Raw genomic sequence first — 55873 nt, forward strand, 5'->3', positions numbered from 1 at the left:
GGCCGAAAGGCGGGTGGGTGGGGGTACATCGCCGGCTACGCGGCCAGCGCCGCCCGCAGGATCACCGTCAGCGCCACCGCCGCGTTGAGCGAGGAGAGCGCCGACACCGCCGCGCCGCCCGCCGCGATCCACGCGGCGAGCCCGGCCGGCGTGTACGCCGGTGGCCAGCCGGCCGCCGGCGGCACCGGGCCGAGCAGCGCCGCGACCCGCCGCGGCACGGGACCCGGCGCGGCAAGGGCCGCGAACGTCGGCGTCGGGGTGGCCGCGCCGACCAGCGCCGCACGGCCGACGGCCCGCGCCATCAGACGCCGGTCGCCGACCAGCTGGGCGGCCTCCTCGTCGGCCCACCGCTCCGCGCCGTAGGCGACGGCCGTCCGCAGCGGTCGCAGGAACGGGTGGGCGCGGGCGGCGAGTTGCGCGACGAGCAGGAAGCGGTGGTGGCGGTGCGCGAGGTGGGCGCGCTCGTGCGCGAAGAGCGCCCGCCGCTCCCGGCCGGTCAGGCAGGCGAGCATCGCCGTGGAGACCACGACCCGCCCTCGGCCGCCGGGGAGGGCGTAGGCGTAGGGGGCCTCGTCGGGCAGCACGGCGACCGAGGAGGCCGGCAGGCCGGCCAGCGCGCGCTCCGCCTCGCGGCGGACCCGGCGGTGGCGCCAGAGCGTGAAGACGACGGCGCACGCGACGGCCACCAGGGCGGGGATCGAGGCGCGGCCCATGACGTCGTCGAAGGGGACGGCGGCCCGCACCTCGGGGTCGGACCAGCTGTCGGGGAGCGGGTTGCCCGGCACGGCGGCCGTGCCGACGACCGCGATGAGGGCCACGCAGAGCGTGCTGCACAGCGCGAGCACCGCGCCGACACCGGTCAGCAGCCAGGTCGCCCGGCGCGGGTGGAGGTGCTGCTCGGCGAGCCTGGCGATGGGCCAGGCGGTGACGGGCAGGACGAGCGGCAGCAGGACGAACAGGCCCATGACGTCAGTCTTCCGGCTCCTCGGTGGCCTGGGCGAGCAGCAGCCGCAGCAGCCGCTCGTCGTCCGGGGAGAGGCCGGTGACGAAGCTGGCGAGCACCGCCTCGCGGTCCGACTCGCGGTCGAGGACCCGGCGCATCCGCAGGGCGGCGAGCGCGGCCTCGTCGGCGGCGGCCGACCAGACGAAGGAGCGGCCGGCGCGCTCCCTGGTCACGGCCTGCTTGGCCAGCAGCCGGGAGAGGATGGTCATGACGGTGGTGTAGGCGAGGTCGCCGCCGAGCCGCTCCTGGACCCAGGCGGCGGTGACCGGGCCGGTCGCCTCGTGCAGGGCGGCGAGCACCTGGGCCTCGAGCTCCCCCTGTCCGCGCCGGCGCGCTCGTGCGTCCCCTGCGGTCACGTCAGCCGCCCTTCGACCCTGTGCGCACGCGCACTTCCGCTCGTCCGTCCCGGGGTTCATCGTACTGACCAGGAGGCCGCGTCACAGCCACCTTCTACAGTGCTGTAGATTTCAGCCCCCTGATCCACCACCCAACCTGGGCCGAACACCGAACGGGGGGACCGGCGTGGCCGGCACACACCGAAGCAGGAGCGCGAGGTCGGCGCCACCCAGCCGGGGCAGGCGGATCCTGCTGTGGACCGCCGGCGCTCTCGCCGTGCTGGTCCTGGCGTCCACCGGCGCACTCGGCTGGCTCTACTACCAGCTCAACGGCAACATCCAGGCCGCCGAGATCGAGGACCGGCTCGGCGACGACCGCCCGGAGGACCTGAGCCCCGACGCCATGACCATCCTGGTGGCGGGCTCCGACACCAGGGAGGGCACGGACGGATCGTACGGCCAGGCCGAGGGCATGCGGTCGGACACCATGATGGTGGTGCACGTCGCGGCGAACCGGGAGTGGGCCACCGTGGTCTCCATACCCCGGGACTCCTGGGTCTCCATACCCGCCTGCGACCTGGGCGACGGCACCGAGTCCGAGCCGCACCAGGGCAAGATCAACGAGTCCTTCGCGCTCGGCGGCATGAACGGCGACGTGGGCGGCGCCGCGGCCTGCACCATCAGGACGCTGGAGCAGAACACCGGGCTGCGCATCGACAACTTCGTCTCGCTCGACTTCCTCGGCTTCAAGGACATGGTCGACGCGCTCGGCGGCGTCGACGTCTGCCTCGACGAGCCGATCCAGGACGACAAGGCCCATGTCGACCTGGCGGCCGGCTGCCAGACCCTGGACGGCGAGGAGGCGCTCGGCTTCGTCCGGGTCCGCTACAGCGTCGGCGACGGCAGCGACATCGGCCGCATCGAACGCCAGCAGGACTTCATGCGCTCGCTCGCCGAGAAGGCGCAGTCCAAGCTCACCGACCCGGCCGCGCTCTACGACTTCCTCGACGCGGTCACGAGCTCGCTCACCACCGACCCGGAACTGGCCGGGCTCCGCCCCCTCTACGACCTGGCCGAGGACCTCCAGGGCATCCCGGAGGAGAACCTGACCTTCCTCACCGTCCCCAACTACCCCCGCCAGCTCGACGTCCCCGAGGACACCGCCAACGTGGTCTGGGAGTACCCGTCGGCCGGTCTGCTCTTCGACGCGCTGGCGCGCGACGAGCGGATGACCGAGGACGACCTGGCGGCCGCCGCCGAGGAGTCGCCCGCGCTCCGGCCCTCCGAGGTCCAGGTCCAGGTGCTCAACGGCACCGGGATCGCCGGCCAGGCCGCCGAGGTGGCCGAGCGGCTGGGCGACGCCGGCTTCACGGTGGTGGGCACCGGCAACGCGGCAGGCGAGGCGGCCCGCACGGTCGTCGGCTACCCCGAGGGACTGGCCGAACAGGCCGAGCTGCTGGCCTCCCGACTGCTGCCCGCCGCGACCACCGAGCCCGACGCCACCGGCCCGCCGGGGGTGCTGACCCTCACCGTGGGCGCCGACTTCGCCGGCGTGCGCGGCGGCTAGGTGCCCTGTTCGGGGAGGTCGGTGGCGGTGTCATCACGTGGACCGGAACCAACCAGGCGTACCTCGGCTTCACCCTGGAGGACTATCCGGAGGTGCCGTCCTACTCACAGCTCCACGTCTCCTACGAGGTGTTCGTGGACGGGCAGTGGGAGCAGCGCATCCTCTATCCGGACCCCGTTCTCCTCGCGGCGAACGGCCAGTCCCAGGACCTCGAACGCAACATGACCACCTTCCACCCGCTGCGCGACGTCATGGTGCGGCTGTGCTCCTGGGAGAACGAGAACCTCCACTGCACCGACTGGAGCTGACCGCACACCACACGCGCCGGCCTCGCCGGCTGCCGACTCTCCGCGCGGTGCACGCGGATCGCGAAACCGGACGTGAGCACTAGTCGGCGTTCACCAGGTCGAGGTAGTGGTCCCAGTCCCAGTTGGGGCCCGGGTCCGTGTGGTCGTTGCCCGGCACCTCGACGTGCCCGACGATGTGCTCGCGGTCGCGCGGGATGTCGTAGCTGTCGCAGAGGAAGCGGGTGAGCGCGGCCGACGAGCGGTACATGGTCTCGGTGAACCACGCGGGCTCGTCGATGAAGCCCTCGTGCTCGATGCCGATCGACGAGGCGTTGGCCGACTTGGCGTGCCAGGCGGTGTCGGCGTCCCTGACCATCTGGGTGACCTCGCCGTCGCTCGACCGGACCACGTAGTGCGCGCTCACCCGTGCCGCCGGGTTCTGGAACCAGGAGATGGTGCCGTCGTAGTAGCCCTGGGCGACGTGCACCACGACCGTGGTGATCGGCGAGGTCCTGCCCGGCTCGAAGTTCTCCTCGTGCGCCGGCTCCCAGCGGGCCGACGGGTAGTCGGGGCCCGGGTCGTCCGCGTCGGCCTGCGGGTCGAGGAGGTCCGCGTACCGGCCGCGCTCCGGGATCACCGGCTGGCCGTGGACCAGCACCATCTCGCCGGTCGGGGTGCGCGCCTCGACGCCCTCGGTCAGCAGCGCGTAGACGGCGTCCGCGTAGCCGGCGGCCGTCGCGTCGTCCCCGCCGCCGTAGCGGGCGACGACCTGGTACCAGGCGCCGGGATCGGCCCGCTCGGCCGCGTCGAGGCCGAGTCCGTCCGCGTATGAACGGAGCACGGCGGCGGCGCCCATGATGTTGTCCCCCTGGTCGTGGCGCAGCTCGTCGCGGTCGGTGCCGGTGAGCTCGGCGGCCAGCGCGAGGGTCTGCTGCGCCGGGTTCTCGACCAGGTGCATCACGCCGTAGCCGCCGGCCTGGCTGGGCCGCCCCTGGTGTCCTTCGAGCCGGGTCTGGCCGTATCCGACGGCGACCAGCAGGTCGCGGGGCACCCCGTAGACGTCGGCGGCGCGCGTGAACGCGTCGTTCATCGGTCCGGTGCCGGGGCGGTGCGCGGCGGCGGCGCCCGCGGTCCCGGCGACCAGGGTCAGCAGCGCGGCGCTCAACGCGACGCCCACGGCGAACGGCCGGTGTGTCGTCATGGGCCTGCCCTTTCTCACTGCGGCGCGGTCGGCCGGCGAGAACCGGCCAGGAGAAGTCATGCCACGCCACTTGCGCACCGAAGCGGACCCCACCCGAAAGCGACCGAAACCAATCGCTCGGCCGATGGCCCGTCAGGTCGCCGCGCGGGACCCGACGACGACGGTCGCCTCGTGTTCCGCCGAGTGGTCGAGCCGGGCGACCAGGCCGGCGGCGGTGAAGGCGGCGAGGGCCGCGGGCGCCTGGCGGTCGCTGGTCTCCACCAGCAGGTGACCACCGGGCGCGAGCCAGTCGGGCGCGCCGTCGGCCACCCGGCGCAGCACGTCGAGGCCGTCGGCGCCGCCGTCGAGGGCGAGCCGTGGCTCGTGCTCGCGCGCCTCGGCCGGCAGCAGCGCGACGTCTCCGGTGGGCACGTAGGGCACGTTGGCGACCAGCACGTCCACCCGGCCGCGCAGTGCCGCCGGCAGCGCGTCGTACAGGTCGCCCCGGTGCACCCGGCCACCCGCCCCTTCGAGGTTGCGGCGGGCGCACCGGACGGCGGCCGGGTCGAGGTCGGCGGCGTGCGTCTCGGCCCCGTCGAGCAGCGTGGCCAGCGCGGCGCCCAACGCGCCGGAGCCGCAGCACAGGTCGACCACCACGGCCCTGGGCGGGGCGAGCGCGGCGGCCCGCTCGACCAGGAACTCGGTGCGCCGCCTCGGCACGAAGACCCCGGGCTCGACGGCGATCCGCAGCCCGTGGAACTCGGCCCAGCCCAGCACGAGTTCGAGCGGCTCGCCGCCGGCCCTGCGGTCGGCCAGCGCGTCGAGTTCGGCGGGCGTGCGGGCCGCCTCGGCCAGCAGCCGGGCCTCCTCCTCGGCGAACACACAACCGGCGGCCCTGAGCCGGTCGACGATGGAGGCGGCGAGATCGGACATCATCCGCCGTACGCTACCGGCCTGCCGGCCTGAGCGGTCCGAAGGGCCCGTACCCCCGCGGCGATGGCCGCCGCGGCAGGCCAACTCCGCCACTTCGCGGCGGCTGCCCCACCCACCCCGCCCAAAAGACGGGAAGGGTGGGGCAGAACCGCCGCACCGGGGCCAAGCGCCAGCGGGCGGCCGGGGCTGGCCCCGCGGGGCAGGGACCACCGGGCCCTTGAGCCGGCCGGGCGCGGTTCGGCACGCACTCGCCCGATACCCGTACACATGCGGAACCTTCGGACCGCTCCGGCCGGCAGGCCGTAAAGGGTTGGCGAGAATCTGCCAACGCCCCCTGGACACAGTCCTGTCGATGCGAGATAACAGGCACATACAGTATTCGTCGACTGTATGCAATAAACCATGGCCCCGACCATCGCGTCGAACGAAGGGACGGAACTGGTCATGCCCAAGGACACCCCGGACGCCTCAGAACAGCTCATATCAGGCGGGCACCTGGTCGCCAAGGCCCTCAAGAACGAAGGTGTGGACGTCATCTACACCCTGTGCGGCGGCCACATCATCGACATCTACGACGGCTGCGTCGACGAGGGCATCGACGTCATCGACGTGCGGCACGAGCAGGTGGCCGCGCACGCCGCCGACGGACACGCCAGGATCACCGGCAAGCCGGGCTGCGCGGTGGTCACCGCGGGACCCGGCACCACGGACGCGGTCACGGGAGTGGCCAACGCGTTCCGGGCCGAGAGCCCGATGTTGCTGATCGGTGGTCAGGGCGCCCACAGCCAGCACAAGATGGGCTCGCTCCAGGACCTGCCCCATGTCGACATGATGGCGCCCATCACCAAGTTCGCGGCCACCGTGCCGGTCACCGAGCGGGTGGCCGACCTGGTGTCGATGGCCTTCCGCGAGTGCTACCACGGCGCCCCAGGGCCGTCGTTCCTGGAGATACCGCGCGACGTACTGGACGCCAGGGTGCCGGTGTCCAGGGCGCGGGTCCCCAAGGCCGGCGGCTACCGCGCCTCCACCAGGACCGCCGGCGACCCGGCGGCGATCGAGCGCCTGGCGGACCTGCTGGTGCACGCCGAGAAGCCGGCCGTACTGCTCGGCAGCCAGGTGTGGACGGCCCGGGCCACCGAGCCGGCCATCGACCTGGTCAGGCAGCTCAACCTGCCGGCCTACATGAACGGCGCGGGGCGCGGCACGCTGCCGCCCGGCGACCCCAACCACTTCCAGCTCTCCCGCCGGCACGCGTTCAGCAACGCCGACGTCATCGTGATCGTCGGCACGCCGTTCGACTTCCGGATGGGCTACGGCAAGCGTCTCTCCCCCGACGCCACCGTGGTCCAGATCGACCTGGACTACCGGACCGTCGGCAAGAACCGGGACGTGGACCTGGGCATCGTGGGCGACCCAGGACTGATCCTGGCCGCGGTCGGCGAGGCCGCCACGGGCCGGCTCAACGGCGGTGCCTCGCGGCGCAAGGAGTGGCTGGAGGAGCTGCGGGCCGTGGAGGCGAAGGCCATCGAGAAGCGCCTGCCGCAACTGCGTTCCGACGCCTCGCCGATCCACCCCTACCGGCTGGTCAGCGAGATCAACGACTTCCTCACCGAGGACTCCATCTACATCGGCGACGGCGGCGACATCGTCACCTTCTCGGGGCAGGTGGTGCAGCCCAAGTCGCCGGGGCACTGGATGGACCCCGGGCCGCTCGGCACCCTCGGCGTCGGCATCCCGTTCGTGATGGCCGCCAAGCACGCCAGGCCCGAGGCCGAGGTGGTGGCGCTCTTCGGCGACGGCGCGTTCTCGCTCACCGGCTGGGACTTCGAGACGCTGGTCCGCTTCGACCTGCCGTTCGTCGGCATCGTCGGCAACAACTCCTCGATGAACCAGATCCGTTACGGCCAGAAGGCCAAGTACGGGGACGCCAGGGAGCGGGTCGGCAACACCCTCGGGGACGTGCCGTTCGACCAGTTCGCGCGGATGCTCGGCGGCTACGGCGAGGAGGTCAGGGCCCCGGCGGACATCAGGCCGGCGCTGGAGCGCGCCCGCGAGTCGGGCAAGCCGTCGCTGATCAACGTCTGGGTGGACCCGGACGCCTACGCCCCGGGAACGATGAACCAGACCATGTACAAGTGAGGAGGCCGACGATGGCCAAGGCACTCGAAGGCGTACGGATCCTGGACATGACGCACGTCCAGTCCGGGCCGTCGGCGACGCAGATGCTCGCCTGGCTCGGCGCCGACGTGGTCAAGCTGGAGGCGCCCACGGGCGACATCACCCGGCAGCAGCTGCGCGACCTGCCGGACGTGGACAGCCTCTACTTCACGATGCTCAACTGCAACAAGCGCAGCATCACCCTCAACGCCAAGTCGCCGCGCGGCAAGGAGCTGTTGACCGAGCTCATCGGCCGGTTCGACGTGCTGGTGGAGAACTTCGGGCCCGGCACCCTGGACCGGCTGGGCTTCCCCTGGGAGCGGATCCAGGAGCTCAACCCCCGGATGATCTACGCCAGCATCAAGGGCTTCGGCGACGGCCCGTACACCAAGTTCAAGGCGTACGAGGTGGTGGCACAGGCGATGGGCGGCTCGATGTCGACCACCGGCTTCGAGGACGGGCCGCCGCTGGCCACCGGCGCCCAGATCGGCGACTCCGGCACCGGCATCCACTGCGTGGCCGCCATCCTGGCCGCCCTCTACCAGCGGCACGCCACCGGGCGCGGCCAGCGGGTCAACGTGGCGATGCAGCACGCGGTGCTCAACCTCTGCCGGGTCAAGCTCCGCGACCAGCAGCGTCTCGCGCACGGCCCGCTCGCCGAGTACCCCAACAAGACGTTCGGCACCGAGGTGCCGAGGTCGGGCAACGCCTCGGGCGGCGGCCAGCCCGGCTGGGCGGTGAAGTGCGCGCCCGGCGGCCCCAACGACTACGTCTACGTGATCGTGCAGCCGGTCGGCTGGGCGCCGATCGCCGAGCTGATCGGCCGGCCCGAGCTCAAGGACGACCCGGAGTGGGCCACCCCGGCGGCCCGGCTGCCCAAGCTGGCGAAGATGTTCCAGCTGATCGAGGAGTGGTCGAGCACGCTGCCCAAGTGGGAGGTGCTCGAGCGGCTCAACGCGCACAACATCCCCTGCGGCCCGATCCTCTCCACCGAGGAGATCATCGCCGACCGCAGCCTCGCGGACAACGAGATGATCGTCGAGGTGGAGCACCCCGAGCGCGGCCGGTTCACCACGGTCGGCAGCCCGTTGAAGCTCTCCGACTCCCCCGTGGAGGTCGAGCGTTCCCCGCTGCTCGGCGAGCACAACGAGGACATCTTCCGAGGCGAACTCGGCCTGGACGACGAGGAGTTCCGGCTCCTCGCGGCGAATGGAGTGATCTGAGCGATGACCACGGAGAGCACGGACACCACGGATTCGGAGGATTCGACGGCGCCGGCGCCGCACGAGCGGCAGGCCGTGCGCGACCTGCTCGACACGGTGCGGGCCGAGGGCCGGACCGTCCTCACCGCCCCCGAGGGCAAGGTGGTCGCCGACGCCTACGGGATCGCGACGCCGGCCGAGGGGGTGGCCGAGACCGCCGACGACGCCGTCGCGCTCGCCGACCGCATCGGCTTCCCCGTGGTGCTGAAGATCGTCTCCCCCGACATCTCGCACAAGAGCGACGCGGGCGGGGTGCTGGTCGGCCTGGGCGACGGGGCCGCGGTGCGCGCGGGCTTCGCGACCGTCGTCGCCAACGCCAGGGCCTACGACGCGGAGGCCAGGATCGCCGGCGTCCAGGTGCAGCGGATGCTGCCGCCGGGGCAGGAGGTCATCGTCGGCGCGGTCACCGACCCGACGTTCGGCAAGGTGGTGGCGTTCGGGCTCGGCGGGGTGCTGGTCGAGGTGCTGAAGGACGTCACCTTCCGGCTCGCGCCCGCCTCCCGCGAGGACGCGCTGTCCATGCTCGACGGCATCGGCGCCGCCGAGGTGCTGCGCGGGGTGCGGGGCGCGCCGCCGGTGGACCGGGAGGCGCTGGCCGGGCAGATCGTCCGGGTCTCCAGGCTCGTGGACGACTTCCCCGAGATCGCCGAGGTGGACCTGAACCCGGTGATCGCCACGCCCGAGGGCGCGGTGGTCGCCGACATCAGGATCGTGCTGGCGAGCGAGCCGGCGAAGCAGCGCCGGCGGCACTCGCGCGAGGAGATCCTGCGCACCATGGGTCGGCTGATGAAGCCGCGCGCGGTGGCGGTGATCGGCGCCTCGGCCGAGCGCGGCAAGATCGGCAACTCGGTGATGCGCAACCTCATCGACGGCGGCTTCGCGGGCGACATCTACCCGGTGCACCCGAAGGCCGACGACATCGAGGGCCGCAAGGCGTACCGCAGCGTGCTGGACATCTCGTCCGAGGTGGACGTCGCGGTGTTCGCGATCCCGGCGAAGTTCGTGCCGGCGGCGCTGGAGGAGGTCGGCCGCAAGGGCATCCCCAACGCGGTGCTGATCCCCTCGGGCTTCGCCGAGACCGGCGAACACGAGCTCCAGGAACGGGTGGTGGCCATCGCCGAGGAGCACGGCGTGCGGCTGCTCGGGCCCAACATCTACGGCTACTACTCCACCTGGCAGGACCTCTGCGCCACCTTCTGCACCCCCTACGACGTCAAGGGCGGGGTGGCGCTGACCTCGCAGAGCGGCGGCATCGGGATGGCGATCCTCGGGTTCGCCCGCACCACCAACACCGGCGTCTCCGCGATCGTCGGGCTCGGCAACAAGTCGGACCTGGACGAGGACGACCTGCTCACCTACTTCGGGGAGGACGAGAACACCGACTGCGTCGCCATGCACCTGGAGGACCTGAAGGACGGTCGGGCCTTCGTCGAGGCGGCGCGGCAGACCGTGCGCAAGAAGCCGATCGTGGTCCTCAAGGCCGGTCGCACCGCGCTCGGCGCGCGCGCCGCCGGCTCGCACACGGGCGCGCTGGCGGGCGACGACGCGGTCTACGACGACATCCTGCGGCAGGCGGGCGTGGTCCGCGCGCCGGGCCTGGCGGACATGCTGGAGTACGCCCGGGCGCTGCCGGTGCTGCCGGCGCCGCAGGGCGACAACATCGTGATCATCACCGGCGCCGGCGGCTCGGGCGTGCTGCTGTCGGACGCGGTGGTGGACAACGGACTGAGCCTGATGACGATCCCGCCCGACCTGGACGAGGCGTTCCGCAGGTTCATCCCGCCCTTCGGGGCCGCGGGCAACCCGGTGGACATCACCGGCGGCGAGCCGCCGTCCACCTACGAGGCCACCATCAGGCTCGGCCTCGAGGACCCGCGCATCCACGCCCTGGTCCTGGGCTACTGGCACACCATCGTCACTCCGCCCATGGTCTTCGCGGAGCTGACGGCACGGGTGGTCGGCGAGTTCAGGGACCGGGGGATCCACAAGCCCGTCGTGGCGTCGCTCGCCGGAGACACCGAGGTGGAGGCCGCCTCGGCCTACCTCTTCGAGCGCGGCGTCGTCGCCTATCCGTACACCACGGAGAAGCCCGTGGCCGCGCTGGGTGCCAAGTACCAGTGGGCGCGGGCGGCGGGGCTGCTGCCGCCCAGGGGGGCCACCCCCTCGGGCTGACAACCCGGGGCCTGCCTGACGATTCCCGGCGGGCTCGCGACGACTGGCATCCCGCCTGGCTGCGTTGCCTCACGCCGCGGAGCGGCATATCGATGCTGCGCGCGAGTACGGCCAAGTACGAGCCGCGCTGCTATCGAAATGCGGCTCCGCCGCGTGGGGCGCCTTGCCAGGCGGGCGCCATCCGCCGCTCGCTGATCCACCGCGAATCGTCAGGCAGGCCCCCGCACCACCTCAGCACACCGGTCCCCCGCGCGCCCCACGCGCGGGGGAGCCGGTGGCGAAGAGAACCGGACAGGGGGCGCTGACCAGACTCTTCGGACGCGAGGGAAACGTTATGACCACAGCGAACGCGCCGGCGACGGCGCGATTCCGCGAAGTGACGGACGCCAACGGGCGGGTCTACCGGGTCGGCGAGACCGACCGGGACATCATGGGCCGGCCACGATGGACGATGGTGCTGCTGCCGTGGATCGCGATGATGGGCATCAGCATCTGCGAGTACGCCTTCGGCGCGGCCGAGGAAACGCTGCACGACGCGCACGGTTGGTCCTCGACCAACATCTTCTGGCTGCTGAGCGTCTGGGTGTTCTTCCAGGCGGCGGTGGCCTTCCCGGTGGGGCAGTGGCGCGAGAGCGAGAAGCTGTCGGCCCGCTCCGCCATGCTGCTGGGGGCGCTCGGCGCCTTCCTCGGCTTCCTGGCGCTGAGCCACGCGCCCAACGTGTTCTGGGCCTACCTGGGCTTCGGGTTCTTCGGCGGTACCGGTGCCGGCTTCGTCTACGCGACCAGCGTGAACATGGTGGGCAAGTGGTATCCGGAACGGAAGGGTGGCAAGACCGGCTTCGTCAACGGCGGATTCGCCTACGGCGCGGTGCCCTTCGTGTTCCTCTTCACGTCCTACATGGACACGGACAACTACACCGTGGTGCTCGACTGGGTCGGCGTGTACGCGCTGCTGGTGGTGGGCATCTCCGGGCTGTTCTTCAAGGACCCGCCGAAGAACTGGTGGCCGGCGCACGTCGACCCGCTGCAGAAGCACACCGACGCCAGGACCGCCCGGGCGCTGCAGAAGAACCCGCCGGCGGTGCGGCAGTACACCCCGGCGGAGGCCAGGCGCACTCCGGTGCTGTACCTGATGTGGTTCTGCCTGCTCTGCACGGCGGGCGTGAACATCTTCGGCATCGCCTTCCAGGTGCCGTTCGGCGACGACATGGGCTTCGCGGGCGGGATCGTGGCCACCGCGATGTCGCTGAAGGCCATCGTCAACGGCACCGGACGCGGCGTCATCGGCTGGATATCCGACCTCTACGGCCGGCGCCAGACCCTGACGTTCGTCTGTGTGGTGCTCGGCATGGCGCAGTTCGGCGTGCTGTGGTCGGGATCCATCGGCAACATGCCGCTGTTCCTGTTCTTCTCGATGATCTCCGGATTCGGTGGCGGCGCGATCTTCCCGCTGTTCGCCGCGATGACCGCGGACTTCTTCGGTGAGAACCACAACGCCACCAACTACGGGATGGTGTACAGCTCGAAGCTGGTCAGCGGCCTGCTCGGCTCCGGCATGGGCGCGGTCGTGGTCGCGGCGTGGGACTACGAGGGCGCGTTCGTCCTGGCCGGCGCCATCGGCCTGTTCTCCGCCGGACTCTCCTTCTTCCTCCGACAGCCGGGCCGGGAGGGGCCGCGCAAGGTCGCGCCCAACCCACAGCCCATCAGCCGGGACATGGAGGCGGAGACGCTGACGGAACCGGCTTCGGAACCGGCCGTCGGGCTCGCCAAGCCCGTGCACAGGGAGGTCAGGAGGGCCTGAGCTCATGGTAGGAACGCCGGGTGTGCTCGGTGTGCTGGCGCATGATGCGGGTGGCGCGCTCGCCGTCACCGTCCCTGAGGGCGGCGATGAGCTCGCGGTGCTCGATCCAGGACGCCATGCCGCGCTGCCGCGCGACGGGCGAGTAGTACCAGCGCACCCGGCGGCCCACCTGACCGATCAGCTCGGCCAGCACGGCGTTGGCCGCCATCTCCAACACGGAGGCGTGGAAACGGGTGTTGAGCTCGATGACGCGCTCCACGTCCTCCGCGCGGGCGGCGGCCTCGCCACGGTCGCACAGCTCCTCGAGGCCGGCGATGCCCTCGGCGTCGGCCCGCCCGGCGGCCAGCCGGGCGGCCTCGGCCTCCAGCAGGGTGCGGACGGTGAGCAGCTGGTCTGCCTCCTCGTCTGTGGGCTCGTGCACGAACGCGCCCTGCGCCGGCCGCAGATCGACCCACCCCTCGGTGCTGAGCCGCTGCAGCGCCTCGCGCACGGGCTGCCGGCTCACGCCGAGGTGGGTGGCCAACTCGCTCTCCACCAGGTGCTGTCCGGGGCGGAGGGCGCGGGACGTGATGAGCTCGAGCAGGGTCTCGTACACCCGCTCGCGCAGCGGGCCCGGCCGCTCGAGCCGGGGCACGGTGCCCTGCGTCAGACCCTTGGACAGCATCCCGACGCCCCTCCCGATTGCATTTCGTCTACAGGATCCTGGAGACCCAGAGTACGAGAGTGCCTCACCCAACGGGCGCCCCGGGACGCGTGATCTGTTTCACAACCGCACGCTTTACCTTCCCTTTCCCCATCCCAGAACGTGTACGCGGCCGAGGCGTTCAGGTGTGCCTTCGCCCCGGCCACGCACACCGAAGGGGGCCGGACGGCGGGATGCGCCCCCTGCGCCGTCCGGCCCCCGTCAACTCCCGTGGCGCGCCCGGCAGAATGGAGCCATGGTGGCCGGGGACAGCTGGATCAGGGACGGGGGCAGGGTCTGCCTCGACTTCGTCAACACGCTGCTCGACCGGGGGTGTTCGCCCCGCGAGACCCTGCCGGCCCCGCCGGAGCTGGTCGGCTGGCTGGCGGGCGCCGGGCTGCTCGCCGCCCCGGGCCCGCCCGCCGGGCCCCCGGCGGCCGAGGAGGGGTTGTTGACCACCGCGCACCGGCTGCGGGAGGCGATCGACCGCACGGTGCTGACCGTGCGGGACGGCCGGCTGCCGGCCCCCGTGGACGTCGAGGTGATCAACGAGGCGGGCACGGCCGCGCCCGCCCCCGTGCGTCAACTCGTCGTCGCCGATGGCGAGTTGACGCCGGGCAGTGCCACGCGGGAGGTCGGCGACCCGGCCGCCGCCCTGGGCCTGGTGGCCCAGGACGCGATCGACCTGGTGCTGACACCGGCCGTGCGCCGGGTGCGGGTCTGCGGCGGCGAGCGCTGCGCGCTGCGCTTCCTCGACCGCTCCCCGGCGCACAACCGCCGTTGGTGCTCGATGGCCCGCTGCGGCAACCGGGTCAAGGCCCGCCGTCACCAGGCCAGGCACGGCGCCGCGCGGGCCTGAGCCGCGGGAGTCACAGACCGTAGCGGCTCCGCAGATGGCGCCAGAAGTCCCTGGCCATCCAACGGTCGAACTCGGTGATCTGGCTGGCCGTGCCGGCCTTCATCAGGAAGCCGCCGACGCCCGTGGGCGTCCAGTCGTAGAAGTCGTCGAGCCCCAGGGTGTGCCCCATCTCGTGGAGCAATATATGGATGTTGTCCTGGTTGACGGCGCCCAGGTAGTACTCGCGGCCCATCCGCTGGCCCCAGTCCCCGCCGGCGCCGCCGCCGAAGCCGTCGGTCAGCCACAGCGACTGGTCGAAGTGGCGTGCCGCGCCGCCGGGACAGCGTGAGTAGTTGCCGTCCTGGTGGTGGAAGCGGTCGCACTCGGGGGCACAGCGCGGGGCGCCACCGCTGTCCAGGTTCCCGATGTAGAGGTCGACCGAGTTGTCGTTCCACTGCAGCAGCGAGCGGTCGCGGGCGGCCCAGCCGACGACCTGCACCGGAACCTGGGCGTAGGGGAAGTTGCCCCAGCCGCGCAGGCCGTCGAACCACTTGGTCCACTGCCGCTGGATGGACGCGTTGATCTGGTCGCGCAGCTGCGCGGTCACCGGCGTGTTGGACTCCCAGCGGACGCAGTACTGGAGCCGGCCGCCGTTGGCCATCAGCTGGTCCCAGCCGTAGTTACGGAAGCCGTAGAGGTTGCCGTAGGTGCTCTCCACGTGCCGCCAGACCTCGTCCAGGCCCTGGGCCAGGTTGGCGGGCGGGGTCCAGTCGTCGGCCGCCGCCTGTTCGGCCGCCACCTCGGCGGCCGCCTGCCGGTTCGCGGCGGCCGACGGGCTGGCGTACACCGCGGCGACCACCATGGTCAGCGCCGCGACCAGGCCGGACCGCCATAAGCGGCGGACCAGGGCGCGCGTGCGTCGTGGCATGCGCGTTCCTCTCTGTTGGGGGGTGGGGTGCAATGTCACCCACTAGTGGCCGCCGAGGCGCCGATGGTTGCCGACGCCCGCCGTCCGGCGGCGCTGCGCTGGCGAGCCCCGGCATCCCGTGTAAGCCTGGGCTGAGCCGATGGGCCCCAAGGCCGATCGCGCCGGCAACCGTCGCAGAGGGAACCAGCCATGGGTACACCGAACGACCGAACCAGCATCGTGATCGTCGGCGGCGGCTTCGCCGGGGTGGAGTGCGCCCGCCGCCTCGAACGCCGGCTGCGCCCGGAAGAGGCCCGCATCACCCTGGTCTCCCCCACCGACTACCAGCTCTACCTGCCGCTGCTGCCGCACGTCGCGGCCGGCGTCGTCACCCCCCAGTCGGTGGCGCCCTCGCTGCGCCGGCTGCTGCGCCGCACCGACCTGGTGCCGGGGCGGGCGCTCGGCGTCGACCCGAGGTCCCAGGTCTGCGTGGTCCGCACCATCAACGGCCGCACCCTCGACCTCTCCTACGACCACCTGGTGCTGAGCCCCGGCAGCGTCACCCGCTCCTTCGACATCCCCGGCCTCCGCGAGCAGGCCCGCGGCATGAAGACGCTGGCGCAGGCGGCCTTCCTGCGCGACCACGTGATCGCCCAACTCGACCTGGCGGCCGCCACCCTGGACGAGGCGGAGCGGGCCGCCCGGCTCCAGTTCGTGGTGGTCGGCGGCGGCTACGCCGGCACCGAGACGCTGGCCGGGCTCCAGCGCCTCACCGCGGCCGCCGCCCGCCGCTACTACCCGCGGCTCAACGCGGACCTGATCCGCTGGCACCTGCTCGACGTCGCCCCCACGCTGCTGCCCGAGCTGGGCGAGCGGCTCGGCGCCGAGGCGCTGCGGCTGCTGCGCGAACGCGGGGTGCACATCTCGCTCGGCACCACGGTGCAGTCCGTCAGCCCCGACTCGGTCACCCTCACCGACGGCCGCACGCTGGCCTCGCACACCCTGATCTGGACGGCCGGCGTGGCCGCCAGCCCCCTGGTCGACTCGCTCGGCTGCGAGACCGTGCGCGGCCGGATCGCCGCCAACCCCGACTTCACGGTGCCCGGCCTCGACCGGGTGCTGGCCCTCGGCGACGCCGCCGCGGTGCCCGACCTGGCCAGGGGCGACGGCGCGGTCTGCGCGCCCACCGCGCAGCACGCCACCCGGCAGGGCCGGCACGCGGCCGAGAACCTGGTGGCGCGGCTGCGCGGCCGCCCGATGACGCCCTACCGCCACCGCGACCTCGGCCTGGTCGTCGACCTCGGCGGGCGGGAGGCGGTCTCCAAGCCTTTCGGCATCCAACTCACAGGATTCCCCGCCCAGTTGGTGGCCCGCGGCTACCACCTCGCGACGCTGCCGACCAGCGCCGCCCGCTTCCGCACCGGCGCCAACTGGCTGCTCAACGCGGCGGTCGGCGACGACTTCGTGCGGATCGGCTTCCTCGGCGAACACTCGGGCACCGTGCGCGAGTTCGAGCAGACCGAGGCGTACCTGAGCCCGGAGGAGGTGCGGGCGCGCAGCCGGCGGTGAGGGGCCCTCGCAAACCGGCCCCCCATAATGCACGGGTGATCGAACGCGAGATCGTTCCGCTGCCGCCCGACCGGATACCGGGCGGCACCCGTGACTGGCGCTCCGCCGACGCGCACCGCTGGCTCGCGGCGGGGCCCGCCCGCTGGTCCCGGCCCTGGTGGGCCGTGGGCGCGCTGCTGGTCGCCGGCGTCCTCGCGCTCGCCGTCTCGCCGGCCCCGGTCTGCTCGGAGGCGGCACCCTGCGGCCCCGAGTGGTCGGGGGCGCTGCTCGCGGGCCTCGCGCTGCTCCAGCTCTACTGGGTCTGGCGGCTGCCGGGCCTCGCCCTGCTGACCCTGGGCCCGACCACCGCCCTCTGCCTGCTGGCCGACTCGGCGCTCGGCGCGGCCGAGGACGTCGGCCGGCTCGCGGTGCTGCTGGCCGCCGGCTTCGCGCTGGCGAGCGCGGGCCACCGGCGGGCCGCGCACCACGCGCAGCGCCGGCTCGCCCTGGACGCGGCGGGACCCGCGCGACACCCGCTGCCGCCGGCCGCCGCCGCGTTCAACCGCGGCACCTTCTCGCTCGCCGTCGGCTCGCTGCTGCTCGCCGGCGCGACCCTCGCGGCCTGGCAGGGCGCGCGCGGCGTCTCCGACTTCGAGGCGCGCGCCGCCCGGGCCACCGTGGTCAGCGCCGAGGTCACCCGGCGGGGCGAGGACGAGATCTCCCTCGCGCTGCCCGGCGAGGAGGAGCCGAGGACCGTCGGCGCCTACGCGGAGGACTACCCGGTGGGCGGCGAGATCGCGGTGCTGGTCGACGGCGACTGGCTGCGTCTGGTCGCCGAGCCCTACGACGCGGCCGGCTGGCAGTTCCTGATGCTGCTGCTCGGCGTGCCGGGCGTCGGCTTCCTCGCCAACGGCCTGGACGGCCGGCGCCGCGCCCAGTCGCTGCGCTCGGCGCCGCTGCCGACCCTGCGGGTGCTGGTGGCCGAGGACCACCGGGGCCGCACGGTGGTGCACCCGGTCGACGACCCGGCCGGCGACCGGCCGGTCCTCTCCTTCGACTCGTTGGCCGCACTCGACGACGCGGACGAGGAAGCGGACGGGGGCGCGGAGCCGGCCGAGGACGAGAGGTCGGCCGCCAGGGCCGCGCTCGACGCGGCCCTCGGCGCGCTGCGCGACGCCGACGAGCCGTCGCCGCTGCGCGAGGCAGTGCTCTACGGCGCGCCCCGGCCGGGCGGCGAACTCGCCCTGCTCGCCGTCGTCTTCGGCGAGCCGGTGCTTGAGTGCTCCACCTCGCCGGTCAGGGCGGCGCGGCCTCCGGCGCCGCGGCCCGCGCCCGAGCCGCGCCCCCGCCGCTCCCGACGCCGGGCCGTGGCGGCCGACCCCACCGCCGGCGCGGCCGTGGAGGCCGCCGCGGCCAGGCTCGGGCCGAACACCGAGCCGCTGAGCTGGTCGGCCGGCGCCGTCTCGCGGTTCGTCGGCCTCGGTCTGCTCCTCGCCCAGCTCGGCCTGGTGAGCACCCTCGGCTCCGGCGATCCGGCCCCGCACTGGCTGCTGCTGCTCGGCCTGCCGGCCGCCCTCGGCACCAGCGCCACCGCCCTCAACTGGCGGATCACCGCGGACCGTCGGGGCCTGTGGCTGGCCGGCGGCTGGCGGGTGCGGCACATCCCGTGGGAGCGGCTGACCACCGTGCGGCACGAGGGCGACGACATCCGCTTCGGCGTCGGCGGCGCCGAGCCGGTGTCGCTCGCCTTCACCGGATTCGCCTGGCTGGAGCGCCGTCTCGGCCACCAGCCACGCGCCGCCCGGGCGGTCGAGGAGATCCGCGCGCTGCTGCGCCACCCGGAGCTGCGGCCCGAGCACGACGCACGGGCCGCCGACCACGGCGCCCCGCTCGGCCCCGTGCTCGTCGCGGTGCTCGCGCTGACCGCGATCACCGTGCTGCTCCTGTGGTGAGGGGCGCCGACCCGGCGCCGCGTCAGCGGCCGGCGGTGGCGCCCTCGTAGGCCTGCCGGAGCGCGGCGGCGAAGGTCTCGGTGGGCTGGGCGCCCGACACCCCGTACCTGCCGTCCAGCACGAAGAACGGCACGCCGCTGATGCCGAGCCGCCTGGCCTCGGCGAAGTCGGCCCGCACCTCGGCCGCGTAGGCGTCGCCGGCCAGGGTCTGGCGGATCTCGTCCTCCGGCAGGCCGACCTCGACGCCGAGCCGCACCAGCGTCTCGTGGTCGTCGACGACCTCGCCCTCGCCGAGGTGCGCGGCGAGCAGCCGCTCGTGGGTCCGGTCGCCGAGGCCGTGGGCGGCGCCGAGGTGGGCGAGCCGGTGCGCGTCGAGAGTGTTGACCGACACGGCGCGGTCCAGCCGGTACGTCAGTCCCTCGGCGGTGGCCAGGTCGGTGACCCGCTGGGTCATCTCGCGCACCTGCGCCGGCGAGCCGCCGGTCTTCCTGGCCAGCACGTCGAAGGTGGGCTCGCGGACGCCCACGGGGTGGGAGGGGTCGAGCTGGAAGCTGTGCCAGCGCACCTCGACGTCGTCGGCGTGCTCGAAGGAGGCGAGGGCGGTCTCCAGGCGGCGCTTGCCTATGAAGCACCAGGGGCAGACGACGTCCGACCACACGTCCACGCGGAGGGTGCTCACAGCTGGCACACCCCGTCCACGCAGACCGGGCCGGCGTCGGAGCCGAGGACGATGAGCCCGGGCGCCTCCGCCGGCGCCTCCGCCATGGTTTCCACCTCTTCCACGTGCTCCGGGGTCTCGGTGGGCTGAGAGGTCGGCATGGTGGCTCCCACGGGTCGGGGTCGGTTACTTCTTGTGCCTGACCCCACTGTACGCAACCGCCGGGGCGTTCCGGCGGGCCGGGCGCCGCGCTCAGGAGTCGCTCAGGAGTAGGGGTCGAACGGCACCCCGGCGGGCAGGGCGCGGTCCAGGTGGGAGGCGAAGCTCGCGTCCCTCAGCCCGAAGGTGGCGGAGCCGAAGTCCGCCTGGCTCAGCCGGTCGCGCAGCCCGGCCGGGTAGCCGTTCCAGCCGACCAGCGGCGGGTACTGCCAGGTCCCCTCGTGGTTCTCCGGCGGCTCATCGTTGGCGTTCGCGGGGCGGAAGCAGTGGGTGCTGACGCCGTCCTTGTGGTAGACGATCTTGGGGTGGGTGCCGTCCCAGCGGATCTGGTCGGCGCGGTATATGTCGAAGTCGCCGTGGGCCGAGGTGGCGACGTACTGCGCCTGGTCGTTCCGCACCCAGACGACGACGTGCTCCCAGTCGTGCCGGTGGCCGCCGAGGCCACTGCCCGCCACCGCCTGGTCCTTCTCGAAGTAGAGCGCGTACATCACGGCGCACCACTCCCCGTCGCACCTGGTGCGGGCGTAGCCGTTGGTGTTGTCCAGGTCCCAGGCGTCGCGGCACTGGCCGTTGAGGGCGCCGCTGGGGTTGAGGCCGCCGTTCAGGGCGCCGTCCGGGCCGATGGCGGGGGTGGGGTAGCAGCCGTCGGTGTCGTAGTCGTAGGCCGGCTGGAAGGTGCGCTCCAGCGCGTCGGCGTTGGCCGGCAGCGCCCGCGGCGGGTCGGCGAGCGCGATGCCGGGCAGGCCGACGACCAGCGCCAGCGCGCCGCCGATGACGAGGGCGGCCCTGCGGATGTGCGCTCTCTTCCTCATGCGTCCTCCCGGTCTGCGCCCAGCGGATCCCGTCGACATTGTCATGCCCAGACCATGATTGGGGAACCCCGGTGACGCGGGCCGGCGCGACGCGTGTCCGCCGGTTGAAGCCTCGGCCAACAACGCACGCCCGCCCGGGAGTTCACCCCCGGGCCCGGACAGCGCCGCGCCCCGTGCGGAGCGCCCGGGGGCGCCGCTCCGCACGGGGCGGGAGGTGGCGGTTCAGTTCAGCGTCGAGACGTCGATCACGAACCGGTACCGCACGTCGGAGGCGAGGACCCGCTCGTAGGCCTCGTTGATCTTCTCGGCCGGTATGACCTCCACCTCGGCGCCGATGCCGTGCTCGGCGCAGAAGTCCAGCATCTCCTGGGTCTCCCGGATGCCGCCGATGGCCGAGCCGGCGAACGACTTGCGCGCCATCAGCAGCGAGAACACGTTGAGCGACAGCGGCTCGGCCGGAGCGCCGACGTTGACGAGGGTGCCGTCGACGGCGAGCAGCGAGAGGTAGGCGTCGAGGTCGATGCCGGCGCTGACCGTGTTGACGATGAGGTCGAAGGAGCCGGCGAGCCGCTCGAAGGTGCCGGGGTCGCCGGTGGCGTGGTAGTGGTCGGCACCGAGCCGCAGCCCGTCGTCGCGCTTCTTCAGCGACTGCGAGAGCACGGTGACCTCGGCGCCCATCGCGCGCGCGAGCTTGACGGCCATGTGCCCGAGCCCGCCGAGGCCGACGACGGCCACCCGGCGGCCGGGTCCGGCCTTCCAGTGCCGCAGCGGCGAGTAGGTGGTGATGCCGGCGCACAGCAGCGGCGCGGCGGCGTCGAGCGGCAGCGCCTCGGGGACGCGGACGACGAAGTCCTCGGTGACGACGACGTGGGTGGAGTAGCCGCCCTGGGTGAGGGTGCCGTCGACGTCCACGGCGCCGTAGGTGCCGATCATGCCGTTGGCGCAGTACTGCTCCTCGCCGCGGCGGCAGGCGTCGCACTCGCGGCAGGAGTTGACCATGCAGCCGACGCCGACCCGGTCGCCGACGGCGTGCCGGGTGACCTCGGGGCCGACCTCGGCGACGATCCCGACGATCTCGTGGCCGGGCGCCAGCGGGTAGCTCACGGGACCCCACTCGCCGCGGACGGTGTGGATGTCGGAGTGGCAGATGCCGGCGTACCTGATCTCGATCAGCACGTCGCGCGGGCCGACGTCCCGGCGCTCGATGGTGGTCGGGGCCAGGGGCCCGGTGGGGGATGTCGCGGCGTAGGCCTTGACGTTCAGCACGTTTCTCCAGCGTGGCAGGTGGGTGGGTCTGGTGGTACGTGCTCCACCCTGCTCCCCCGGCACGCCACTAGGAAGACCGTGGCGTGCCGGGGAGCCGTGTTCGGGGTTGTGCCAGGGCCCCCCACGGGCCCCGGCGCGTCGGCGCCCGCGGTCAGCGGGTCGGCACCCGCAGGAAGGTGACGGAGTGGGGCGGGAAGGTGTAGGTGAACCGGTGGTCGACGCCGCGGAAGGTGGACTCCCGGGGCGCGATGGGGCGTTCGGTCTCGCCGTTGACCGCCTCCGGGTCGCCGGTGAGCGTGGTGACGTGGGCGGTGCGGCCGACGTTGGCGCGGCGGCCGAGGTCGATGGCGGTGACGGCCTCCTCGGCCTGGGCGTTGACGACCTTGATGATCAGCTCGCCGGTCTCGGCGTCCCGGGTGACGACCTGGCGGAAGGGCTCGGGGGTCGGCTCGGTGAAGCTGCCCCACTCCTCGCCGTCCAGGAAGAGGGTGACCTCGCGGCCCCGCACCTGGACGCGGATGTCGTAGGCGCGGCCGGTCTCGATGGTGGTGCCGTCGGAGACGAGCTCCGACTTGGCGCCGCCGACGGCCTGTTCGACGGCGGAGCGGGTGTTGCCCCAGCCGCCGAGGTTCCACCAGTAGTAGTCGCCCGTGCCCTGGACGCCGAAGCCGATCAGGAAGCCCTCGCTGCCCGAGCGCTTGGTCGCGGTCACCTCCAGGTCGTAGTTCACCCAGTCCCGGTCGCCGGCGACCAGCATGTTGTCGGTCGAGGTGGTGTCGGCCTGGACGAGGGCGCCGTCCGCCAGTGACCAGGTGCCGGCGCCGGTGCTCGGCGACCACTGGTCGAGGCCGCCGGAGAAGTCGTCGGTCAGCAGCGTCTCGCCGTCCGCCGAGGTGACGGTGACGTCGTCGTAGGCGGCGCTGGTGGCCCAGGTGGCCAGGCCGACGGCGCCGTCGACGTCGCCGCCGAGGCCGGGGGTCGTGGTGGCGCGGCTCGGCACCACCCGGTCGCCGGTGTTGGTCGCGAAGAGCCGCTGCACCTCGTAGCTCGCGGAGCCCCAACTGGCGTCGTTGTCGAACCAGATGAGGTCGGGGCGCCACTGGGTGCCCTGGGTGTGGGCGAGCAGCGGGGCGTAGGAGGCGAGGCGGACGACATCGGCGTTGCGCTCGAGTCCGGTCATGTAGGCGGCCTCGGCCAGGGCGTTGGCGAAGCGGTTGTCGCGGGAGGCGTACTCGCCGAGGAACACGTCGGGTCCCGCGCGGTCGTAGGAGTCGTAGCGCTCGTTGTTGCTGAGGAACCAGTTGGGCGCCATGTAGTAGTGCTCGTCGACCATCGCGACGTCGGCCTCGCGGTTGAGGTCCCAGAGCCGGTCGAAGGTGGTGCCGCCGGCGGACGGTCCCGAGTTGCCGATCACGGTGATCTCGGGGTACTCGGCCTCGATGGCGGCGCGGAAGGCGAGGAAGTTCTCGAAGTACTCCTCGGGCAGGTTCTCCTCGTTGCCGACCGCGAGGTGGGTGAGGCCGAACGGTTCGGGGTGGCCCATCTCGGCGCGGACCGAGCCCCACGGGGAGTCGGCCGGGCCGTTGGCGAACTCGACGAGGTCCAGGGTGTCCTGGATGTGCCGGGCCAGCAGCTCCGGGTCGTCGGTGGCCCGGTTCTCGCCGCAGCCGGTGACCAGGGCGGGCACGACGGGCAGCGGCATGGCGCCGACGTCCTCCGCGAACTGGAAGTACTCGAAGTAGCCGAGGCCGTAACTCTGGTTGTAGCCCCAGAAGTTGTGGTTGACGGCGCGTTCCTCGACCGGGCCGACGGTCTCCTTCCACTGGTAGGAGCGTTCGCGCGGCCAGTTCGGCGCCTGGTACGCCTCGTGGCTGCCGGTGTTGACCAGGCAGCCGCCGGGGAAGCGCAGGAAGCCGGGTTCCAGGGCGGCGATCCGCTCGGCGAGGTCGCGGCGCAGGCCGTTCTCCCGGCCGCGGAAGGTGTCCTGGGGGAAGAGGGAGACCATGTCGAGGCGCACGGTGCCGCCGCCGGCGGCCGTCACGGTCAGCCCGCCGTCGGGGGCGGAGGCGGTGGCGGTGAGGGTGCCGGTGTACTTCGTCCAGGTGTCGCCCCGGACGGCGCGGGTCAGTTCGGCGGCGAGCGGGGTGCCGGCCGCGGTGTCGAGGGTGACGGTGAGCTCGGTGCCCTGGGGCTGGTCGGTGCGGGCCCAGACCGAGAAGTCGTAGGAGTCGCCCTCGGTGATCTCCATGCCGGTGAAGAAGCCGGCGTTGCGGACGCCGTATCCCGCGCCGGGCTCGGTGCCGCCCGCGAGGTCGAGCCTGAGGTACTGGCGGTTGGTCTCGTTGAGGCGGGCCGCGTCGTCGACGACGGTGGCGCTGCCGGTGGCGTCGCCGCGGGCGACCTCGGACCAGGCGGTCAGCGGGGTGTAGGAGGCGTGGTCCCGGGGGCCGAACTCGAAGGAGCGGTTGCGGACCAGTTCGGCGTAGAGGCCGCCGTCGGCGGCGAAGTTGATGTCCTCCAGGAAGACGCCGTACATGGTGTCGGAGATCTCGGGGCCGGCGCGCCGGGGGTCGACCGTGATCGTGTAGTCGGGGGCCGGGGCGGCCGAGGCCCCGGCGCCGGGTAACGCCCCGGCCGCCAGGGTGGCCGCGGTGGCCAGGATCAGGGCCGTGGCCGGGAGCGTGCGTGGTCCGCGCATCGTCGGGTCTCCTCCTCGGCGGGCTCAGCGGGTGGTGAAGGCGTGCACGGTGCTGGAGCGGTAGGTCTGCCCCGGGCGCAGCACGGTGCTGGGGAAGTGCGGCTGGTTCGGGGAGTCGGGGTAGTGCTGGGTCTCCAGGCAGAGGCCGTCGCTCTGCCGGTAGGCGTTGCCGGTGGTGCCGACGAGCGCGCCGTCGAGGAAGTTGCCGCTGTAGAACTGGACGCCGGGTTCGGTGGTGGCCAGGGTCATGGTGCGGCCCGAGGCGGGGTGGTGGAGGGTGGCGGCGTGGCCGGGGCGCCTGGTGACGCCCTTGTCGAGCACGAGGTTGTGGTCGAAGCCCTTGCCGTGGCCGAGTTGGGGGTGACCGCGGCGGATGTCCTGGCCGACGGGCTTGCCGCGCCGGAAGTCGAAGGGGGTGCCGGAGACGGACGCGAGTTCGCCGGTGGGGATGAGGGTCGCGTCGACGGGGGTGTAGCGGGCGGCGGCGATCTCCAGGCGGTGGTCGAGGATGCTGCCGGTGCCCTCGCCGGCGAGGTTGAAGTAGGTGTGGTTGGTGAGGTTGACAACGGTGGGGGCGTCGGTGGTGGCGGCGTAGTCGATGCGGAAGTCGCCGTCGTCGGTGAGGGTGTAGGTGACGGTGACGTCGAGGGTGCCCGGGTAGCCCATCTCGCCGTCGGGGCTGACGCGGTGCAGGGTGAGGGCGGCGGGCCCGGCGGGGGTGATCTCCCAGACCCGCTTGTCGAAGCCGGCGTTCCCGCCGTGCAGGCTGTTGGGCCCGTCGTTGAGCGGGAGTTGGTGGGTGGTGCCGTCGAGGGTGAAGCGGCCGCCGGCGATGCGGTTGCCGTAGCGGCCGATCAGCGCGCCGAAGTAGGTGGTGGCGGTGAGGTAGGGCTCCAGGGTGGCGAAGCCGAGCGAGACGTTGGCGGTCCTGCCGTGCCGGTCGGGGGTCTCCAGACGCTGGACGATGCCGCCGTAGCTGAGCACGGCGAGGCGGGTGCCGCCACGGGCGAGGGTCCAGCGGTCGACGCGGGTGCCGTCGGGCAGGTGGCCGAACGTTTCGCGGCGCGGCTGGGCGTCGCCGCGGCCTTCGGCGGCGGCCGGGGTGGCGAGGCCGGTGGTGGTGGCGGCGAGGCCGGCGACGGCGGCGGAGGCGAGCACGGTTCGTCGGTCGGGGGTCATGGGCGAGCGGCTCCTTGACTGGGGCGAGACGGCCATCCGATATCTCGAACATGGTTCGGAATTCGGGCCAGAACCTAGAGACGCCCTGACTGTTCGTCAAGCGATCCGGCGCCCCGACCGCCGCTCCGATCGATTCGGAACTTTTTGTCGAAAGCATTGACGCCCCTCGGGCCGTCTCCTACCTTCGGCGCACCGACCAGACGCCGTCTGGCATGCCGAACGGACGTGGAGGGGGGAAACGATGCGGCTCGGGAACGACCTAGCCTTGCGCCGGCGGCGCGGTGCTGCCCCGCAGGACCAGCTCGGTGGCCAGCTCGACCCTGGTCTGCGCCGGCTCCCGGCCCGCGGCCAGGTCGAGCACCATGGTCGCGGCGGTGGCCGCCATCGTGGCCAGCGGCTGCCGCACCGTGGTGAGCGGCGGGTTGGCCCACTGGCTCGGGTAGAGATCGTCGAAGCCGACCACGCTGAGGTCCTCCGGCACCCGGAGCCCGGCCTCGGCCGCCGCCCGGTAGAGGCCGAGCGCCTGCCCGTCGTTGCCGGCGAAGACGGCGGTCGGCGGCTCGGGCAGCCGCAGCAGCTCGCGCCCGTGGCGCAGCCCGGCCTCGTGGCTGAAGTCGCCGATCCTGACCAGCTCGGGATCGACCGGCACGCCCGCCATGTCCATCGCCGCGCGGAACCCGTCGAGCCGGGCCCGGCCGCACAGCACGTCCTCTGGCCCGGTGATGACGGCCACCCGCCGGTGGCCGAGGTCGAGCAGGTGGCGGGTGGCCGTCAGGCCGCCGCTCCAGTTGCCCGCGCCGACCGAGGGCCAGGAGTGGTCGGGCTCCCCCGTCGGGTCGAGCAGGACGAACGGGATGCCGCGGACCCGCAGTTGGTCGACCTGGGCGCCGGTGGCGCCGGAGAACACCGCGATCACCCCGGTCGGGCGGCGCACCAGGACCTCGTCCACCCACTCGCGCCCCGCCGCCGGACGCCCGCGCAGCTCGGAGACGACCACGGCCAGGCCGTGCTCGGCCGCCACCCGCTGCACGCCCTGGAAGATCTCGATGGCGTAGCCGCCGTCCACGGCGTGGAAGAGCAGGTCGATCAGCGGCGCCGGGCTCGCGGACTTCTTCTGCCGCCGGTAGCCGTGCTCCTGGATGACGCTCTCGATCCGCGAGCGGGTCCGCGGGGCCACGTCCGACCGCCCGTTGACCACCTTGGAGACCGTCGCCACCGAGACGCCGACGCGCTTGGCGATCTGCGCGATGGTCAGCGGCTGGCCCGCCGCGCTGTCGACGGGCGTGCTCCTGGCGGTCGAGCTCATGACGGCAAGTCTAACGGCACTGCCTTCGAACATTTCGAGGGCGGGACCGAACGCAGCGGACCCGGCGGCCCGCGCCCGGCCGCCCCCTCACGAAGGGACGAGAGCATTGCCCAGAAGCTCTGACGCCAGGCGCCTGGCGCTCGCGCTGGTCCTCGGCCTGCTGGTCACGGTCGGCTGTTCCAACCGCTCGGATCCCGGCAGCGGCGACGGCAGCCCCATCGAGTTCTGGTCGTTCTCCGGGATCAACCAGGCGGCCGCGGTCGCCGACTACGAGCGGGCGCACCCGGAGATCGACGTGCGGCTCACCGAGGTGGGCAGCTCCGTGGAGACGGCGCAGGCGCTCGTCACCGCGCTGTCCGCCGGCAAGGTCCCGGACCTGGTGCTGATCCAGGGCGACGACCTGCCGCGGTTCGTGGAGGAGCCGGACAACTTCCACGACCTGCGCGACTTCGGCGCCGACCGGATCAGGGGCGACTACCTGGACTGGGTGATCGCCCAGTCGACCGCCGCCGACGGGAGCGTGATCGGGGTGCCGACGGACGTCGGGGGCCTGGCCGTCGCCTACCGGACGGACCTGTTCGCCGCCGCCGGACTGCCCACCGACCGCGAGGAGGTCGGGGCGCTGTGGCCGACCTGGGAGGACTTCATCGACGTCGGGCGCCGCTACACGGCGGCCACCGGCGCGGCGTTCGTCGACAACGCCGCCACCAGCGTCTTCTACCAGGCCGTCAACCAGGGTTCGATGAAGTACTACGACGAGGCCGGCGAGCCGGTGTACCGGGAGAGCGCGCCGGTGCGCGAGGCGTTCGACCTGGCCCTGGAGGCCGTCGAGGCCGGCATCACGGCGGGCCAGAGCTCGTTCGCGGAGGGCTGGGGCGCCGGGATGCAGCACGGCGACTACGCCGCGCTCGCCGCGCCCTCCTGGATGCTCAACTCGATCCGCACCAACGCGCCGGACACCGCCGGCTCCTGGGACCTGGCCACCATCCCGGGCGGCGCCGGCAACTGGGGCGGCAGCTACCTGGCGATCCCGGCGAACGCCGAGAACCCCGAGGCCGCCTGGGAGTACATCCGGGAGACCCAGTCGCCGGCCGGCCAGCTGGACCACTTCACCGACTCGGGAGCGCTGCCCACCACGCCCTCGGTCTACGGCGACGAGCGCCTGGCGTCGTACACCGACCCGTTCTTCTCCGACGCCCCGGTCGGCCGCCTCTACACCGACTCGCTGCTCGGGCTGCGGCCGTTCCCCATCGGCCGGGACAGCTCCACCATCGGCCAGGAGTTCCTGAACGCCATCACCGACGTCGAGCAGGGCGGCGGTGATCCGGAAGGGGCCTGGGACCGGGCGCTGGAGAACATCCGGATCGCCATCGGGCGCTGAAGGACCACCTTTCAGGAAGCGAAGAGCCGTGACCACACTCCTCAGCCCGACGCCCGCCCCGCTCCCCTCCCGGAACCCGGCGCCCGCCGCCAAGGCGCCGACCAGGATCCGCCAGGGGATCGCCGAGCGGATCGCCCCCTACGCCTACATCGCCCCGTTCTTCGTGATCTTCGCGGTGTTCGGCCTCTTCCCGCTGCTGTTCACCTTCTATGTGGCGCTGTTCGACTGGAACCCGATCGGCGACCAGGTCTTCATCGGGACCGACAACTTCACCCGTCTCCTCGACGACCCGCGGTTCTGGAACGCCGCGCGCAACACGCTGAGCATCTGGCTGCTGTCCACCGTGCCGCAGCTGGTGCTGGCGCTCGGGCTCGCGCACCTGCTGCACCACGCCAGGCTCCGCTGGGCGGTCTTCTTCCGCATGACGATGCTGGTGCCGTACATCACCTCGGTCGCCGCCACCACCATCGTCTTCGCCCAGATGTTCGACCGCGACTACGGGCTGCTGAACTGGCTGCTCGGCCTCGTCGGGCTCGGCCCGGTCGACTTCGTGCAGTCCGGCTGGGGCAGCCACCTGATGATCGCCGCCATGGTCACCTGGCGCTGGTTCGGCTACACCACCCTGCTCTACCTCGCCTCGCTCCAGGCGATCCCCCGCGAGACCTACGAGGCGGCGGCCGTCGACGGCGCCGGCGGCTGGCAGCGGTTCCGGCACATCACCGTGCCCTCGCTGCGCCCGATCATCGTCTTCACCGTCGTCACCTCGACCATCGGCGGCCTGCAGATCTTCACCGAGCCGCTGCTGGTCTCCCGCGCCGCGCCGCTGACCTGCGGGCCGACCCGCGAGTGCCAGACGCTCACCCTCTTCCTCTACGAACAGGGCTTCGGCATGTTCCAGTTCGGCTACGCGGCCGCGATCGGCGTGGCCCTGTTCGTGATGGTCGTCGGCATCGCCCTCGTCAACTACCTCCTCACCACCCGCGTCCGCCCGGAGAAGCGATGACCACGCCCCGCCGCACCCCGCCGTCCCCTCCCCCACCCACCGGCCGCCGGCGCCGCCCCGTCGACCGGGTCCGCTGGTGGACCTACGCGCTGCTCACGCTGGCCGCCGTCGTCTGCCTCTTCCCGCTGTACTGGATGTTCGTGGTCGCCACCACCGACTCGGCCACCGCCACCCGGATGCCGCCCGAGGTCGTGCCCGGGGGCAACTTCCTCCACCTCGCCGAACTCGTCCTCACCACCGTGCCGTTCCTGAAGTCGGTCGCCAACAGCGTGATCGTGGCCGGCACCATCGGCGTCGGGCACGCCGTGCTGTGCGCCCTGGCCGGCTTCGCCTTCGCCAAACTGGCGTTCCGCGGCCGCGACGTGCTGTTCCTGGTCGTGGTGCTGACCATGACCGTGCCGACGCAGCTCGCGATCATCCCGCAGTACCTGATCATCTCCGAGCTCGGCTGGGTGGACACCCTCCAGGCCCTGATCGTGCCGGGACTCGCCAGCGCCTTCGGCATCTTCTGGATGCGCCAGCACCTGGCCACCACCCTCAGCGACGAGCTGATGCAGGCGGCCAGGATCGACGGCGCGAACAGCTGGCAGATCTTCTGGCGGATCGCCTTCCCCATCGTCCGCCCCGCCGCCTTCGTGCTTGGGCTCTTCGGCTACGTCACCGCCTGGAACGACTTCCTGTGGCCCTTCGTCGTCCTCAAGTCCCCCGACACCTACACCGTGCAGATCGCCATCAAGGCCCTGCAGAACAACTTCAGCGTCGACCTGGGCCTGGCCATGTCGGGCTCGTTCCTCGCCACCCTGCCGCTGATCGTGCTGTTCGTCCTCGTCGGCCGGCGCATGGTCTCCGGGATCCTCGACGGCGCCTTCAAGGGCTGACCGCGCCCGCCCGGGCGCCGAAGGCCCGACGGTAGGCGTGCGGGCTGACCCCCGTGGTGCGCTTGAAGCGGTCGCGGAAGGCGGTGGCCGAGCCGAAACCGACGCGCGCGCCGACGCGCTCCACGGAGTCATCCGTGGTCTCCAGCAGGTGCTGGGCCCGGCGGACCCGGGCGTGGTGCAGCCAGCGCAGCGGGGTGGTGCCGGTCTGCTCGCGGAACCGGCGGATCAGGGTGCGCGTCGACATGCCGGCGTGGGCGGCGATGTCGTCCAGCGTGACCGGCCTGGCCAGGTTCTCCCGCAGCCACTCCAGCAGCGGCTCCAGCGCCGAGCCGGCCGGCGCCGGGGCGTGGTCGTGCGCGATGAACTGCGCCTGCCCGCCCTCGCGTTCCAACGGCATCACGGAGAGCCGCGCGGCCTCGGCGGCCACCGCGGAGCCGTGGTCACGGCGGACCAGGTGCAGGCACAGGTCGAGGCCGGCCGCGGCCCCCGCCGAGGTCAGGATCCGCCCGTTGTCGGTGTAGAGCACGTTCGGGTCGACCTCGACCTCGGGGAAGGCGGCGGCCAACGACTCGGCGGCGAGCCAGTGGGTGGTCGCCCGCAACCCGTCCAGCAGCCCGCTCGCCGCCAGCGGGAACGTGCCGGTGCAGATCGAGGCGACGCGGGTGCCGGCGGCCGCGGCCTCCCGCAGCGCGGCACGGACGGCCGGGGTCAGCGCCGCGGTGGGCCGCGCGGTGCCGGGCACGATGATCGTGTCCGCCTCCCCCAGCCGGTCGAGACCCCAGGGCGCCCGCAACGTGAAGGCGCCCGCGTCCACCTCCGGCGCCTCGGCGCACACCCGGACCCGGTAGCCGGGGCCGCCGCCCGGCAGCCGGGTGCGGGTGAAGACCTCGATCGGGGTGGCGAGGTCGAACGGGATGACCTGGTCGAGGGCGAGGACGGCGACCGTGTGCACGCCTCGAACCTACCGCCAGCCACGACGCGGCCCGCTGGCGGTATCCCGTTGGAACCCGTCAGGAACGCCACTGGGACGGGCGCGCCCCGCTGACTAGCGTCGACGGGGCGCGACCCGGCGCCAGCAAGGAAGAGGACCCCGCATGCCGTTCGTTACGACCGTCCTGGCGCCCGTGGCCATCGGACTCGTCTACGTGACGCTGATGTCCCTCGTCCCCGACCGACACCGGCTGCGCCTCAACGCGGTCATGGTCGCCGGCGCGGGCGCCGCCTACCTCAGCGGCGGCGGCCTCGGCGGCTGGGAGTTCCTCTTCACCGTGGTGGCCACCTATGTCGCCTACCGCGGGCTCGACTCCTGGACCTTCGTCGGCGTCGCCTGGCTGCTGCACACGGCCTGGGACATCGCGCACCACGTCAAGGGCAACCCGATCGTCCCCTTCGCCCACGACTCGTCGCTCGGCTGCGCGATCTGCGACCCGGTCATCGCCCTGTGGTGCCTCGCCGGCGGCCCCTCGCCGCGCGCCATGCTCGGCCGCCGGGAACGGCGCGTGCCCGCCGAGGCCTGACGGCCGCCGCGCCCCGGCCGCCCTCGGGTGGTCGGGGCGCGTGGTGCGGGTGATACTGCCGAGTGTGGCGCGCGGTACCCGCCCCGAAGGAGACGAGCCGATGCGGGACGCCTGCCGGCGGCTCCGTCGCGCACCACGTCGCCGCCCGAGACGTCGCGCGGTCACCGAGGCCCGACCGCCCCGAAGGAGACGAGCCGATGCCGACCTGGACCGACGACGAACTCAGCCGCATCGAACACGCCGACGAACTCCACATCGCCCCGCTGCGCGGCGACGGCACCCCGCGCCCCGCCATCCCGATCTGGGTGGTCAGGGACGGCGACAGCCTCTACGTCCGCTCCTACCGGGGACCACAGGGCGCCTGGTTCCGCACGGCGCAGGGCAGCCACGAGGGCCACATCAGCGCCGGCGGCGTCGACCGCGACGTCACCTTCGTCGACGAGTCCGACCCGGCGCTCAACGAGCGGATCGACGCCGCCTACCGCGCCAAGTACCGCCGCTACAGCGCCGCCTACGTCGACCCCATGGTCTCGGCCCCGGCCCGGGACAGCACACTCCGGCTGGTGCCGCGGTAGGCGCGCCGTCGCGCCGCGACGGCGGGAACCACCGACTCACCGGCCGCGTGACCGTCGGCGCGAGGTGTACGCCGCCCCCGGTCGGCCGCACCCGCGCGGGACGTGCGCTCGCGCCACGGCGAGGGGCCACCAACAGCCACCGGCCGCCTGCCCCGCCGTTCACCACGACGCCTAGGTCGCGCGGGACGTGTTTGACTTGGGCTGGCCGCGTCCAACCTCCCGCGCCGCCGCGACCCCATGCCTGAGACGATCCCCCCTCCCTCCCCCGCCGCCCTCCCCTCCCGCGTCCTGTTCTCGCCCTGGGGGCGCCTCGCGCTGCTCGTCCTGCTGGTGGCCGGCGCCGGCTGCGTCGTGCTCGTCATCGGTCGGGACCGGCTGCTCGACGGGGCCGACGGGTGGTGGGCGGGCCCCCTCTTCGCCGCCGGCTACGCGCTCGGCACCCTGGCCCTGGTGCCCAAGCCGGCGCTCAGCGCGGCCGCCGGCGCGCTCTTCGGCCTGCCCTACGGGCTGACGGTCGCCGCCGTCGGCACCACGCTCGGGGCGCTGCTCGGCTTCGCCGCCGGCCGGCTGCTCGGCCGGGACGCGGCGCGCTCACTGCTCGACCGGTCGGCGGCGCTGAGCCGACTAGAGGAGCGGCTGACGGACCGGGCCTTCCGGGGCGTGCTGGTGCTGCGGCTGCTGCCGGTCGTGCCGTTCGCCGCGGTCAACCTGGGCGCGGCGGTCTCCCGGATGCGGTGGCCGCCGTTCGCCGCGGCCACCCTGCTGGGCACCGTGCCGGGCAACGCGGTGGCCGTCCTGGCCGGCGCCTCGGCCGGAGACCCGTCATCCCCGGCCACGCTCTGGCTGCCGGCGGCGGCCGTGCTGGCCCTGCTGGCCACCACCGCCCTGGCCCGCCGGGTACGGACCCGCCTCCCGGCGAGGGACGCGACACGCTGAAGGCACTGTCGGCGTCCCCTCGCCGCGCGGCCGTCCACGGCCGCAACCGCTCCGACTGTGCCGCCCCGCTCACCTGATCTCCCCAGGCGAAAGTTGTCGCGGACTGGCCGTAATCCGAGAGCTCGGCGGGACAGGTAAGAGGCGGGAAGCGGACGAGGCGAGCACCCGGTGGAGGACGGCGTTGGGCGGGGATCAGGAGGAGGACTTCGACGCGCTCTACCGGCAGACGTGTCTGCCGGTCTACCGGTTTCTGCGACGCAGACTGCCGGAGGAGCAGGCGCGGGACGCGCTGGGCGAGGTGTACCTCACGGCGTGGCGGCGCCGGGATCGGCTGTGGCGCGAGGCCCCGGTTCCCTGGCTGTACGGGATCGCTCGACTGGTCCTGCGTAACGGGGTACGGGCAGATGCCCGTTCGCAGCGGCTGCGTGAGGCGTTGAGGGAGGCGGCGAACGTCCCGACGCACACGTCCGGGGCCGGTGAGGATGCCGTGGAGCGGATGCGGGCGGCGCAGGTGCTGGCCGGACGGGCGGAGCGAGATCGGGAGGTGCTGATGCTCATCGCGTGGGAGGGGATGGAGATACCGGCGGCGGCACGGGTGATGGGGTGCAGTCCGGCCACGTTCTCGGTGCGGCTGCATCGGGCGCGAAAGCGGCTGGAGCAGGCTCTGCGCGAGGAGGAGCCGACGGCCCGGCTGACCGGGCCGTGGGTCCGTTGGGGGAGGCAGACGTGAGGGGAACGGGTGATGAGATGTCTCAGCGTGATGTCGACCAGGTACGGGCGCTGCTCGCGGCGGCGGATCCGGCCGCTGAGGTAACCGGTGTGCCTGGCGATCTGTCCTGGCGGGTGCCGGAAGAGGTGGCGGAGACCGTCGGGCGCCGCCCCGGTGGGGCGTCCTGGCGGCGCGCCGGCAGGCGCCGGGCGGCGGTGGCCGGGGGGCTGCTGCTGGCGGCAGCGGTGGCGGGCGCGGTGCTTGTCGCGCTGCCCGGTGAGAGCGCGGAGCCCGGGGTCGCGGTGCTGGACGGCGCGGGGGCGAGTGAGCGGCTGCCGTCGTGGTCGGCGAGAGACTGGGTGAGCTATGCCGACCACGTCGTGGTGGGGACTCTGTCCGGTGAGCGGGAGATCGCCGTATCGGAGGAGGAACTGGCCGCCGGTGAGGGGTACCTCGGCCGGTCGGGCACGCTGGATGTCCAGGACGTGTTGTGGAGCAGAACCGGAGCGCGACCGGCTCCCGCCAGCGGTCTCTCGCTGTCGCTGGTCGGCTGGACCTTCGACGGGGACGACCGGCAGCGCATGGCCATGGCCGGCGTACCGCGGATCGAGACCGGGCACACCTACATCTTCGCTCTGGCGTACACCAGCGAGGGCTGGGAGCTGCTGGGCTCGGGGGCGATCCTGCCGTACGACGAGGGAGTGATCGGCAACGGTGAATCGGCGGGCACGGTACGCGACGCCGACGAAGGACAGGCGGAACTCGCTGAGGCGGAGCGGGACCTCGCCGCTGAGCACAGCCTGGAGTTCCAGGTCACTGGCCACGATGGGGGCACGCTGGTGGAATTGCTGGCCTCCGCCGAACCCGACCCAGCGGCGGCCGGGTTCGGCGACCTCCCGGCCGACCAGCGGTGGGAGCGAGCCAACGAGTGAGACACCAGGGCGTCGCCGACGGTCCCGCCCCGGGGTGACCGCACCTCGCCCCGAACCCGCTCGCCCGGAACGGGCTTGCCGGCGGAGGCGCGAAGGGGATTGACTTGTCCCCCATGGAGAAAGCGCTTTCCCCCTCCTCTCCCCGTCCTCCACGGGCCACCGCCCTCGACCACCGCTACCAGGGCGAACACCCGATCCGCACCCTGGCCTACCTGCTGCGTCCCGACCGACCGCGGCTTCTCGCCGCCGTCGCCGTGTTCGCCGTCCGGCACAGCCCGCTGTGGCTGCTGCCACTGATCACCGCGAACATCATCGACGTCGTCGTCGAGCACCGGCCGATCGCCGAACTCTGGTACAACGCCGCCGTCCTGGGGTTCATGTTCGCCGTCAACTTCCCCTCCGCCGTGCTCTACTCGCGCCTGATGAGCACCACCATCCGCCGCCTGAGCACCACCCTGCGCTCCGCGCTCTGCCGGCGGATGCAGGAGCTGTCCATCGGCTACCACGCCCGGGTCAGCTCGGGCGTGCTGCACGCCAAGGTGGTGCGCGATGTCGACACCATCGAGGAGAGCCTGAAGCAGACCGCCGAGGTCGGCCTCGGCGCGATCACCACGATGCTCGGCGGGCTGATCGTCATCGGCATCCGCGCCCCCGCCTTCCTGCCGGTCTTCCTCGTGGTCGTGCCGGCCGCGGCCATTCTCATCCGGGTGCTGCGCGGCCGGCTGCGCAGCCGCAACGAGACCTTCCGCAAGGAGATCGAGCTCCTCTCCTCCCGGGTGACCGAGATGACCAGCCTCATCCACATCACCCGCGCGCACGGCCTGGAGAACGCGGCGCTCGGCCGCGTCGACGGCGTCCTCGACCGCGTGCGCACCGCCGGCTTCCGGCTCGACCTGCTGAACGGCCGGGTGTCGTCGCTCGCCTGGAACGTGCTGAACGCGCTCGGCGTCTGCTGCCTGATCGGCGCGGCGCTGGTCGCCTACTACGGCTGGCTCCCGGTCACCGCGGGCGACGTCGTCATGCTGAGCACCTTCTTCACCACCATGACGGCGGCCACCACCGCGCTGATGGGGCTGGCCCCGACCATGACCAGGGGCCTGGAGTCGGTGCGCTCCATCGGCGAGGTCCTCCAGGCCCCCGACCTGGAGAGCAACGACGGCAAGCGGGAGGTCGCCGCCGTCACCGGGGCCTTCGAGTTCCGCCGGGTGGACTTCACCTACGAGGGCTCCGACGAGCCGTCCGTCACCGAACTCGACCTGACGGTGCGCCCCGGCGAGACCATCGCCCTGGTCGGCCCGTCGGGCGCCGGCAAGTCCACGGTGCTCAACCTGCTGATCGGCTTCATCAGGCCCACCGGCGGCAGCATCCTGCTCGACGGCGTCGACACCGCCGACCTCGACCTGCGCAGCTACCGGCGGTTCCTCTCCGTGGTGCCGCAGGAGTCCATGCTGTTCGCCGGCACGATCCGGGAGAACGTCGCCTACGGTCTCGCGGACGAGGTCGACGAGGAGACCCTGCGGTCCGCCCTGGAGGCCGCCAACGCCTGGGAGTTCGTCTCCCGCATGCCGGACGGCGTGGACACCGTGGTCGGCCAGCACGGCGCCAGGCTCTCCGGCGGCCAGCGGCAACGGCTCGCCATCGCCCGGGCGTTGATCCGCGACCCCCGGGTCCTCGTCCTCGACGAGGCGACCTCGGCGCTCGACGGACGCTCCGAGGCCCTGGTCCAGGAGGCGCTCGGCCGCCTGATGCGCGGCCGCACCGTCTTCGTCGTCGCGCACCGCCTGTCCACCATCCGCGACGCCGACCGGATCGTGGTGATGGAGGGCGGCCGCGTCCGCGAGATCGGCACCCACGAGGAACTGCTCGCGCTCGACGGCCTCTACCGCCAGCTCCAGCCGGGCCAGGCGGCCTGACCGGCGGCCGGCGGGGTGCCGTTGCCGTGCCGTGGGGCGCGCTCTACCGCGCCCCCTCACACGCCGGACACGGATGTCGCGGGATGTCGGGGCAGCGAGCCGTGGCCGGCGCCGTGGTGGAGCGCGTCTGGGCGCTCTGCCTGCCGCTCAGGTACTCCCGCACGTGCGGCCAGGGTGCTGTCCCGCGGCCGGACTCCTCGTCCATGAGGCGACGCGGATCGCCGGCGCCGGTGCGGACGTACGCGTCCAGACGCCGCCCGGCGTTCCAACTCGCCTCCCGGGACGATGGGCCGCGGAGACCAGCGCCCGCCCCGGCCATCCGTCCTGTCACGGAGACGGCCTGCGGACGCGGCTCGTCGCGACTGCCCGTTCTCGGGCTTGGCGCTGCCTCGTACTGCTGCCACCGCCTTCGCCGAGTCACCGGATGGGACACGGCTTGAGGTATTCGATGAAGCCGGCGGCATCGCGGAACCAATGCGTCTGGAAGCCAAGTGCCCGAGCCGCCTCGACGTTGGTCCTCGTGTCGTCGACGAAGAGGCACCGCTCCGGGTGCACGCCGGCCGCCTGGCTCGCGCGTAGGAAAGCCTCGGATTCCGGCTTGGCGTACCCGAGGTCGCAGGACACCAGCAGCTCGGTGAACAGCTTGAGCTCCGGCTGCGTCGCTCGCACCACCTGCCAGTAGTCGTGGTCGATGTTGGACAGCAGTACCAGGCGATGGTTCTCGGACAGTACTTTGACCAGGTCGGCCATGCCGGGCATCGGCCAGGAGTAGGGCTCGAGCCAGGCGGCTTCGAACTGCGGGTAGGTCAGCGTGAGTCCGTTGGCGTCGACGAGTCGGCGGTGCACTTGCCGCAAGGTCACCGCGCCGGTGATGATCTCGTGGCGGGCCATGAGTCCGTCGAGGTGCCGAAGGGCGTCGGCGGGATCGGCGCAGTGCCTGGCGAGTCGCGCATGCACGATGTCATTGTCGAAGGCGATGATCACGCCGAAGAGGTCGAAGATGACGGCCTCGATGGGCGGCTCGGTTCGCTTCATGGACGTCTTCCCGTCGTTGTGGGATGGGCACAAGCAGCGTCGAGGTCGCACACCGCGGGTGGGAAAGTCGACGTGCCCCTGGTCCCGGGACGGGTCCCTCTCAGCCCGGAGATGGGACCTGGAGAGCCGCGCGGCACAATGGGGAGACGTGATTTCCTTCGACGCGGTGCTCTGCGACCTCGACGGCGTGCTCCGCCAATTCGACCATGGTGCCCAGGCCGACATCGAGGCCCGCTACGGGCTCCCCCTGATGCGCACCGCTTTCGACCCCGCTCTCCTCGGGCCGGCCACTCTCGGGCTTGTCACCGAGCGGGAGTGGGTCGACTCCATCGCTGTCGCCCTCGGCGGCGACGAGCGGGCCAGGCAGGCGGTTGCCGAGTTCGTGGCGGTGCCCTTCACGGTGGATGAGGAGGTCCGGGCGTTGCTGGCGAAGGCGCGGGAGCGGGTTCCGTTGGTGCTGGTGACCAACGCCACCGACTCCTTGGACGAGCACCTCGAGCGGATCGGGCTGACCCACTTCGCCGACGCCGTGGTCAGCAGCGCGCGAGTCGGCGTCGCGAAGCCTGATCGGCGCATCTACGAGATCGCCGCACAGCTCGCCGGCGTCGCGCCCGAGCGCTGCCTGTTCGTCGACGACAGGCTTGAGAACGTCGAAGGAGCCAGAGCGCTTGGCATGACCGGCGTCCATTACCGCACGGTGGCCGATCTCGCCGCGGCGATGGCATGAGTGCGCGCCAATCCTCCTGTGCGCAGGCGAGGTGGACAGGGCCCACTGCCTGACACGGACTGCCCGTCGTGCCGGTTCGTGGTGGCCTCCATGTCGGCGCTTCTGCGCTTGTCCTTCATTCCTCCATCCCGTGCGGCGCGCTTATGCCCCGACCTTGCGAGACTTCTCCGACACGGACGGAGACGCTGCCGGTCGCGACACCGACGGCGCGGATACCGTTCTCGACGGCCCCGATCATGTCGGCCGGTGTGTCGCCGAACAGCGTCACGTCCGCCCGGTCGATCGTCCCCCATCGGGCGGCCGCTCGCCGCAGGGCCGCGCGCACCAGACCAGGCCGTTCGTCGGCGTCTTCGCCGTAGGCGCCGACGTCCCAGTCGATGGGGCCGTCCAGCCCGTAAACCGCGAGCTTGACCTTGGCCGTGGCGCGGAGGTTCCCGGTCACGATGGTCTGCCGGACGTCGGGTTCAGTTGCCAGAGCGGCCAGCGCCGAGGCTGCTCCCGGTAGGGCGTGGCCCCACTCGCGGATCTCGGGCATGCGCGAAAGATGGAGTTCGGCGAGCCGCTGCGCGAAGCGCTCGAAGTCATCGCCCGCGGTGGTATCGACCTCGAACATGCGGCCCGGAGGACCTGGCGCGGACCCCGGAAGCGATCAGCATGGTGCGCCGCCTCGTCGAGCGGGTCCGGCCCACCTACCGCAAACAGACATTGGCGCTCGCCGCCAGATTGGGGGTCAGTTGAGGGCTGTGGTAAGAGTGGCCGGTGCCCGGTGCGACATCGGCCTCGAAGCAGACCAGGGCCGGTGCGATGGAGCCCTGCACACCATGCACTGAGCCTTTTCCCATCTGCCGTGCTGGCTCGGTAGTTGGCGTGACAGATGAGTGAAGCCCATGGTCGGCACGGGTTTACGATGAAGATCACCTTGCCGATCAGGCGCTTCATGCAACGCTCAGCGCCAGGCTCTGGAAGCCCAGATCAACGTCCTGCTGGAGGCTCACCCTCTTCCCCCGGGTCCTGACACCGATACCCGGCGTCGGCGTCAGGACCGCTGGGAGGACGTACGAACTCCGGCTCCCTCAGAGTTTGCCTTCCATGAGAACCGTGCGATGCCCCCCGAGCGCGCGGGAGAGACCTTCGATGAACCCGGGGCTGAAGTCGGGCCAGTCCCAGAACGTGAAACCGAGATACCCGAAGGCGAAGTAGTCATCCGACCAGGTCCACGCAGTCAGGTCACCAGGGCGCCGACAATGCGGGCAGGCGACTGCCGCGCTGCCTGTGTCGCTCCAGTCGCTGATGGCCTCACCGAAGGGTTCCCACGCACCCTCGATCTCCTCCAGCCGGTCGGTGTGGAAATCCGCCCGCCCGGCACAATGGGGGCACACCGCGAACCTGGGTTCGCCCTGACCGCAGTTGAATACGGTGCGGCTGGTCTCGATCCTGAGTCCGTCGCTGGGCTCCCAGTCCTCCTGACCGACCGCCTTGGCCCAGGAGGGACCGGGCGGATGCCCCGACGGCGCCCCGAGAACACAGTCGGTGAGCTCGGCCCGAACGATCCCCTCCCTGACCAGCCAGTCGAGTCCACTGTCTGCCAGGGTGCGGGCGTCCGCATGCGTGGCGTCGAGGTCGACGACGGTCTGAAAGTAGTTCCCCATGAGGCAACAGTAGAAGCAGCCACCGACAGCACGTCACTGAGCCCCTTGCCAACCTCAGCTTGAGACTGCCAGGACTTCAGGGTGGCGACGGCCTGTTCGCCGAGTGCTCGTATTCCGTGCGTGGGAGCGGTTGTGGGCGTGCTGGCTGGTGGAATGCGTCTTTCACCGGCCTCGGTAGGGGACGCGGATCGTCCCGCCGGCGCCCTGACATGCCTTGTCCGCCCAGCACGGGATGTCCTCGGTGGTCAGGGCATCGATGATGCCGTGGGCGCGGGCCGCTTTGATGTCGTGGACCGCGCCGGGCAGTGCGGGTGAGGCCCACAGCAGTCGGCCCAGGGGATCAGCGATGACGGCGCATGACGGGGCCATGGCCTGCTCGTGCGCTCGCTTGCGGCGGCCCGCAACAGTCCCAGCAGGTGGCAGCCCGGATAACTGCCGAAAACGGGGAACCTCCACCGGTAGTAGCAGGACCAGTAGCTCACCATCCGGCGTTCGGTCCGCGCGAAGAACTCGGGATTTCGCGCGATGAAGTCCCCGTACGACAGGATCTCCAGGACGTACTCGCCAGCCAACTGCACAACGAACGGCACCACCCATGGCTCGTCGGAGCTGACGATTTGCTCCAGGTGACGCTGGCGGACCCGACCATCGCTGTGCCGTGAGTACAGGCAGTGCAGGATCGCTCGCTGCGGTGTCGACACTGAGCGAACCGCGTCGACGGGCCGCTCGTCGTGGTAGATCCGGTACGGGAAGGCCGCACGGACCCCGTCGGCCGGGTGTTGTGGGAACGCCGCCCCCAGGTCGCCGACGGACAATGCTGTGACCTGAGGCTCCCGCACGGCGGGAGCATAGGTCAGCCCCGTCGCACCCGGCACCGGGAACTGCCCGTCCCGCGGCACCCGAACCCGGGGCATCGCCGCCGCCGGCCTGGTCCTGCCTCGGCCAGGCAGGCAACGTCCTCCCGGGCCGTACTGGCTGCTGCCTCCTCGACAAAGCCGTCTGACCGATCCCTCGGAGCTTCGGCGGGTGCTCAACGACGTCGAGCTGACACAACGGTGACCGGCCTCGTCGACGCGGTCTGGATGCCGCAGGCGAACCACGGTGTACGGCAGGTGCCGGCCGGCCGTTGGTTCGATGTCGTCGAGGTGCCCGGCCCGGCCTCGGCCCGCGTGTTGGGGCGGCTCGGCTGGCGGTCGGGGCCGGTGGTCGAGATGCAGCAGCGCGGTGTCGTCCGCTGGTTCGTCGTGCCGGGGGCGGCGGGCGGTTGGCCGCCGCCGGCCGGGTGGTGCGCCTCGCCGACGGGGGGTGGGCCGCCGGTCCGCTGGGTGGTGCCGCCGTGTGGGCGGTGCCTCACCGACGCCGACGCGCTCGCGAGGGCGCGGCGTGGTTGATCACCTTTCCGGCGTCGAGCCGGAGCGGGTCGTCGTGGTCACGGGCCTGGAGGGGCCGCTCAACGTGCTGGAGCCGGTCACCTGCGCGTACTGCCGCCGGCGGGTCGTGGCGGACGACGACCACGCCGTCGACTGCTGCTGGCGTCCGGGAAGGCGGCCGCCCGAGGGCCGCGCCGTGGGGCCCGGGTGAGGGGCGCCGGTCACCACGCGGTGATGACCGGCGCGTCGGGTTCCTGCCGCTGCCAGGCCTCGTTGAGGCGCGCGAGCCGGTCCTTGGCGGCGATGCCGTACAGGGACGCGACCTTGCCGTCGCCGACCTCGAACACCACGGCGCCCGCGACCCGGCCGTCGACGACGGCGAGGACGGCCGGGGCGCCGTTGACCGGCGCGATGTGCATCGCGACGGAGCCACCGGCCAGCCGTCGCTTCGCCGGCGTGGGCTTGAAGCCGGCCCGCACGTAGGCGGCGACGCGCTCGCGCGTCGTGTGCCGCAGCAGCCGCCTGGACAGGCCGGCGCCGTCCGAGACGGCGGTCACGTCGGCGGTGAGCATCGCCACCAGCCGTTCGGTGCGTCCCGACGCGGCCGCGGCGAGGAACTCCTCGACGATCCGGCGCGCGGACGCGGGGTCCACCTCGTCGCCGCCGCGGCGCTCGGCGGAGACCCGGCGGCGGGCCCGGTGGACGTGCTGCTGGCTCGCGGACTCGGTGATGTCGAGGATGCCGGCGATCTCGGCGTGGGGGTACGAGAAGGCCTCGCGCAGGACGTAGACGGCCCGTTCGACCGGCGAGAGGCGCTCCATGAGGGTCAGCACGGCGAGGGACACCGACTCGCGCTGCTCGTAGGTGTCGGCGGGGCCGAGCATCGGGTCGCCGTCGAGGAGCGGCTCGGGCAGCCAGGCCCCGACGGCGCGCTCGTGGCGCGCCTGGGCCGAGCGGAGCCGGTCGAGGCAGAGACGGGTGACGACCTTGGTCAGCCATGCCTCCGGCACCTCGACCCGTTCCCGGTCCGCGGCCTGCCAGCGCAGGAACGCGTCCTGCACGGCATCCTCGGCGTCGGCGGCCGAGCCGAGCAGGCGGTACGCGAGCGAGGCCAGCCGGCCCCGGCTGGCCTCGAAGCGAGCGACGGCCGCGCTGTCCATGCCCAAGAGCCTATGCCGCGGCCCGCACGCCGCCCCGGTCAGGCGCGGTGGCCAGGCGACGCCTGCGCTTCGGCATGCCGAAGGTCGGGTGGGCGATGCCCCACCCGGCGCTCCTGAGCACGCCCGACTTGAGCCGCGCGGCGGTCCTGCCGCCCAGGTACCAGGACTTCGACCGGGTGTCGCCGTCCACCATCTGGAAGATCGCGTCCCGCCGCCCGAGGCTGATGTGGTTGCCGTGGTACCTCAGTCCGGTGGTCGGGACGTCGCCGCCCGTCAGGCGCGCGATGATCGCGGCGGTCGCCCGCATGTTGGTGAGTCCGGCCGAGGCGCAGGACATCGGCAGCGGCCGGCCGTCCTCGCCGATCGCGTAGGCGGAGTCACCGGCGGCGTAGACGTCCGGGTGCGAGACGGAACGCATGGAGCGGTCGACGACGATCTGGCCGGTCTCGGCGACCTCCAGGCCGCTGGCGGCCGCGATGGGGTGCACGGCGAACCCGGCCGACCACACGGTCACGTCGGCCGGGAGGGACGTGCCGTCGGCGGCGATCGCCCGTGTCGGCTCGACGGCTTCGACGCCGGTGTGCTCGTGGACGGTGACGCCGAGCCGGTCGAAGGCCCGGCGCAGATGACGGCGGGCCCTCGGGGAGAGCCAGGCGCCCAGCTCGCCGCGGGCGGCGAGCGCGACCGAGAGGTCGGGTCGGGACTCGGCGAGCTCGGTGGCGGTCTCGATGCCGGTCAGCCCCTCCCCGACGACCAGCACGGTGCCGCCCTCGGCCAGGCCGGCCAGGCGCTCGCGCAGGCGCAGCGCCGAGGACAGGCCGGTCACGTCGTAGCTGTGCTCGGCGACACCGGGGACGCCCTGGTGGGCCACGGAGCTGCCGAGGGCGTAGAGCAGGGTGTCGTACCCGAGTTCGCCGTCGCCGTCCTCGCCGGTCACGGCGACCGTGCGGCGCTCGGGGTCGAGGCCGGTGACACGTGCCAGGCGCAGCCGCACCCCGGTGCCCGCGAACACGTCGGCGAGCCTGCGGGACGCGAGCTCCTGGCCGGCCGCGAGCTGGTGGAGCCGCATCCGCTCGACGAAGTCGGGCACGGCGTTGACGACGGTGATCTCGGTGTCGGCGCGGGAGAGCCGGCGGGCCAGGTTCCCGGCGGCGAAGGCCCCGGCGTATCCAGCGCCGAGTACGACGATGCGGTGCTTCACGGCGTTGCTCCTGTCTCGTTCGCGGGCCCCTTGAACGAGACGGCGCCCCGATTGCTGACAGGATCCGGATGTGACGCGGGTCACCTGACGGAGCGAACGCGGTTGGGCGCGAGTTCAGTGACCCGCCGCTCCGGCGGCCTCCGCTCGCTGACGTCGCGCGTGCCGCGGGACGTCAGCGAGCGCCGTGACGGGGTCGGTCAGCGGGCCATCAGGGCGAAGACGCCCCAGCCGAGGTGGTCGCGCTCGTAGCGGACGTAGCGCGCCGGGGCCGTGGTGAGCTCCTCCCGTAGTTCGGGGGCCAGTTCGTCGTTCGGGTTCTCGTCGAGCCAGCGGCGGATGTTGAGCCACTGGGCCGCCCGGTAGCGGTCCCAGCCGTCCTGGTTGGCGAGCACCATCTCGACGACGTCGTAGCCGAGTTCGCCGAACCGCTCGACAAGACCGGGCAGCGGCAGGAAGTCGGACGCGTCGTTGGCGTAGCACGCCTCGACGGTCTCCTGGTCCGGTGGCAGCAGGCGCCAGTAGGGCTCGCCGACCAGCAGCAGACCGCCGGGGCGCAGGCTGCGCCGGAGCAGTTCGACGGTGCCGGTGAGGCCGCCGCCGATCCAGGTGGCGCCGACGCAGGCGGCGACGTCGACCGGTTCGGCCGCGACGTGGCCCGCCGCGTCGCCGTGGACGAAGTCGACGCGGTCGGCGACCCCCAGCTCGGCGGCGCGGGCCCTGGCCCGGGCGGTGAACTCGGTGCTGATGTCGACCCCGGTGCCGGTGATGCCGTGGTCGCGGGCCCAGGTGCACAGCAGTTCGCCGGAGCCGCTGGCGAGGTCGAGCAGGCGCGCTCCCGGCGGCAGGCGCAACGCCCGCCCAAGGGTGGCCAGTTGGTCGTCGGTGATCGCGTTGTGGATGCGGTGGCTACTCTCGCGGATGGTGAAGACGCGTGGCAGATCCACGGGTTGGTGTCCCTACGTTCGGTGCGGTGTCTGAGGTCGTGGCGGTGGCGTGGGCGAGCCGACCTCGGTCGGTCGCCGTCGTCTGCACAGTCATCAGTCGCACCTCGCTCGAACGTGTGGTCCCGGACGCGGGGGACGTTAGGCCGCCGGGCGCCCAACCGTCCAGCGGTTTTCGCGTGCGACGGTGAGGGCGTGCTCGGTGAACCGGCCGCAGGGGTGGAAGCCGAGCCGGCGGTAGACGGGGTCGCCGTCCGCCGACGCCTGGAGGACCGCGAGGCGGTGGTCCGCGCGGCGGGCGGTGTGGAGCGCGGCCAGGGTGATGGCGCCGCCGTAGCCGCGGCGGCGGTGGGCGGCCAGGGTGGAGATGTTGTAGAGCCCGGCGACGCCGGCGTGGAGGAAGACCTCGGCCGAGCAGACCGGGTGTCCCTCCCGGTAGCCGACCAGGTAGCGGGCCGGGCAGTCGGCGGCCAGGGCACGCGGCGCGGCCTGTTCGAGGAAGCGGCGCACGGTGTCGGCGGGCGGGTCCCAGTTGGCGGCGAGGACCGCGGCGTAGTCGGCGAGTTGGGCGGGGGTGGTCACCGGGCGGATGTCGAGGCCGTCCGCCTGCGGTCGCGGCAGGTCGTCCGTCAGCTCGGCCCACATGGCCGTCTCCTGTTCGGCCGCGGGCAGGCCGACGGCGGACAGCTGGGCTCCGAGGTCTGGTGGCGTGGAGGCGGGCCCCACCCACCAGGAGAAGGGCCGGCCGGTGGCGGTCAGCGTCCGGATGGTCTCGGCGATCCGGGAAGGCGCGGCGGCGGACGTGAAGCGGGCGGCGGCGACGACGTTGAAGGTGTCGTCGTCGAGGCCGCTGTCGGCGACCACGAGGTCGCCGCTCGCGAGGACGGTCGCGCCCGCGAGGTGCCGGTGCAGGTGGCAGGCGTGTTCGGCCAGGTTCCGCTCCATCCTGGCCAGCAGATCGCTCTTGTCGTGGGAGGCGGTCGTCATCGGGTTCACGAGCACCGATCTGATCATGGTCGGGTGGGCGACCGCTCGTGCCGTCAACCGAGGCGCCGCGCCGACCGGGCGCGGTCGGCGCGGCACCGGCTCAACGGCGGCGTGGCCGGGTTCGCCGAACCGCTCGGTCGAAGCGGGCGGCGGCGGGAAGGCGGACGTGCCGGCGGTGGGGCAGGCCGCCACGGCGGCCCCGTCGCCGCACGCGCCAGTAGGGCTCGCCGGCCAGCGGCAGACCGCCGGGACGCGGGCGGGCCCAGGCGCTCGGCAGTTCGACCGGACCCCCGACGGGGCCGGGCACCCGCGACGCCGGCGGGAGGCGTAGCGCCCGCCCGAGGGTGGTGAGTCGGTCGCGGTGGCTAGTTTCGCGGAGGATGAGGTGACGTGGCAGATCCACGGTTGGGTGTCCCTACGTTCGACGCGGTCGTTGAGGTCGTGGCGGTGGCGTGGGTGGGCCGTCGGCCGGCCGCCGTCGCTCGAACGCTCATCGGTCGCACTCCGCTCGGACGTGTGGTCTGGGACGCGGGGGACGTTAGGCCGCCGGGCGCGGGCCCGTCCAGCGGTTTTCCCGACCGGCGGAGGGTCAGGACGGGTCGGGGTGCCAGCCGAGCAGGGGGCCGAGGTGGGTGGCGATGTCGGTGAGGATCTGGACGTAGTCCTCGGGCGCGAAGGTGAAGGGGAGCGCGAAGGCGACCTCGTCGACCTCGCGGAACGCGGCGTGCGCGTGGAGCCGTTCGGCGATGTCGGCCGAGGTGCCGACGAGGTCGGGCGCGAACAGCAGCCGGGCGGGGCCCTGGGGCTCGGCCGTCCTGGGCAGCCTGGCGGCGGCGTACGCCTCGTACTTCGCGCGCTGTGCCCGGGTGGCCGAGTCGGTGGGGACGACGACCAGGCCGTGCGAGACGCGGGCACGGTCGCCGTCGGGGTGGTGGGCGCGGAAGGCCCTGACGTGGGAGAGCTGGATCTCGGCGAAGTCCGCCGGGGCTTCGGGGTCCTCGGCCTTGACCACGCTGCTGGTCAGCAGGTTCATGCGGTGCTCGCCGGCCCAGCGGGCCGAGCGCAGGCTGCCGGCGCCGTACCACATGCGGTCGGCGAGCCCGGGAGCGTGCGGCTGGACGCGGTCGGAGAACGCCTCGAACCCCTCGGTGCCGCTGAAGCCGGTCGCGGGCTCGCCGCGCACGAACGACAGCAGCCGGCGGACGCGCTCGTGGCTGAAGTCCTCGGCGTCACCGGTGTCCGGGTAGAGGGCCTCCCTGACCTCCTCGTACCGCATCGGCGGGCCGACGCTGACGCCCGGGTTGAGGCGGCCGCCGGAGAGGATGTCGACGGTCGCCAGGTCCTCGGCGAGCCGCAGCGGGTTCTCCCAGCCAAGCGGGGTGACGGCGGTGCCGAGGTGGATGCGCCGGGTCCGCTGGGAGGCGGCGGCGAGCACGGCGACCGGTGAGGAGATGCCGTACTGGAGGTGGCGGTGCCGGACCCAGGCGCTGTCGAAGCCGAGTCGCTCGCCGAGTTCGATGAGGCTGAGCGTCGCCTCGTGGCCGGCGCGTGGCGCGGCCTCGTCGAACAGGCCGATGGTGAGGAAGCCCAGCTTGCGCAGCGGCCTCGGGGTGGATGGCACGACGGCACCTCCCTCGTCGCGGGCGGTCCCCGCTCCTGACGGGCGATTCTCGCAGGAACCCGGGGCGCACGGGATGCGCCGGCCGGCCGAGTGGGACCGATCACGGGCGCTCACGATCGGCCATCATGCTGCACCGTGGCCGTGAAGGCGGGGGCACTAGGATGTGCCGGGGCCGCCGACGGGGAGGAACACGGGGAGAGAGATGGCCGAGTTGCTGGTCGCGCAGCGGCACGAACTGCTGCTACGGGAGTTGGAGGCCGCCGGCGGTCTCAAGGTCTCCGAGCTCGTGACGCGGCTCGGCGTCTCCGGCGCCACCATCCGACGCGACCTGGCCGACCTGGAGGCCGAGGGCCGGGTGACCAGGGTGCGCGGCGGTGCCATGCTGGCGATGCCGACGCCGGCTGCCGACGTCCCCGCGGCGCCCGCGCCGGTGCCGGCCGCGCCGACCAGGGCGCTCGGGCTGCTCGTCCCATCCGCCACCTACTACTACCCGCGGGTGGTCGCGGGCGTCCGGGCGGCGGCCGCCGAGCGCGGGGCGCGGATCATCATCGGCCTCACGGACTACGCGCGGCCCGACGACCTGACGCAGATCGAGGAGCTGCGCGCGGCCGGCGCCGCCGGGCTGCTGGTGACCTCGGCCGGCGGTCCGCTCGTGCCCGAGTCGACGCTGGAGCGGCTCCGGGAGTGCGGGCTGCCGTTCGTGCTGCTGGAGCGGCAGCCGCAGGACCGTTACGGGCCCTACGAGTTCGTCGCCTCGGACCACCGGCAGGGCGCGGTCGCCGCGGTGCGGCACCTGGCGGAGCTCGGCCACGAGCGGGTGGCCCTGTTCACCAACGGCAGCCCCACCGCGGCCCAGATCCGCGAGGGGTACGCGGCGGCGGTCGAACTGCTGGGGCTCGACCCGGCGGCCCCGGTGCAGGACAGCGGCCAGCCGTCGCCCGGCGCGGCCGAGGCCGCCGAGCGCCACGACCGGTTCGTCGAGGCGTGCCTGGCCGGCGGGGTGCGGGCGGCGCTCGTGCACTCCGACCACGACGCGATCGAGCTGATGCGGCGGCTGCGCGGCCGGGGGCTGCGCACGCCCGACGACCTGGCGCTGATCGCGTACGACGACGAGATCGCCGCGCTGGCCGACGTGCCGCTGACGGCGGTGGCCCCGGCCAAGCACGAGCTCGGGGAACTGGCGGCGCGGCTGCTGCTCGACCGGCTGGACGCGGACGAGCCGCCGGCGGTCCGTCAGATGACGCTGCAGCCCCGGCTGATCGTGCGGTCGTCCTGCGGGGCCGTCCCCACCCGTGAGCCCTGAGCACTCACTGCGCATCCTGAGCAGTTGTTGCCAATCATGAGCACTCTGGCGCAGACTGGTGATCGTCTGCCCCTATGAGGTGTTTCCCAGGATGCCCCAGCGCCCCTCCGCCCTGTTCGCCCTCGCCGACCGCAACCTCCCGCTGCTGTTCCCGCCCGCCACGCTGGCGCGGCTGACGGAGCTCGTCGACATCGATCCCGCCCTCACCGTCACGGACTTCGGTGACCCGGCCCTCGGCGAACGGCTGGCCGGGACCGAGTTCCTGATCACCGGCTGGGGCTGCCCGGTCGTCACCCCGACCGTGCTCGACGGACTCCCCCGGCTGCGCGGGGTCCTGCACACGGCCGGCACCGTGAAGGCGCTGCTGGATCCCGAGGTGTGGCGGCGCGGCGTCGCCGTGTCGACCGCCGCCGCGGCCAACGCCCTGCCGGTCGCCGAGTACACGCTGGGCGTGATCCTGCTGCTCGGCAAGGACGTCCTCGGCCTGCACGACGAGTACCGCGCCACCCGCGCCTTCCCACCGGGCCTCACCCACCGGGACATCGGGAACGCGGGGCGCCGCGTCGGGATCATCGGCGCCTCCAGGATCGGCCGGCGGGTGATCGAGCTGCTGCGCCCCTTCGACTTCGAGGTGCTGCTCCACGACCCCTATGTGACCGAGGCCGAGGCCCGGGCGCTCGGGGTGCGGGCCGTCGACCTCGACACGCTGCTCGCGAGCAGCACGATCGTGTCGGTGCACGCGCCGGCCACCCCGGAGACCCGGCACCTGCTCGACGCCGCCCGGCTGGCGCTGCTGCCGGACGGCGCGGCGCTGGTGAACACCGCGCGCGGCAGCCTGGTGGACACCGAGGCGCTGACGAAGGAGCTGGTCACGGGGCGGATCAGGGCGGTGCTCGACGTCACGGAGCCGGAGCCGCTGCCGGCCGAGTCGCCGCTGTTCCGGCTGCCCAACGTCCTCCTCACCCCGCACGTCGCCGGCTCGCTCGGCAACGAGCTGTCGCGGCTGGGCCGCACCGCCGTGGACGAGCTGGAGCGGCTGCTGACCGGGCGACCGCTGGCGTACGGCGTCGAGCTGGCCGAGCTCGCCCGCACCGCCTGAGCGCCGGACCCCGCCCCGTCAGCCGCGCCGCTCGGCCCGGGGCTCGGCGGCCGGGCGGGGCGCGGTCAGGTCGAGCAGCAGCATCGCGTCGTGGTCGGGCGTCGCGGGCTCGGCCAGGTACACGTTGAGCCGCTGGCCGGGGGTGCCCTCCAGGTCCATGCCCTGGTAGCCGAGGGTGAGCGTGCCGACCACGGGGTGGTGGAAGGTCTTCCGCGTGTGGGCCCGGCCCCGGACGTCGTACCGCTCCCACAGGCGGGCGAACTCCTCGCTCTTCAGCAGGAGTTCGCCGACGAGCTGGGTCAGGTCGGGGGCGTCGGGGTCGGTGCCGGCCAGCGCGCGCAGTCGGGCGACGCAGCCGCGGACCTGGTCGTCCCAGTCGTCGAAGAGCTCGCGCCCGGTGGGGTGGAGGAAGAGGTAGCGGGCGATGTTCCGCTGCCTGGCCGGCCAGTCGTCGATGCCGGCGAACAGCGCGAGGCCCCCGGGGTTGGCGGCGAGCAGGTCGAGGCCGCGGCTGGCCACGTACGCGGGGTTCGGGCGCAGCGTCTCCAGCAGCAACCTCAGGTGCGGGCGCACCGTGCGGCCGGGCGGGGCCGGTGGCTCGGGGGCGTACCGGGCGGCCCGGGCGGCCAGGGTCCGCAGGTGTGCGTGCTCGTCCTCGTCGAGGCGCAGGGCGCGGGCGAGCGCGTCGACGACGCTGGGGCTGGGCCGGGTCTCCCTGCCCCGCTCCAGGCGGACGTAGTAGTCGATGCTGATCCCGGCCAGCGTGGCCAGCTCCTCGCGGCGCAGCCCGGGCGTGCGGCGCAGCCCCGGGCCCAGGGTCAGCCCGGCCTCCCGTGGGGTGAGCTGGGTGCGACGGGCGCGCAGGAAACGCCCGAGCTCGGTGCCACTCCCGCCGCTCTGCTGCTGATCAGGTGCCATGCGTCCAGGGTGCTGGGTCGCCGACCTGGAAGGAAGCCGGGTGGGTGGCCGTGTCGCACCCCCTCACCCCCCGCCGGCGCACGCCGGGCGGGCCCGGGCCGGCACGGGATTTCCTGGGCGAACTTTTGCAAACGCGATCTTCACCGGGTGATCAACACGGCCCTAGGATCGCGCGCATGTTGATGAGCCGTACGTTACGAGCCACCCTCGGCCTCGCCGTGACCGCCACCGTCGTCCTCACCGGGACGGCGGGTGCCGCGGAGAGCCGGTCGTCCGCCGCCGACGACCAACTGCTGTTCTACAACCACGCCTACGCGGTGGTCGACCGGGAGACCGCCGACGCCATCGAGGACTCGGAGTACCTGCGGGAGTTCGCCAACTTCGAGGTCCGCACCACCACCGGCGGCGACTTCAGCTGGACGGGCCGCTACCTGATGGGCCGCGAGACGTACCTGGAGTTCTTCGGCGAGGGCGATCTGCCGGGGCAGGACGCCGAGTTCGGCTCCTCGGGACTCGGGATCTCGCCCGAGGACGCCGGCGACCTGGACCTCGTCGCGCGGAACCTGGTGGACCAGGGCATCGAGCCCGCCGAGGGCCTCCAGACCCGCGACTTCGGCGACGGCGTGCGGGTGCCGTGGTTCGAGTACCTGCGGGCCACCGGCGAGCAGTACGAGGCCTTCGACCCCTGGGCGATGGAGTACCGCGGCGAGTACTTCGCCGACCCCCGCTCCAACACGGGGCCCGAGAGCTATCCGGGCGACGTGAGCCGGGAGCGCTACCTGTCCGACGACTACCAGAACCACCTGATGCGCGACGTCACCGCCATCCACCTGGGGGTTCCGGAGCGCGACCTCGCCACCACCGTCCCGCTGCTGGAGGCCGGCGGGTACGACGTCCGGACCACCGACAGCGGCATCGTGGTGGACGACGGCGCCACCACGATCCGGCTGGACGCCGTGCCACGCGCCGAGGCGGGGCTGCGGAGCATCCAGATGAGGCTCAACGGGCCGGTGCTCGACCAACACGTGGAGCAGATCGGCCGGTCGACGCTGTACGTCGGCCCGCGCGACCGCGCCGTGTGGACCTTCGAAGCGCCCGAGTGACCGAACCCCGGCCGGGGGCGGCACCGCTCCCGGCCGGGCCGCCGCTCAGGTCTGCCGCAGCGGCGCGTACGCCTCGGCGCCCAGGCCGAACGTCCAGGCCACGCCCTCGCGGGCGGTCCTCGTGCGGGGCGGCACCCGCAGCCAGTAGGTGCGGCTCGTGCCGTCGGGCTCCGGGGTGGAGTTGACGACCTCCACCATCGCCACGTCCTCGTCCCCGCTGAGGGCAATGCGCCAGAGCACCCCCGTCTCGTCGCGGTGCACCGGCTTCGCGCCGGACTCCGCGAGGTACCGGTCGTAGCCGTAGTGCTCCAGCATCACCCGCCGCAGCTCCGCGTTCTCCTCGTCGCGGATCCTGGCCGGCGTCAACGAGCCGAGCTGGTCGAGGAACTCGCCGGGGACGGGCAGCCCGCGCCAGGCGTGCAGCGCGAACCCGTCCGGGTAGGCGAGCGCGGGGCCGTCGCCCCGGTCGAGGCGGCCGGCCTCGTCGCGGTGCAGCTCGGTCGGCCGCTCGCTGATCACCGCGAGCTCCGCGTAGGGCCACCACCAGCCGGCGGCGCGCGCCACCTGGGCCAGGCCGGCCACCGCGGAGTCCTCGCCGGTGTCGAAGGCACTGAGCCAGGCCGCCTCGTGCTGGCCGAGGACCGCGTCCAGCAGCAGCACCCTGATCCGGGGCTCGTCCGCCGGGCCGCTGGCCAGCGCCTCGACGATCCCGGCCCGGATCCGGTCGACGAGCGGGGCGGTGGTCTCCCACAGGTCGGCGCCCGTCGCCCGCCAGTGCTCGCTCCAGCCGGTCGGCCCAAGACGGGTGTGCAGCCGCTCCCGCTCGGCGGCGATGGGCCGGTCGCGGACCGCGGTCCGCAGGCTCGGCCCGGTGGGCCGCGGCTCCGCGGCGAGCAGCCGCGCCGCCTCCAGCGGCGAGCGGGCCCACATGATCCGCTCGGGCTCCCTCAGGCCCGCCCGCCGGTAGGCGAGGCGGACCCCCGCCTCGGCCGCGCTCCGCTCGCCCGCACCGGTGGCCGCCGCCACCGCCCGCCAGGTCGTCCGCTGTGTCATGCCGATCCTCCTCGCTTCCGGTCCGGTCTCAGTCGGCGACGATCCGCACCGAACCCGGCACGTACTCGCGCTGCCTGACGACCCGGTACCAGCCCCTGGGCAGGGGGATCGCCGCGTGCTCCTCGTGGACCACCCGGGCGCCGTCCGGCACGTGCAGCAGCATCGGTCCGAACGCGCCGCCCTCCCTGACCAGCCGCCCCGGGCCCACCACCGCGTGCGCGTGCCCGGTGACCTCGCCCAGCGCGAGGACGAGCCGGCCCCGCCCGTCGCGCGGCTCCGACGCGGCGTCACGCGCCTCCCCCGGGACCGCGTCCTCGGCCAACGGCACGATCAGGACGTCTCCTTGCCGGTACATGGGTCTCCCTCCCGTCGGGCGCCCGGTGCGCCACGACTCCGGACTGTAGGAGGGGGCACTGACAACTCGCCCCGACCGACCGCGTTGTCGGTGGGGCTTGGTAGAACTCCCGTGACCGTCCGGTGAAACGACGAGAAGGAGCGGGCGCGCATGACCATCGGGAACCATCTGCCGGACTTCCACGGCCTGCCCGTCCTCGACTTCCCGGACTCCGTGAAGGGCGAGGGGGACGCCGCCGGGCTGCCGGCCCCGGAGTCGGTGGCGTGGCGGGTCGCGGTCGACTCCTACGACAGCGACGAGGAGTGGGAGGACGCCTTCGCCCGGTTCCTCGCCGCCGTCGACACCACACGGGTGCGCGCGCTGGTGGTGGGCGCCTGGAGCAACGTGTACGACACCGGCCCCGAGGCGGTGATCGAGGCGATCGTGGCGGCGCGGGACCGGCTGCCCGCGCTGCGCGGGTTGTTCCTCGCGGACATCACCTTCGAGGAGTCGGAGATCTCCTGGATCACCCAGGGCACGGTGACGCCGCTGCTCGACGCCTTCCCCGAGCTCGAGGAGTTCGCGGTGCGCGGCGGCAACCAGCTGGAGTTCCCGGCGACCCGCCACGAGCGGCTGCGCCGGCTGACCATCGAGACCGGCGGAATGCCGGTCGCGGCGGTGCGCGGCGTGGCGGCCAGCGACCTGCCGGCGCTGACCCACCTCGACCTGTGGCTGGGCACCTCCGCCTACGGCGGCGACGCCGAGGTGGGCGACCTGGCGCCGATCCTGGCGGGCACCAGGCTGCCCGCGCTGACCCACCTGGCGCTGCGCGACAGCGAGATCCAGGACGAGATATGCGCCGCGCTGGCCTCGGCCCCCGTGGTGGCCAGGCTCGACGCCCTCGACGTGTCGATGGGGGTGCTCACCGACGACGGCGCGGCCGCGCTGCTGACCGGCCAGCCGCTCACCCACCTCAGGACGCTCGACATGCACCACAACTACCTGAGCGAGGCCATGCGCGCCCGGCTGCGCGAGTCCCTGGAGCCGGCCGGGGTGAGCCTGGACCTGAGCGACGACGGCGCCGACTCCCACGACGACGGCGACGGCACCGTGTGGCGCTATGTCGCGGTGGGTGAGTAGCGCGGCGCCGGCGGCTGGACCGCGCCGCTGGGCGGTCGTCGGCAACGGGGAGAACCGGCGCGTCGGCCTGTTCACGGCCGCCGCGCTGGCCGCCGGCCTGCCGGCGCCGCGCGTCGTCGAGTGGCGTGACGTGCTGCGCGACGGCGGCCACGACTTCGCCGCCGACGAGGTCGTGCGGCTCGACTCGCCCGGCGAGAACGCCGAGGTCGACCGGCTGCTGCGCGGCGTCGACGAGCCCACCCGGGTGGAGGGCTCCGCCACCTGGTACGCCCGGTTCCTTACCGCGGTCGGGTCGCTGCGCGGCGGGGTCCGGCTGGACGATCCGACCGAGCTGGCCGTGCTGTTCGACAAGCGGCGCTGTCACGCCCGGCTGGCGGCGGCCGGCGTGCCGGTGCCGCCCTCGCCCACCTCGGGCGGGGCGTGGCCGGTGCGCGGCTGGGAGGACGTGCGGGCGGCGATGCGGGAGCACCGCATGCCGCGCGTCTTCGTCAAGCCGGCGCACGGCTCGTCCGGGTCCGGGATCCTGGCCGTCGAGGCCGGCGCCGGCCGGCTGCACGCCACCACGCCGGTCGAGGTGGCGCCCGGCGGCCGGCTCCACAACTCGCTGCGGGTGCGCCGTCTCACCGACGAGCGGACGGTCGCCGGCATCGTCGACGCGCTGGCGCCGGACGGGCTGCACGTCGAGCGGTGGCTGCCGAAGGCCGCGCTCGCCGGCAGGTCGGCCGACCTGCGGGTCCTGGTGGTGGCGGGCCGGGCCACCCACGCCGTGGTGCGCACCAGCCGCTTCCCGCTGACCAACCTGCACCTGGGCGGGGTCAGGGGGGACCTGGCGGCGGCCAAGGCCGCGGCCGGCGACCGGTGGGCGGCGGCGCTGGAGATCTGCGAGCGGGCCGCCGCGTGCTTCCCCGGCACGCTGTGCGTCGGCGTCGACCTGCTGCCGGCGACCGGCTGGCGCCGCTTCGCCGTCGGCGAGGTGAACGCGTTCGGCGACCTGCTGCCCGGGCTGCTCGGGCTGCCGGGCGGCGGGGCCGAGGAGCTGGACACGTACGCGGCGCAGCTCGCGGCCGTGCGGAGCGGCTGGCCGCCGCGACCGAGGAGGGACCGTGCGCCACACTGACCCGGCGAACCCGGACATGAACGAGGTGGTGGGCCGCGACGACCTGCTGCTGCTCACCCTCGACACCCTCCGCTACGACGTGGCCGTGGAGCTGGCCGCCGCCGGGCGGCTGCCGAACCTGACCGCCAGGCTGCCCGGCGGCACCTGGGAGAAGCGGCACGCGCCCGGCAGCTTCACCTACGCCTCGCACCAGGCGATGTTCGCCGGCTTCCTGCCGACCCCCGCCGCACCCGGCCGGCACCCGCGGCTCTTCGCCGCCCGGTTCGCCGGCAGCGAGACGACCGAGGAGCGCACCTTCGTCTTCGACGCGCCCGACCTGGTCTCGGCGCTGGCCGGGCGCGGCTACCACACGGCGTGCGTCGGCGGCGTCGGCTTCTTCAACAAGCGGGGGGCGCTGGGCGGCGTGCTGCCGGGGCTGTTCCACGAGAGCCACTGGGAGCCCGAGTTCTCCGTCGCCTCGCCGACCTCCTTCGAGGCCCAGGTGGCGCGCGTGGAGCGGATCGTCTCCG

Annotated in this window: 53 protein-coding genes and 1 pseudogene (1 of these 54 cut by a window edge); 27 read left to right on the forward strand and 27 right to left on the reverse strand. The window is 73.1% G+C overall.

Going from position 1 to position 55873, the window contains the following annotated elements; genetic code table 11:
- Positions 1-35: 35 nt before the first annotated feature.
- Positions 36-965: a M56 family metallopeptidase gene (locus RNC47_RS19620; protein WP_311600492.1), complete on the reverse strand. Its 930-nt coding sequence runs from the start codon at positions 963-965 to the stop codon at positions 36-38.
- Between the two features lie 4 nt (positions 966-969).
- On the reverse strand, positions 970-1359 hold the full coding sequence (locus tag RNC47_RS19625; protein WP_311600493.1) for a BlaI/MecI/CopY family transcriptional regulator: 390 nt from the start codon (positions 1357-1359) through the stop codon (positions 970-972).
- 166 nt (positions 1360-1525) lie between these two features.
- Here RNC47_RS19625 and RNC47_RS19630 point away from each other — a divergent pair, with 166 nt between their 5' ends.
- Together RNC47_RS19630 and RNC47_RS19635 are read left to right on the forward strand one after the other, a co-directional pair.
- On the forward strand, positions 1526-2905 hold the full coding sequence (locus RNC47_RS19630; RefSeq protein WP_311600494.1) for an LCP family protein: 1380 nt from the start codon (positions 1526-1528) through the stop codon (positions 2903-2905).
- Positions 2906-2997: 92 nt separating this feature from the next.
- Positions 2998-3213, forward strand: a complete 216-nt coding sequence (locus tag RNC47_RS19635) for a hypothetical protein (RefSeq protein ID WP_311600495.1) — start codon at positions 2998-3000, stop codon at positions 3211-3213.
- A gap of 79 nt (positions 3214-3292) precedes the next feature.
- Here RNC47_RS19635 and RNC47_RS19640 read toward each other — a convergent pair whose 3' ends face one another.
- Together RNC47_RS19640 and RNC47_RS19645 are read right to left on the reverse strand one after the other, a co-directional pair.
- On the reverse strand, positions 3293-4393 hold the full coding sequence (locus tag RNC47_RS19640) for an N-acetylmuramoyl-L-alanine amidase (RefSeq protein ID WP_394814823.1): 1101 nt from the start codon (positions 4391-4393) through the stop codon (positions 3293-3295).
- Between the two features lie 132 nt (positions 4394-4525).
- A complete protein-coding gene (locus tag RNC47_RS19645) occupies positions 4526-5308 on the reverse strand; it encodes a putative protein N(5)-glutamine methyltransferase (protein ID WP_311600497.1) in 783 nt (260 codons plus the stop codon).
- Positions 5309-5749: 441 nt separating this feature from the next.
- On the opposite strand from RNC47_RS19645, the gene RNC47_RS19650 reads away from it, so the two are divergent.
- The 4 genes from RNC47_RS19650 (at position 5750) to RNC47_RS19665 (ending at position 12697) form a co-directional block, all read left to right on the forward strand.
- Positions 5750-7444 carry a thiamine pyrophosphate-binding protein gene (locus RNC47_RS19650; protein ID WP_311600623.1) on the forward strand — a complete coding sequence of 565 codons (1695 nt, stop codon included), beginning with the start codon at positions 5750-5752 and terminating at the stop codon, positions 7442-7444.
- A gap of 11 nt (positions 7445-7455) precedes the next feature.
- Positions 7456-8685 carry a formyl-CoA transferase gene (gene frc, locus RNC47_RS19655; RefSeq protein ID WP_311600499.1) on the forward strand — a complete coding sequence of 410 codons (1230 nt, stop codon included), beginning with the start codon at positions 7456-7458 and terminating at the stop codon, positions 8683-8685.
- A 3-nt stretch (positions 8686-8688) separates the two neighbouring features.
- On the forward strand, positions 8689-10896 hold the full coding sequence (locus RNC47_RS19660) for an acetate--CoA ligase family protein (RefSeq protein WP_311600501.1): 2208 nt from the start codon (positions 8689-8691) through the stop codon (positions 10894-10896).
- Positions 10897-11230: 334 nt separating this feature from the next.
- On the forward strand, positions 11231-12697 hold the full coding sequence (locus RNC47_RS19665; protein WP_311600503.1) for an OFA family MFS transporter: 1467 nt from the start codon (positions 11231-11233) through the stop codon (positions 12695-12697).
- On the opposite strand, the gene RNC47_RS19670 is transcribed toward RNC47_RS19665, so the two are convergent.
- A complete protein-coding gene (locus RNC47_RS19670) occupies positions 12684-13361 on the reverse strand; it encodes a GntR family transcriptional regulator (RefSeq protein WP_311600505.1) in 678 nt (225 codons plus the stop codon). The two genes, RNC47_RS19665 and RNC47_RS19670, sit on opposite strands and share 14 nt — an antisense overlap.
- Before the next feature lie 274 nt (positions 13362-13635).
- Between RNC47_RS19670 and RNC47_RS19675 the strand changes: the two genes are divergently transcribed.
- Positions 13636-14238, forward strand: a complete 603-nt coding sequence (locus tag RNC47_RS19675; RefSeq protein WP_311600507.1) for a CGNR zinc finger domain-containing protein — start codon at positions 13636-13638, stop codon at positions 14236-14238.
- 10 nt (positions 14239-14248) lie between these two features.
- Here RNC47_RS19675 and RNC47_RS19680 read toward each other — a convergent pair whose 3' ends face one another.
- Positions 14249-15145 carry a hypothetical protein gene (locus tag RNC47_RS19680; protein WP_311600509.1) on the reverse strand — a complete coding sequence of 299 codons (897 nt, stop codon included), beginning with the start codon at positions 15143-15145 and terminating at the stop codon, positions 14249-14251.
- Positions 15146-15334: 189 nt separating this feature from the next.
- Between RNC47_RS19680 and RNC47_RS19685 the strand changes: the two genes are divergently transcribed.
- Positions 15335-16693: an NAD(P)/FAD-dependent oxidoreductase gene (locus RNC47_RS19685; protein WP_311600511.1), complete on the forward strand. Its 1359-nt coding sequence runs from the start codon at positions 15335-15337 to the stop codon at positions 16691-16693.
- Positions 16694-16728: 35 nt separating this feature from the next.
- Positions 16729-18624: a hypothetical protein gene (locus tag RNC47_RS19690; RefSeq protein ID WP_311600513.1), complete on the forward strand. Its 1896-nt coding sequence runs from the start codon at positions 16729-16731 to the stop codon at positions 18622-18624.
- Positions 18625-18646: 22 nt separating this feature from the next.
- Here RNC47_RS19690 and RNC47_RS19695 read toward each other — a convergent pair whose 3' ends face one another.
- The 7 genes from RNC47_RS19695 to RNC47_RS19725 all read right to left on the reverse strand — a co-directional run bounded on the left by RNC47_RS19695 (position 18647) and on the right by RNC47_RS19725 (position 26762).
- A complete protein-coding gene (locus RNC47_RS19695) occupies positions 18647-19303 on the reverse strand; it encodes a DsbA family oxidoreductase (protein ID WP_311600515.1) in 657 nt (218 codons plus the stop codon).
- The gene (locus tag RNC47_RS19700) at positions 19300-19443 is read right to left on the reverse strand and encodes a hypothetical protein (protein ID WP_311600517.1); all 144 of its coding nucleotides are present in this window, start codon (positions 19441-19443) and stop codon (positions 19300-19302) included. The genes RNC47_RS19695 and RNC47_RS19700 overlap by 4 nt, the downstream gene beginning before the upstream one ends.
- A gap of 102 nt (positions 19444-19545) precedes the next feature.
- Positions 19546-20313 (reverse strand): NPP1 family protein, encoded by a 768-nt coding sequence (locus RNC47_RS19705; RefSeq protein ID WP_311600519.1) that lies wholly within the window; start codon positions 20311-20313, stop codon positions 19546-19548.
- 222 nt (positions 20314-20535) lie between these two features.
- Positions 20536-21579 carry an NAD(P)-dependent alcohol dehydrogenase gene (locus RNC47_RS19710; protein WP_311600521.1) on the reverse strand — a complete coding sequence of 348 codons (1044 nt, stop codon included), beginning with the start codon at positions 21577-21579 and terminating at the stop codon, positions 20536-20538.
- Between the two features lie 151 nt (positions 21580-21730).
- The gene (locus RNC47_RS19715) at positions 21731-24277 is read right to left on the reverse strand and encodes an alpha-L-arabinofuranosidase C-terminal domain-containing protein (RefSeq protein WP_311600523.1); all 2547 of its coding nucleotides are present in this window, start codon (positions 24275-24277) and stop codon (positions 21731-21733) included.
- A gap of 24 nt (positions 24278-24301) precedes the next feature.
- Complete coding sequence (locus tag RNC47_RS19720) at positions 24302-25456, reverse strand: aldose epimerase family protein (RefSeq protein WP_311600525.1); 1155 nt, start codon at positions 25454-25456, stop codon at positions 24302-24304.
- A 259-nt stretch (positions 25457-25715) separates the two neighbouring features.
- Positions 25716-26762: a LacI family DNA-binding transcriptional regulator gene (locus RNC47_RS19725; RefSeq protein WP_311600526.1), complete on the reverse strand. Its 1047-nt coding sequence runs from the start codon at positions 26760-26762 to the stop codon at positions 25716-25718.
- Between the two features lie 106 nt (positions 26763-26868).
- On the opposite strand from RNC47_RS19725, the gene RNC47_RS19730 reads away from it, so the two are divergent.
- The 3 genes from RNC47_RS19730 to RNC47_RS19740 are packed head-to-tail and all read left to right on the forward strand — an operon-like array spanning position 26869 to position 30024.
- The gene (locus RNC47_RS19730) at positions 26869-28143 is read left to right on the forward strand and encodes an ABC transporter substrate-binding protein (RefSeq protein ID WP_311600528.1); all 1275 of its coding nucleotides are present in this window, start codon (positions 26869-26871) and stop codon (positions 28141-28143) included.
- A gap of 28 nt (positions 28144-28171) precedes the next feature.
- Entirely contained in the window at positions 28172-29146 is a 975-nt protein-coding gene (locus RNC47_RS19735) for a carbohydrate ABC transporter permease (RefSeq protein WP_311600530.1), read from the forward strand.
- Positions 29143-30024 carry a carbohydrate ABC transporter permease gene (locus RNC47_RS19740; protein WP_311600532.1) on the forward strand — a complete coding sequence of 294 codons (882 nt, stop codon included), beginning with the start codon at positions 29143-29145 and terminating at the stop codon, positions 30022-30024. Before RNC47_RS19735 ends, RNC47_RS19740 begins: the two co-directional genes overlap by 4 nt.
- Here the strand turns inward: RNC47_RS19740 and RNC47_RS19745 are convergent.
- Positions 30014-30976, reverse strand: a complete 963-nt coding sequence (locus RNC47_RS19745) for a GlxA family transcriptional regulator (RefSeq protein ID WP_311600533.1) — start codon at positions 30974-30976, stop codon at positions 30014-30016. The two genes, RNC47_RS19740 and RNC47_RS19745, sit on opposite strands and share 11 nt — an antisense overlap.
- Positions 30977-31118: 142 nt before the next feature.
- On the opposite strand from RNC47_RS19745, the gene RNC47_RS19750 reads away from it, so the two are divergent.
- From RNC47_RS19750 to RNC47_RS19775, 6 genes are all read left to right on the forward strand, one after another.
- Complete coding sequence (locus RNC47_RS19750) at positions 31119-31541, forward strand: DUF6010 family protein (RefSeq protein WP_311600534.1); 423 nt, start codon at positions 31119-31121, stop codon at positions 31539-31541.
- A gap of 197 nt (positions 31542-31738) precedes the next feature.
- Complete coding sequence (locus RNC47_RS19755) at positions 31739-32116, forward strand: DUF2255 family protein (RefSeq protein ID WP_311600535.1); 378 nt, start codon at positions 31739-31741, stop codon at positions 32114-32116.
- Between the two features lie 237 nt (positions 32117-32353).
- Positions 32354-33052 (forward strand): TVP38/TMEM64 family protein, encoded by a 699-nt coding sequence (locus RNC47_RS19760; protein WP_311600536.1) that lies wholly within the window; start codon positions 32354-32356, stop codon positions 33050-33052.
- Between the two features lie 181 nt (positions 33053-33233).
- A complete protein-coding gene (locus RNC47_RS19765; RefSeq protein ID WP_311600537.1) occupies positions 33234-33782 on the forward strand; it encodes an RNA polymerase sigma factor in 549 nt (182 codons plus the stop codon).
- 17 nt (positions 33783-33799) lie between these two features.
- Positions 33800-34693 carry a hypothetical protein gene (locus RNC47_RS19770; RefSeq protein ID WP_311600539.1) on the forward strand — a complete coding sequence of 298 codons (894 nt, stop codon included), beginning with the start codon at positions 33800-33802 and terminating at the stop codon, positions 34691-34693.
- 113 nt (positions 34694-34806) lie between these two features.
- On the forward strand, positions 34807-36606 hold the full coding sequence (locus RNC47_RS19775) for an ABC transporter ATP-binding protein (RefSeq protein ID WP_311600540.1): 1800 nt from the start codon (positions 34807-34809) through the stop codon (positions 36604-36606).
- A 417-nt stretch (positions 36607-37023) separates the two neighbouring features.
- Here the strand turns inward: RNC47_RS19775 and RNC47_RS19780 are convergent, their stop codons facing one another.
- Complete coding sequence (locus tag RNC47_RS19780) at positions 37024-37641, reverse strand: HAD family hydrolase (protein WP_311600542.1); 618 nt, start codon at positions 37639-37641, stop codon at positions 37024-37026.
- Positions 37642-37789: 148 nt separating this feature from the next.
- Here RNC47_RS19780 and RNC47_RS19785 point away from each other — a divergent pair, with 148 nt between their 5' ends.
- The gene (locus RNC47_RS19785) at positions 37790-38368 is read left to right on the forward strand and encodes an HAD family hydrolase (protein WP_311600544.1); all 579 of its coding nucleotides are present in this window, start codon (positions 37790-37792) and stop codon (positions 38366-38368) included.
- 115 nt (positions 38369-38483) lie between these two features.
- Here the strand turns inward: RNC47_RS19785 and RNC47_RS19790 are convergent, their stop codons facing one another.
- The 4 genes and pseudogenes from RNC47_RS19790 to RNC47_RS19805 form a co-directional block, all read right to left on the reverse strand.
- Positions 38484-38981 (reverse strand): haloacid dehalogenase-like hydrolase, encoded by a 498-nt coding sequence (locus RNC47_RS19790; RefSeq protein WP_311600546.1) that lies wholly within the window; start codon positions 38979-38981, stop codon positions 38484-38486.
- Positions 38982-39441: 460 nt separating this feature from the next.
- The gene (locus RNC47_RS19795) at positions 39442-40017 is read right to left on the reverse strand and encodes a hypothetical protein (protein WP_311600548.1); all 576 of its coding nucleotides are present in this window, start codon (positions 40015-40017) and stop codon (positions 39442-39444) included.
- Between the two features lie 65 nt (positions 40018-40082).
- Positions 40083-40368 (reverse strand): annotated as a pseudogene (locus tag RNC47_RS19800) (transposase family protein); the annotation flags it as partial.
- Positions 40263-40856, reverse strand: coding sequence for a hypothetical protein (locus RNC47_RS19805; RefSeq protein WP_394814824.1), 594 nt, complete (start codon positions 40854-40856; stop codon positions 40263-40265). The gene RNC47_RS19805 and the pseudogene RNC47_RS19800, both read right to left, overlap by 106 nt.
- Positions 40857-41072: 216 nt before the next feature.
- On the opposite strand from RNC47_RS19805, the gene RNC47_RS19810 reads away from it, so the two are divergent.
- Positions 41073-41408 carry a hypothetical protein gene (locus RNC47_RS19810; protein WP_311600549.1) on the forward strand — a complete coding sequence of 112 codons (336 nt, stop codon included), beginning with the start codon at positions 41073-41075 and terminating at the stop codon, positions 41406-41408.
- On the forward strand, positions 41401-41598 hold the full coding sequence (locus tag RNC47_RS19815; RefSeq protein WP_311600551.1) for a hypothetical protein: 198 nt from the start codon (positions 41401-41403) through the stop codon (positions 41596-41598). Before RNC47_RS19810 ends, RNC47_RS19815 begins: the two co-directional genes overlap by 8 nt.
- 10 nt (positions 41599-41608) lie before the next feature.
- Here the strand turns inward: RNC47_RS19815 and RNC47_RS19820 are convergent, their stop codons facing one another.
- The 5 genes from RNC47_RS19820 to RNC47_RS19840 all read right to left on the reverse strand — a co-directional run bounded on the left by RNC47_RS19820 (position 41609) and on the right by RNC47_RS19840 (position 47297).
- Positions 41609-42547, reverse strand: coding sequence for a sigma-70 family RNA polymerase sigma factor (locus RNC47_RS19820; protein WP_311600552.1), 939 nt, complete (start codon positions 42545-42547; stop codon positions 41609-41611).
- A gap of 10 nt (positions 42548-42557) precedes the next feature.
- Positions 42558-43748, reverse strand: coding sequence for an NAD(P)/FAD-dependent oxidoreductase (locus RNC47_RS19825; RefSeq protein ID WP_311600554.1), 1191 nt, complete (start codon positions 43746-43748; stop codon positions 42558-42560).
- 197 nt (positions 43749-43945) lie between these two features.
- Positions 43946-44692: an SAM-dependent methyltransferase gene (locus RNC47_RS19830; protein WP_311600556.1), complete on the reverse strand. Its 747-nt coding sequence runs from the start codon at positions 44690-44692 to the stop codon at positions 43946-43948.
- 138 nt (positions 44693-44830) lie between these two features.
- Positions 44831-45634: a GNAT family N-acetyltransferase gene (locus RNC47_RS19835; protein WP_311600628.1), complete on the reverse strand. Its 804-nt coding sequence runs from the start codon at positions 45632-45634 to the stop codon at positions 44831-44833.
- 631 nt (positions 45635-46265) lie between these two features.
- Complete coding sequence (locus tag RNC47_RS19840) at positions 46266-47297, reverse strand: LLM class flavin-dependent oxidoreductase (RefSeq protein ID WP_311600558.1); 1032 nt, start codon at positions 47295-47297, stop codon at positions 46266-46268.
- A 202-nt stretch (positions 47298-47499) separates the two neighbouring features.
- On the opposite strand from RNC47_RS19840, the gene RNC47_RS19845 reads away from it, so the two are divergent.
- Together RNC47_RS19845 and RNC47_RS19850 are read left to right on the forward strand one after the other, a co-directional pair.
- Positions 47500-48600 carry a substrate-binding domain-containing protein gene (locus tag RNC47_RS19845; protein WP_311600560.1) on the forward strand — a complete coding sequence of 367 codons (1101 nt, stop codon included), beginning with the start codon at positions 47500-47502 and terminating at the stop codon, positions 48598-48600.
- 91 nt (positions 48601-48691) lie between these two features.
- Positions 48692-49699, forward strand: coding sequence for a hydroxyacid dehydrogenase (locus tag RNC47_RS19850; protein ID WP_311600562.1), 1008 nt, complete (start codon positions 48692-48694; stop codon positions 49697-49699).
- 18 nt (positions 49700-49717) lie between these two features.
- Here the strand turns inward: RNC47_RS19850 and RNC47_RS19855 are convergent, their stop codons facing one another.
- Positions 49718-50617 (reverse strand): helix-turn-helix transcriptional regulator, encoded by a 900-nt coding sequence (locus RNC47_RS19855; protein ID WP_311600564.1) that lies wholly within the window; start codon positions 50615-50617, stop codon positions 49718-49720.
- Positions 50618-50799: 182 nt separating this feature from the next.
- On the opposite strand from RNC47_RS19855, the gene RNC47_RS19860 reads away from it, so the two are divergent.
- Positions 50800-51720, forward strand: a complete 921-nt coding sequence (locus RNC47_RS19860; protein WP_311600630.1) for a DUF5829 family protein — start codon at positions 50800-50802, stop codon at positions 51718-51720.
- A 45-nt stretch (positions 51721-51765) separates the two neighbouring features.
- Here RNC47_RS19860 and RNC47_RS19865 read toward each other — a convergent pair whose 3' ends face one another.
- Positions 51766-52773 (reverse strand): DUF6745 domain-containing protein, encoded by a 1008-nt coding sequence (locus tag RNC47_RS19865; RefSeq protein ID WP_311600566.1) that lies wholly within the window; start codon positions 52771-52773, stop codon positions 51766-51768.
- A 28-nt stretch (positions 52774-52801) separates the two neighbouring features.
- Complete coding sequence (locus tag RNC47_RS19870; RefSeq protein WP_311600568.1) at positions 52802-53128, reverse strand: hypothetical protein; 327 nt, start codon at positions 53126-53128, stop codon at positions 52802-52804.
- A gap of 150 nt (positions 53129-53278) precedes the next feature.
- Here RNC47_RS19870 and RNC47_RS19875 point away from each other — a divergent pair, with 150 nt between their 5' ends.
- The 3 genes in view from RNC47_RS19875 to RNC47_RS19885 are tightly spaced (at most 16 nt apart) and all read left to right on the forward strand, a layout consistent with a single transcriptional unit that may run on beyond the window.
- Positions 53279-54247, forward strand: a complete 969-nt coding sequence (locus RNC47_RS19875) for an STM4015 family protein (RefSeq protein ID WP_311600569.1) — start codon at positions 53279-53281, stop codon at positions 54245-54247.
- The gene (locus RNC47_RS19880) at positions 54228-55364 is read left to right on the forward strand and encodes an STM4014 family protein (protein ID WP_394814825.1); all 1137 of its coding nucleotides are present in this window, start codon (positions 54228-54230) and stop codon (positions 55362-55364) included. Before RNC47_RS19875 ends, RNC47_RS19880 begins: the two co-directional genes overlap by 20 nt.
- Before the next feature lie 16 nt (positions 55365-55380).
- On the forward strand, positions 55381-55873 hold the 5' portion of the coding sequence (locus RNC47_RS19885) for an STM4013/SEN3800 family hydrolase (RefSeq protein WP_311600632.1). The gene runs 314 nt beyond the window's last position; 493 of the gene's 807 nt are visible here — the first part of the coding sequence; its start codon is at positions 55381-55383; its stop codon lies off the right edge, out of view.

Source organism: Streptomyces millisiae (assembly GCF_031845425.1).
Lineage (GTDB): Bacteria > Actinomycetota > Actinomycetes > Streptomycetales > Streptomycetaceae > Streptomyces > Streptomyces millisiae.

What these genes read in the sequence shown, in the direction of transcription:
- RNC47_RS19675 (WP_311600507.1), top strand. Translation starts at nt 13,636, where the DNA reads ATGGTGGCCGGGGACAGCTGGATCAGGGACGGGGGCAGGGTCTGCCTC.
- RNC47_RS19845 (WP_311600560.1), top strand. Translation starts at nt 47,500, where the DNA reads ATGGCCGAGTTGCTGGTCGCGCAGCGGCACGAACTGCTGCTACGGGAG.
- RNC47_RS19685 (WP_311600511.1), top strand. Translation starts at nt 15,335, where the DNA reads ATGGGTACACCGAACGACCGAACCAGCATCGTGATCGTCGGCGGCGGC.
- RNC47_RS19870 (WP_311600568.1), bottom strand. Translation starts at nt 53,128, where the DNA reads ATGTACCGGCAAGGAGACGTCCTGATCGTGCCGTTGGCCGAGGACGCG.
- RNC47_RS19835 (WP_311600628.1), bottom strand. Translation starts at nt 45,634, where the DNA reads ATGGAGCGGAACCTGGCCGAACACGCCTGCCACCTGCACCGGCACCTC.
- RNC47_RS19770 (WP_311600539.1), top strand. Translation starts at nt 33,800, where the DNA reads ATGTCTCAGCGTGATGTCGACCAGGTACGGGCGCTGCTCGCGGCGGCG.
- frc (WP_311600499.1), top strand. Translation starts at nt 7,456, where the DNA reads ATGGCCAAGGCACTCGAAGGCGTACGGATCCTGGACATGACGCACGTC.
- RNC47_RS19755 (WP_311600535.1), top strand. Translation starts at nt 31,739, where the DNA reads ATGCCGACCTGGACCGACGACGAACTCAGCCGCATCGAACACGCCGAC.
- RNC47_RS19750 (WP_311600534.1), top strand. Translation starts at nt 31,119, where the DNA reads ATGCCGTTCGTTACGACCGTCCTGGCGCCCGTGGCCATCGGACTCGTC.
- RNC47_RS19705 (WP_311600519.1), bottom strand. Translation starts at nt 20,313, where the DNA reads ATGAGGAAGAGAGCGCACATCCGCAGGGCCGCCCTCGTCATCGGCGGC.
- RNC47_RS19640 (WP_394814823.1), bottom strand. Translation starts at nt 4,393, where the DNA reads ATGACGACACACCGGCCGTTCGCCGTGGGCGTCGCGTTGAGCGCCGCG.
- RNC47_RS19875 (WP_311600569.1), top strand. Translation starts at nt 53,279, where the DNA reads ATGACCATCGGGAACCATCTGCCGGACTTCCACGGCCTGCCCGTCCTC.
- RNC47_RS19865 (WP_311600566.1), bottom strand. Translation starts at nt 52,773, where the DNA reads ATGACACAGCGGACGACCTGGCGGGCGGTGGCGGCGGCCACCGGTGCG.
- RNC47_RS19795 (WP_311600548.1), bottom strand. Translation starts at nt 40,017, where the DNA reads ATGGGGAACTACTTTCAGACCGTCGTCGACCTCGACGCCACGCATGCG.
- RNC47_RS19820 (WP_311600552.1), bottom strand. Translation starts at nt 42,547, where the DNA reads ATGGACAGCGCGGCCGTCGCTCGCTTCGAGGCCAGCCGGGGCCGGCTG.
- RNC47_RS19850 (WP_311600562.1), top strand. Translation starts at nt 48,692, where the DNA reads ATGCCCCAGCGCCCCTCCGCCCTGTTCGCCCTCGCCGACCGCAACCTC.
- RNC47_RS19700 (WP_311600517.1), bottom strand. Translation starts at nt 19,443, where the DNA reads ATGCCGACCTCTCAGCCCACCGAGACCCCGGAGCACGTGGAAGAGGTG.
- RNC47_RS19670 (WP_311600505.1), bottom strand. Translation starts at nt 13,361, where the DNA reads ATGCTGTCCAAGGGTCTGACGCAGGGCACCGTGCCCCGGCTCGAGCGG.
- RNC47_RS19720 (WP_311600525.1), bottom strand. Translation starts at nt 25,456, where the DNA reads ATGACCCCCGACCGACGAACCGTGCTCGCCTCCGCCGCCGTCGCCGGC.
- RNC47_RS19725 (WP_311600526.1), bottom strand. Translation starts at nt 26,762, where the DNA reads ATGAGCTCGACCGCCAGGAGCACGCCCGTCGACAGCGCGGCGGGCCAG.
- RNC47_RS19860 (WP_311600630.1), top strand. Translation starts at nt 50,800, where the DNA reads ATGAGCCGTACGTTACGAGCCACCCTCGGCCTCGCCGTGACCGCCACC.
- RNC47_RS19775 (WP_311600540.1), top strand. Translation starts at nt 34,807, where the DNA reads ATGGAGAAAGCGCTTTCCCCCTCCTCTCCCCGTCCTCCACGGGCCACC.
- RNC47_RS19715 (WP_311600523.1), bottom strand. Translation starts at nt 24,277, where the DNA reads ATGCGCGGACCACGCACGCTCCCGGCCACGGCCCTGATCCTGGCCACC.
- RNC47_RS19760 (WP_311600536.1), top strand. Translation starts at nt 32,354, where the DNA reads ATGCCTGAGACGATCCCCCCTCCCTCCCCCGCCGCCCTCCCCTCCCGC.
- RNC47_RS19880 (WP_394814825.1), top strand. Translation starts at nt 54,228, where the DNA reads ATGTCGCGGTGGGTGAGTAGCGCGGCGCCGGCGGCTGGACCGCGCCGC.
- RNC47_RS19680 (WP_311600509.1), bottom strand. Translation starts at nt 15,145, where the DNA reads ATGCCACGACGCACGCGCGCCCTGGTCCGCCGCTTATGGCGGTCCGGC.
- RNC47_RS19855 (WP_311600564.1), bottom strand. Translation starts at nt 50,617, where the DNA reads ATGGCACCTGATCAGCAGCAGAGCGGCGGGAGTGGCACCGAGCTCGGG.
- RNC47_RS19665 (WP_311600503.1), top strand. Translation starts at nt 11,231, where the DNA reads ATGACCACAGCGAACGCGCCGGCGACGGCGCGATTCCGCGAAGTGACG.
- RNC47_RS19780 (WP_311600542.1), bottom strand. Translation starts at nt 37,641, where the DNA reads ATGAAGCGAACCGAGCCGCCCATCGAGGCCGTCATCTTCGACCTCTTC.
- RNC47_RS19660 (WP_311600501.1), top strand. Translation starts at nt 8,689, where the DNA reads ATGACCACGGAGAGCACGGACACCACGGATTCGGAGGATTCGACGGCG.
- RNC47_RS19740 (WP_311600532.1), top strand. Translation starts at nt 29,143, where the DNA reads ATGACCACGCCCCGCCGCACCCCGCCGTCCCCTCCCCCACCCACCGGC.
- RNC47_RS19620 (WP_311600492.1), bottom strand. Translation starts at nt 965, where the DNA reads ATGGGCCTGTTCGTCCTGCTGCCGCTCGTCCTGCCCGTCACCGCCTGG.
- RNC47_RS19790 (WP_311600546.1), bottom strand. Translation starts at nt 38,981, where the DNA reads ATGTTCGAGGTCGATACCACCGCGGGCGATGACTTCGAGCGCTTCGCG.
- RNC47_RS19650 (WP_311600623.1), top strand. Translation starts at nt 5,750, where the DNA reads ATGCCCAAGGACACCCCGGACGCCTCAGAACAGCTCATATCAGGCGGG.
- RNC47_RS19645 (WP_311600497.1), bottom strand. Translation starts at nt 5,308, where the DNA reads ATGATGTCCGATCTCGCCGCCTCCATCGTCGACCGGCTCAGGGCCGCC.